Source organism: Bacteroides sp. 1_1_30 (assembly GCF_020982715.1).
In the GTDB taxonomy this organism is placed as follows: domain Bacteria; phylum Bacteroidota; class Bacteroidia; order Bacteroidales; family Bacteroidaceae; genus Bacteroides; species Bacteroides xylanisolvens.
Genome location: NZ_JAJKHN010000052.1, coordinates 1 through 47,567, shown reverse-complemented (window position 1 = coordinate 47,567; position 47,567 = coordinate 1). Strand labels below are relative to the sequence as shown.

The following is a 47,567-nucleotide window of genomic DNA, read 5'->3' as shown; positions in this document are numbered from 1 at the left end:
AAATATATACTCATCTTTTAAGGGATATATTTTATCAAATTGGAAGGGTAATATTATATTGCCTTGTGTGTTAATTATTCCCCATTTTCCATCTTTGACAGCTCTTGCTAATCCCCAACAGAAAGAAGAATCACACCATGAATATAATCCAAAAGGGATAATTTGAGTATTATCTATGTTAATGTAAGCATACTGTAGACTTGCATTTCTGACCATAGCTAATCCACAACTGAAAGGATTGAAGTTAGTATATTGTGGTGGAATAATAATATTCCCACTTTTATCTTTCAATCCAAAAAGACTATTCTCTTGGTAAATTATAAAGTCTGCATTTTCCATAATAATTTCCTTTTGTAGCATACTACAAAAAGAAGGTGTGAGCCTAACCTTGATTGCTTATCAGAAGGTATCGCCAAACACCTATAACCATGCAAACAAGGAAAGCCCACACCTATATAGGTATGAGCATTCACTAACCTGCTTTTGATGGTTATATCTGATTGAAATTGGCGATTTCTCTGATAACATCAAGCAAGAAGCAAACACTTCTTTTCTAATATGTCTTGTTAAACTTCTATTTCATTAGTTGTCATTTAATTAATACTGTTGCAAAGATAGAACTTTCCAGTAATACTTCATCATTTGACTGCCATAATTTAATAGGTTTCAAGTCATATTAGTACCATAGGTGCAGGCTATATCCTTATTGCACAAAGGTAAGCTTAATTATTCATTTTCTATATGCTAAACTGATAAATAGAGCACCAGTAACTATCAATATAAGCCACTGTAATATCATATCTAATGCTGTCATATATACACAAGTTAAAGCCCCAGTCCATGATGAACTAGGGCTATCAACAACAATAAAACACATAGTAAGAAGCATATAACCTCTTAATCCTTAAGTATCATACTGGTGAGAACAAAGCCTACCAGAATCAAGATAATCTCACACATAATTCAATCAACATTTAATTTAGTCTAACTTACTAACTATTGCTATAATTCATGTTTACATACTTCACCGAACCTCAAGTGGTTAAGTTATTATAGCAGCACTTCTCTCTATCCTGTAATCAAATACCGTTAACCTATATTAGAAGAGGCAGTCAACTTCTATTAAACTGTCCTCTGATTTGCCATTCTACATCACTTACTTTGTATATATAATATGCAAGAAAGTGAGGCTGGGGAAATTTCCCATCATAATGGTATAATAACAGCAGAGGGAATTGATTTAATAGAAGGTAGGATATTGTAGACCTTAGAAGGTTAAGTATTTATAGTTTTCCTTCATCATAATAGGAGTAGTATTCCTTCTCTGGGCTTAAGATTACATGGTCTGCTACATGAATCTCCATGAGTTCTGCTGCCTTCCTTACTTTTTCAGTCAAAGCATCATCCAAAGTACTGGGTTTCATGCTTCCAGAAGGGTGATTATGTGCCAATATTACCTGTGTTGCATTAGCCAATAAGGCAGCTTGTAATATCAACCTTACATCTACATAAGTTGCAGATATTCCACCTTCTGAAATAGGTACTATACCCAATACTCTATTAGACTGATTAAGTAGTACTACTTTAAAGCTTTCCTTGTATTCTATTGTGTCATCAGGGAAGCACTTTATCAATAGTTCATAGGCATCCTGTGAGCTATTTATCTTGTATCTAGTTGATGATTTGACATTGCTTTTATAGCTCAATTGAACCTCTGCTACATTCATTATACTGTCCATAAGATACACTAATTAATGAACCAACTATATTCATTCTCACCATATAAAGCCTTATTAAGTCCTTCTGCCAGTTGAGTGGCATTAAGTGACCTGTCCAAGAAGTTATCAATGTAGCTACTTTTATTAGCTCCAGTTAGTAAGTTGTACACATTCCACATGCTGATTTCCCTGCTGTCCAAAAGGGTACTAAAGTTATCATCATTATAATATGCTTTGGCAACTAATCCTATCTGGGTATCAGTCATTAGCATCTGTGGTAACTTCTTCTTTTGGTCTACAGGTAAGAACTGATATAATCTGCATCTACCTAAGAACTGGGCAAATTGGGACTCTCTCATATAAGTATCCTTATAAGCTGACATATAATACATGTGTTGGGCTATATTGTACTCTTGGAACAGCCTCACCACTGCATTGAATAGTTCAGTTGTACTCATAACCTTTAATTCTGACCTGTAACCATCTGTTGAGACACACATGTTACAACATACAAGATTTTTAAAGCCAATGAACACCTTGAACTTCTCTGCACCCTTTTTGCTGTAAAGGTTTTCATGGTTATAAGCTCTAACTCCACCTATGGTTAAATTCAGTCTGTTACCTGCAATATCCTCATATATGGTAGGTATCTCAAAACAGAACATCATTCTCTCAAAGTAGATGGTTTTATCAGATTCCAGTAATTGATTCACTGGCTTATGAATAGCTTCCGGTATCCTACCTTTGATAACATGGCTTACCCTAATGGCAGGTTCTTCTATTCTCTCATTGGAGAACACCTTATTAGCTGCTTCCCATACAGTTTCAATGAAACTGGAGTGTGATATAGTAACCTCATTATCTTTAGAGAACACAGGTGTAATACATTCCTCCTTGAGGTATTGCATGGTTACTTCCTTTGTATTAGCCTCAATAAAAGGTAACTTATTACCTTCTCTGGTGCTTATGGAATCAGCTTCTACAGGATTTGTTGACATAATACCTGTGTTGATGATTTCCATTGGCTCAACTATTTGAACATGAGAGTCTTCTTTGTTGATTCTATTAGGGTATATCAGATTAGCTCTGACTGGCTGCAACTGCATTATTTCCATATCTAATGTAATTAGGGGTATAGTTAATAGTTGGTTGATTCTTTTGTACCTGAAGTGCTGCTTTCTTCTGCATGAATTCTGATGTTAACTGCTGATACCATTCAGGATAAGCATGATAGATGGCAGTCAGTTCTTCAATGGTTTTACTGCTGTTAATCTTGCTCCTTATCATCTCCAGATTGACACCATCATTACACCAATCAAGTATTATCTGACCTGTAGCAGATGTAATGGTAAAATCAGGCTTACCTATGAACAGGTTTGTCCTGTCTTTAGATGCAATAGTCTGGTGCTTCATGTTGATGTCAAATACTATGGTAAATTCATAATCTATACCATCTCTCATGACTGCTTTTAGTCCTACTTTCTCTGGTATCATCTTGCCATTCTTCTCACTTAGAACATAGTCCTGTTTGCATCTCATAGTGCATATAACATGGCTTCCAGACTGCAATACTTTCTGCATAAAAGCATTGATTCTAGGTGTCACTTTCTGCCAGTTGGTGAAGCTGTTACCTTGTAATCCTGCATGGTATTCAAGTAAAGTATCCCAGCATTGAGAAATGCTATCAATTATGATAACTTCCATACCTGCACCTTCACGTATTTCAATAGCTTGTATATAAGTTTCAGGTGTAAAGTTATCACTTAGACTTAATACATTATAAGCACCTAAGTGAGCATAAAGGTCAGCACTTCCATTCTCACTGTCAATAATGGCTATCTTAGTCCAGTCATTACATAAACCATAAGCTAAAAGCAATGCAGAATAGGTCTTACCTGAACCTGCACAGCCTTGTAAAGCAAGCTTAATTTTAGCCTGCTTCTTGGATGAAACTCTTAAATTCAACATATCTGAATAGGATTAATTGTTATACACAGTCTATAAAGAAAAAAGGAAGCAAGTCCTAATAAACTTGCCTCCTTGAGGTCTACATTGAGACCTGTCATAAAGTTGCTAATGTCATAGCTCCACCTTCACCTCTTTGATGCAGCATATAGAACATATCACCTGTATCTGGTGAACATACTTGAGAGATAACAGGATTGGTTACTTCTCCATTAAGAAATTTGTCACTTGCTGCACCTATTTCACAGCCATAAACAAAGAAGCACTTCCCTGTATGAGGATTTTGCTTTACCTCAATCTTACTTACTCCCTTTTGAGCCTTGAACTCATTCACTGTCACTGTCTCTAAGAACTTTAACTTTTCCATAATCTTGTATTTTATTGTTGTGCAGACAGACTATTCTGCTGCTGTTGATTCAGTTACTATGGTGGGGTAATGAGCTAACTGTAATGAGCTTATAATGTAAATCCAATATTCCCCAATATGCATAGGGGGACTATCCCACTCCTAAGGTAAGGGGAGGGAGACTTTGTGACTTAGAGTGCACTTGTAAGTATCAAATTGAAGAAAAAAATAAAAAATTTAGAAGTATAATATATCAGGTGACAGTAAGAAGTGCTATATATTAGTTATGTACATATAAAGCAATCCCCTGCCTTCAGGTGTAAAAACAGGGGATATTGGGGTATGTATCATTCATTCATCATTAATAGTATCAAGGTAATGCTTGATTTCATCATCATCTGGTACATGTGATATAACTTTGTCTATCCAAGTATCGTGACCCAAATGAGGGTACAGAAGGACTTTAGATTCCATGTGCTCAGTCCATGCTAGTGCCATTGGAACATCATAAGAAGACCAGATTACTTTCTTCTCAATCAATAAGTCTCTATACTTTTTATATGTATTCTTTGCCATATCCAAGTGGCTATAAATGGCTTTGTCTGATAGGTCTACCCTGAACTCTTTGTTAACACAAAGGCAGTATAACCCTATCATAACTCCTTTCTCTTCTGGACTTAAAGAGCTGTCACTGAATAACTCTGCCCATATAATTCTGAAATTCTTAGGAGGATTGGGTAGATAATAGATATTCCTTCTAATCTCTCTTTGCTGCTGTATAGTCTCTACTCTATATCCTTTATCTTCTAGCTCCTTTAGTCTGGGGATAAAGGAATCTTTGATATAATCTGTACTTACTCCTGTAAGCTCTGACAACTGACTGATAGTAGTATCTGTTGTCATGTAATTGCTTTCCCTTTGAGGATAGGCATTAATATAGAGACCTGCTAATAGGTAGAGCTGCTTTGGATTGAAGTACCTGCAAGCTTCAATGGGGATGATAGTGAATTGTTTAACTATTGTCATTAATTCTGATTTTATAGGGGTCAAAATCCACCCCATACTAATTACCTACAGTAATAAAGGATTAAAGGTAATTAGTATAGGGTGATATTTGACCCTAAGGTTGCTTCTGTTGATAGCTAATGTCATATTAGAGATATATCACTCCTATAACCATCTGATTATCAAATGTAAATATAGTAAATAAAGTCTATAATACCAATATTCTTATCATTTATCTGATTGTATATTAACCTTCTATAACATAAATAACTTTAACAAGTTATTCTCTTTGGTAGCTATCCTGCCAGTATGTTCTTTAAAACCTCTTGGATTCTCTCCTCTGATGGTGTACTTATTCCCAGATGTCCTGTCAGTGGCATATATGCTTTTCAATAAGGCTACATACTTTCTAGGTTTCAGTACCTTATGTAGATGATACTGGACTATAGGAGCTAATATCTCTTGTATCTCACTTGCTGAATAGCTCTTATTTAAGGTGAAACTTCTTCTTATTGCAACCTTGAAAGGATGCTCTTCATCTAGTGCCCAATACATAACTGCATTATTGAGATTCTTGTAAGCTATACTGTTACTTGTTCTAATCTCCCATAGCTGATGTAGCAAACTATCAAGGTCAACATATTTGTAGAGCTTAATGAATCTCTCTAAGAATATCTTTGTCCTGCTTCTACTTTGCCTAATGTATAAGTGCAAAGTATTGTCATTCAACTGCCCTGTGGTTGATAATACTTTGATGTTATCTATGGCTTCTTGAATGTAACTATCTGTCAACTTATTCTGTGCATCCTTATTGGTTTTCTCTATGCTGTTTTGCTCTGGAGAAACACCATGAGGTAGGGATTTATAACTAATGATGTTAACCTGTTTACCTAGTACTTCTTTCAAGGTTTCAGGCATAAAATATGAGGCATATAAGTCGGTTCTTTCAATGATGTAATCTATATTGAGGTAGGCAGGTACATTCTTTCCATATATATCCTTTCTAGTCAAGTTAATTAACTCATTCCCTGCAATTCTCTCCTGTGCTTTCTCTCTTATGGCTTCTTTGATTATTGCAAATAGATCAGTCAAGGTATAATCCCCCTGTGAGATAGTATCTGCTGATTCAAGTACTTTGAGTACCTTTTGGGCTTTGTTTAATAGAGTGGCAGTGTACTTTTCCATACTTTCCATTACTGATACATATCCTAAGGTGTTATATATAATAGTTTCACTTAATACTCCATTATCCTTTCTGCATCTACCATGTATTTGTGTCATTCTATCTAAGGTCAACATTGAGTGACTTCTTCTTACATCTGATACAGTGATTAGATGGTAACTATCCTCTATATCTATACCAGTGAAGTAGCAACAGGTGGCAAAGTTAATCCTAGCAGGTAAGGTATCATTGTCTCCTAGTTTAGGTGCAAAGTATTCTCCTGCTTCCTTTATGGATGCCTCACTACATAGGATAGCACATTCCTTTCTGGTTTCTTCATCTAAGGTTGATAAGATATTCTGTATTTGTAGTATGGAGTTATAGGCTATGAATATCTTATCTCTAGGGTGAGAGATAATCTCTTCTATAACAGTTTGCGTGGTATTATTAGTGTGCAATAACTTAACATCTCTTCGGGCATTATATATCCAAGTTATGGAGAACTTACATTCTTTCTTTAGTAGTGGATTGATGAACTCCTTCATAGTAGCTGTTACCATACATCTGTTCTTTAATGGGAACATAAGGTAGTAGTCAATCACATTCTCCAATTGGGGTCTGAAGTTGTTGTCAGTCTGGAGAACATCAATCTCATCAATCATAAGAAAGTAGTCTTTATAGTTTTTTCCTATGATACCTAACAGCCTACCTAGACTGTCTGCAACTACTAGAAGTTTCTTGTATCCATCTTTTGCAAGGTATTCCTCAATCTGCTGATTAGTTACCTTTTCCTTTTCACCTTTAATCTCACTACCTACATATAATGTATTAGGATGCTTTGAGTGTTTACTATAAGCCAGAGCCTTAGTAGGAAAGACTATGATTGAGTTTCTCTTTGAGTTTATCTCAAGAGTAGTAGCTCCAATACCTGGTATCTTCTTGTCTACTAACCCATGAGGCATCTTGGTTAAATAGTTAGATAGTAAGTGCTTCTTATTGGCAAAAATCCCTGTTACTTTATTAGGAGCTTCACCAACGGGAAAACCTGATAAGTCTTCAATTACTGTATCAGGAGTTATAGTTATTCCATTCTCCTTTAGTTCCTGTATAGTCTGGTAGTCTTTTTCTGTCAAGTCATCCCAATCTATTACATCTGCAAAGGTATTGTAAGTAATATCACTATACTGTTGAGTAGCCTCTTTCATGTGCTCACTTTGTTTAAGGTTATATATAAGTAGTAAGTGAACAAATATACTAAAGAACCTCCATAGTCCAATCAACTACAGAGGTTCTTTTGTGTTAAACTTACTTCACTTCTGGACTAGGCAGCTCACTATAACTACCAAATACATACTCAACCACCTTCTTGTTAGCTTCATTCTCTATCTTGAAGTCTCTTTCAATATAGATGTCAGTGACTTTCATAGCCTCATCAATATGATTTAAGGCAGCATGAACTGTATACTTATCTATGCCTACCTTGTTAACAGCTAATGTAGCCCATGAGTGCCTTGCAGCATAGTACTCCAAATCATCCACTTTTAGTATTTTGCCAATTTGCTTTAACCCAAGATTGATGGCTCTGTTGAAGTTCTTGAAAGTAGAATAGAGATGATAGAAGCAGAACACCTTCTTCTGTGTGTAATCTTCATATTTCTTCATTAAAGGTAGTAAGACAGGAAGAACATCTACTTTCATCTTAGCTTTATCAAGTCTTCTGTCTGTAGTCTTAGTCCTGTAATAGGTAATTGAACCATCTTCCAGTTCACTACAGTTATACAAGTCAGCAGAGTTCATCCCTATAAGACAGAAAGAAAGGATAAAGCAATCCTTAGCAAGGTTGAAAGGACATAACCTTTCTCTACCATTAGCATTAATGATATAGGGTAATTCCCATATCTTCTTAATTAACTCTGCTGATAATGCTCTCTTCCTAGTTGCTTCCTGCTTTGGTATCACCAAGTTCTCAAAAGGTGAGTTAGGTATCCTAATGAGATTCCTGTCATAATCATTGTACTTCTTCTTAGCTTCATTGAATAGATGTCTGATGCTACTAGTGTACAGTGATACCATTCTGTTAGAGGGTATTCTCTTTCCTTTCTTCTGAAGTTCTGCTACTTGTTTAGCCCTTTTCTTGTGAAGGTATTCCATGAACTCCATCATTAACAACTTGGTAACTTGGTTAGTATTTAATTTGTCCTTTCCTAAGAAGGCAATGAAGGCATTGAGGGCAGTTTGATAATTTCTCTTACCCTTGACCTCTGTAGCTGCCAACCAGTCTTTGCAGAACTGGATAAAGTCAATAGGAGTATTCTTTTCCTTCTCTTTCTGGATATAATCAAGTACATCACTTAAGGTTAAATTGGAAGCCTCCAATGGAAGCCCCATACATAACTCTTCATAGTATCTGACCAATCTGTCAGCTTCCTTGATGTACTTTGGATTCTTTAACTTGAAGTCCTTAGTCAGGTCTTCTGCTCTTACAAAGATATGAGTAGCCAACCTCTTAACCTCTCTGTTGTAGGTTAGCCTAATCTTTACGTTATAAGTTTTATCAACTTTTTGCTTAGATTTTAAGACTTCAGCTTTAATAGTCAACATGTTACATTGGTTTATTGGGAACAACAATAGACCAACAACTATACTTTAAAGGGGTAATTTAGCCTAATTTCTGCACCTGAATGATGCTCTACCAACAAAGAAAAAGTCCTTATAAGTATCTAACTTACAAGGACTTCTCTTTGGGTGGAAGACCGGACTCGAACCGGCGACATTCAGAACCACAATCTGACGCTCTAACCAACTGAACTACATCCACCATGTCTGCGTTTCTCTAACGCGGTGCAAAGATAGATATTATCTTCTAATCTCCAAAAGATTCTGCTATTTTTTTTCGAAAAAAGTATATTCTTTTATTCCCTGATTGTGCTTGTTGAAAAGGGTTCGCGCGTCATTCGTGAAGATTTTCAGAGAGTTACGTGCTTGTAAAGGAATTGAATCAATCGGGAAATTGACGGGGAGTAATTGATGATTTTTTTTCCCGGACTGAATGGGGCGGGCTGTCCAGACTAAACTATACTCGCAATTATTGAGACGGACTGTGCTGTCTTTTACTAATTCCATTCTTACCATCAGTCCACCATCGGTGCGGCGGGCGGACATATTGGAAATATAATTTCCCAGTGAATAGACTACGAGATGTTTGTCGTTCGTCACGCTGTCTGTGCGAACTTCAATGGGTTGAACTACGTGAGGGTGGGAGCCGATGACATGATTTACTCCTTTTTGAATCAGCCAGTCAGCAAGGAATTTCTGCTCTTTGTCCGGGAGTGACTGGTATTCGATTCCCCAATGCATACAAGCTATGATTGCGTCCGGTTTCACTGCTTTGCTCTCTTCAATATCTTTGGCGATAACTGTTGTATCAATATAGTTCACGATATTGGGAGGAGTAACGGGGATACCGTTTGTGCCATACGTATAGTTGAGCAGGGCGATGCGGAACCCGTTCTTTTCCAATAAAAGAGGATATTTCTTGTCGCGTTCTTCGGTGTTGATATACGTGCCTGCATGTGGAATTTTCAACGAGTCGATAAGTTGAATGGTACGCTCCAATCCGGATTTGCCACGGTCGAGACTATGATTGTTGGCAGTCACTAAAACATTGAAACCTGCGTCATGAATTGCGGTCAGAAATTCGTCCGGTGCGCTGAAAGCAGGATAACCTTTGTAGGGTTTGCCTCCTAACGTAACTTCCAGATTGGCGATAGCGAGATCGGCTCTCCCTATTTCTTCTTTAACGTACGTAAAACAGGTGGAATAATCATAGCCGGTTGAGGTTCGTGCAGCGTTGATTTGTCCTTGATGCTGCATGAGGTCACCTACGAAAAGGAGTCGTAGGGTATCAGTGGGGGAAATACTGTCGGTTGCGGAAAGGCTGTCCGACAGGGTATCGATGATAGAATCTCTCTTTGCCTGCGACCGGGAGGTGCAGGACAAAGAGAGAAGTAAAATCATCAGAAACAAGCTATGTCTCATTGATAAATGGCTTTCTTGCCAGCTAAGAGTGTATTTTTCATTAACGATACAATCGTCATCGGTCCAACACCGCCCGGTACGGGAGTGATAAAGGAACATTTTGGGGCAACTTCGTCAAACTTCACGTCACCAGTCAGTTTGAAGCCTGATTTCTTGGTTGCATCCGGCACACGCGTAGTACCTACATCGATAACTACCGCACCTTCTTTCACCATTTCGGCTTTTACAAAGTTGGGTTGTCCCAGGGCAGCGATGATAATATCAGCTTCCTGACATTCTTTTATCAGGTCCTTGCTGCGGCTGTGGCATACCGTCACCGTGGCATCGCCCGGATAGGCTTTCTGCATCATCAGGGCAGCCATCGGTTTGCCGACGATATTGCTACGTCCGAGTACAACACATTTTTTGCCGGAAGTCTCTATTTCGTAACGTTTCAACAATTCGAGGATACCGTTGGGAGTAGCGGATACATAGCACGGAAGTCCGATGGACATACGGCCTACGTTGATCGGGTGGAAGCCGTCTACATCTTTACGGTAATCAATCGTTTCGATTACTTTCTGTTCGGAGATATGTTTAGGTAAGGGAAGTTGTACGATAAAGCCGTCTACATCGTCGTCTTCATTCAGTTCGCGTACTTTGGCAAGCAGTTCTTCTTCGGTCACGTCACTTTCATAACGGATGAGGGAGGACTTGAATCCACATACTTCACAGGCTTTTACTTTGGCAGCTACATACGTTTCGCTACCACCATCGTGTCCAACAAGGATAGCCGCCAGATGCGGGCGTTTTCCGCCACGAGCCACAATTTCGGCTACTTCGGCTGCAATCTCTTGTTTCACTTGTTCGGAAATGGCTTTTCCGTCTATCAGAGTCATATTTTCAGAGTATTTATTGGTGATGGGCAAAAGTAAAATAAATAACTGAACTCTCCAAAAGGATTGGAATTTTTGTCAGGAGATGAGCAGTATATTATCAGTTTGTTAGTGGAGAAACTACTTTCTACCGTAGGCTTCCGGATACAAAAAAGAGGAAGTCGAAACTTCCTCTTTTTTTGTTATAATCAGTTTGGAACTATTGAATGATTATCTTTTCATTTTAGGCATCATCTTACCCATCTTGCTGCTAGTTACCATCTTCATCATTTTGCGAGTCTGGTCGAACTGTTTCAGCAGGCGGTTTACTTCCTGAATAGTCGTTCCGCTACCTTTGGCGATACGTGTACGACGTGATCCGTTCAGTATTTCCGGGTTGGAACGTTCTGCCGGAGTCATGGAATAGATGATAGCTTCGATGCTTTTGAAAGCATTGTCGTCAATATCAATATCTTTGATTGCCTTTCCTACTCCCGGAATCATGGAGGCAAGGTCTTTCAGATTACCCATTTTCTTGATTTGTGCAATCTGGCTAAGGAAGTCATTGAAGTCGAATTGGTTCTTGGCAATTTTCTTCTGTAAACGTTTAGCCTCTTCTTCATCATATTGTTCCTGTGCACGTTCTACCAATGAAACGATGTCACCCATACCGAGAATACGGTCGGCCATACGGGCAGGGTGGAATTGGTCGATTGCTTCCAGCTTTTCACCTGTACCAACAAATTTGATCGGTTTGTTCACTACCGAACGGATAGAAAGAGCCGCACCACCGCGGGTATCACCATCGAGTTTGGTCAGTACCACACCGTTGAAGTCCAGACGTTCGTTGAATTCTTTAGCCGTGTTTACAGCATCCTGACCGGTCATGGAGTCTACCACGAACAGAATTTCGTTCGGGTTGATTGCTTCTTTGATAGCGGCGATCTCGTTCATCATCTGTTCGTCTACTGCCAGACGTCCGGCTGTATCGACGATAACGAGGTCATATCCTTTGGCTTTAGCTTCCTGAATAGCGTGTTGTGCGATTTCTACCGGATTCTTGCTGTCCAGTTCGCAGTACATCGGTACTTCGATTTGTTCTGCCAATACGCGCAACTGTTCGATAGCTGCCGGACGGTAAACGTCACAAGCAACCAGTAATGGCTTACGGTTTTTCTTGGTTTTCAGCATCCGTGCCAACTTACCGGAGAAGGTGGTCTTACCCGAACCTTGCAAACCTGACATCAGGATGACTGCCGGACGGGCGTCGATATTGATCTCGGCTGTCTCTCCACCCATCAACTGTGTAAGTTCATCATGTACGATTTTCACCATCAACTGGCTTGGCTTCACAGCCGTAAGCACGTTCTGGCCAAGAGCTTTTTCTTTCACTGTATCCGTGAAATTCTTTGCCACCTTGTAGTTTACGTCGGCGTCGAGAAGTGCTTTACGTACGTCTTTCAGCGTCTCCGCCACGTTGATTTCGGTGATTTTGCCTTCACCTTTCAGAATCTTGAATGACCGTTCTAGTCTTTCACTTAAATTATCGAACATAGTTATTTAATTACGAATTACTAATTACAATTTACTTGGGCGAAAGAGGGACTTTTCCGTCTACTCTTTATTTGAGCTTGCAAATGTACAAAAATCTCTTGTATTTATATCTTTTTATTCTGCCATTTTGCTTTTTTGAGATAAATATAACTTGTTATCAACAGCAAGCTATAATACACAATCTCAATCGTAAAGCAAATTTCGATCGGTGCTTTCAGCCACATTCCGATGAAAATGATGTATGATCCGTAGATGATAATTGTAATCGTTTCGAGCAACAGGGCTGCCTGTGTATTTCCTGTTCCGGAGATACCGTTGAACACTACATTGGCTACGGATGCGATAAGCATGGCGCAACAAATTACATATACCGAAGGTACGGATTCCGTAATGAGTGCGGCTTCACTGGTGTAGATAGAGAGCAGGAACTGCGGAAACAGTGCCGATACCGCTACTAACCCCAGCATGATGAAAAAGGAGAAACGCGCAATTTTATTAATGAGCGGCATCACGTGCTGGATGCCTCCTGCACCAATAGCATTGCTGACAAGACTGTTGGTAGTCGTAGCCAGTGCGTTGACCGGAATCAACAATACGACATAAATACTTCGGACGATATTGGCAATCGCCAGTTCCCGTTGCCCCAACCGTTCTACGGCTACGAAGAAAACAAACCAGGTAGCCATCGACAGGAAATATTGCAGCATGGTGAAGCAGGAGATACTAAGGATCCGCATCAGCAATGCTGGGTCGAATGTGCGCAGGCGGTTCATACCGTATTTCTTTAAATCGACCGTGGCATACGTATAGATGACGAAAAAGAGAATGGAGGAGGCTTCTGCCAGTACGGAAGCAATAGCAGCCCCTTTGATACCCATTTCCGGCAAACCGAACTTTCCGAAGATTAATGCATAGTCCAGTACGACATTGGTTAATGCCATGACAATGGCATTGATGGTTAGCACTTTAGTGCGTGTAATGCCGATGTACAATGCCCGGAACATGACATTGATAAAAGAGAAAAAGAATCCGTAAATACGCCAGTCCAGAAACTCCATTGTTCCTTCGTAGATGGATTCTGAAGAAACTAGCAAACGCATGATGTTTCCACCGAATGCCTTGGTGAATCCAAATAGCAGCAGTGCCATCACGAACAGGAACATGACTCCCTGAATCATGACAGGGCCGACATCTGAATAGCGGCCTTCGCCATTGCGTCGCGCTATGACAATCTGCGAACCGGTACTGAATCCGAATGCGATGGTGAATACACATATATAAAATAACCCGCCCATAGCCGATGCTCCAAGAGCTACCTCACTCACGTGTCCGAGGAATGCTGTGTCGGTGACATTGATGACATTTTGTGCCAGCAAGCTTAGTAGTATCGGGTAACTGACACTCCAAATCTGTTTGTTGGTATACATAATTAAGCGTTTAAGTTTACACTTTGCAAAGATAGTGCTTTATTTCGATTCGGAAGCGATGGGGTAGATGAAAACTATTTCCGGACCTTCGGGAGTTTTATCGTTAGTTGATTCGGAATGAAGCATGTCTCCCTTACGGCTTAATATGAACCGGATGATTCGTGTTTGCCGGTGTTCTTGGGCTATACTAGTGCGCTGCTTGCTTGTAAGTTTGCCAGCGAAAGAACTAAAAAGAGTGAAGATTTCTTTGTCGTCTTCACTCTTTTTTATTATTTATTTTCTTTTGAGTATTTCTCGAACTCCAGGACCTTCGTGGTTGGGGTAGCCGGGAGTATGGTTTCTGCATCGTGGATCAGCATCTACTTTCAAGCTTCGGTAGTCATCTTTTGTGCGGGTGATGTAATCATCAAGCATGGCACGGTGTTCTGCCAGAACTTTACTGTATTTCGGATCTTTGGCGAGATTCTTGCGTTCTCCCGGATCTTTTTTCATATCATATAGTTCTTCTCCGTTGCCTTCCAGATAGTGCGTGTATTTGTATCTCGGTCCGCGTACCATACGTCCGGGGGTAACGACATATTCATATTCGCTGTGCCATTCGGAAACTACATAAGGGTGAGTCTTTTTCTGTTTCTCTCCTTTTAATGTGGGTGCGAGACTGATTCCCTGTTTTTCGACCGGAACGGAAATTCCTGCCAAATCACAAAGGGTAGGCAAAAGATCCAGCGTAGGCTGTGTCAATAGTTGATCTACCGGTTTTTTCTGTTGTTTGATGCCGGGACCTGCAAAGATAAACGGAACGTTTGTCATTTCATCATAGAAACTGATATGCTTGGTCACCATACGGTGTGAAGCCATTCCGTCGCCATGATCGGCCATGATAACAACGATGGTGTTTCTTCCGGCAGGAGTGGAGTAAAGAGCTTTTAATACACTGTCTACTTGCTTGGACACCATTTTAGTATAGTGCTGGAAAGCGGCAATGTAATGACGGTAATTCTCTTCATTCCAATGAGATGCCTGGGTCATGCGGCGATGGCTGCAACAGATGTATTGCACCGGTTTGGGGATATTGTTCCAGTCTTCCACGTCGAAGTTGGCTGGTAGTTCAGGAAGAGTTCCGCTGATGGGGCGGTCGGTATGTACTCCTTCATTTGCTCCTACGAATCCGCAAATGTTGTGAGGGTTCTGAAAATCGGCAATACAGATGAATGGTTCTTTGGGAGGGTTGCTTAAATAAGCAACAGCGTCTTCGCAGGTTCCTACGTCCAGAAAACTGTCGTTATTGACTGGGAACTCCGGATCAGTGAATGGTTTGGCTACCGGTTCTTTGTGTTTGAATCCTCTTAGGGAGCCCATGTCGTGTGTTTTTCCGAAGTGTACGGCTTCGTAACCGTTTTCGGAAAAAAGGCTTCCTAGTGTCGGTACATTTTCGGGAATACGTGGGTTGATAGGTTCGCTGGAGTTCGAACGTACATTCGTTTGATGAGGCATCATGCCGCTCCATAAAGCTGCGCGTGAAGGTTGGCTGAGAGGGCAGCCTACATAAGCATTGGAGAAGATTACTCCTCGTGAAGCGACTTCGTCAATAGGGAGGGTGCAGCCTTGTGTTTGCCCGTAAGCTCCGACGACGCGTTGTGTCAAATGGTCGCACTGGATAATCAGGAAATTGGGCTTTTCTTGAGCTTGGGCTGCTACGCCGCATAGGGCTAATCCCATGAATGGATAAATAGTTTTCATTACTGGTTAGAATTAAGTAATAGTTGATTTTGAAACAAAAGTAGGAAAAAAGGAAACGCGAAAAAGGGTGAAGTAGTGGTTTTGGACGCAAGTGAAAGTATTTTGTACAAAAATGTAATGTGTGATGGATTATTAGGGGGAACTATTGCTGATGAACGTTGGATTGTGAAGGATGAACGGCAAGTGGTTATTGATTAACGGGGTGGCTAAAAAAGAGAACGGTGAACAAACTGCAATTATCAGGACGCAGTTTGTTCACCGTTCATCATTTATCGTTTACCGCTAATTAGCTGTTCATGCTCATCAGGAATTCATCGTTATCTCTGGTCTTTTCCAAACGGTCTTTAACGAAGTCCATTGCTTCGATCGGATTCATGTCTGCAAGATATTTACGTAATATCCACATGCGGTCAAGAGTTGTTTTATCAAGCAACAAGTCGTCGCGACGAGTGCTGGATGCAGTAATGTTGACTGCCGGGAAGATACGTTTGTTGGACAGGTTGCGGTCGAGCTGCAACTCCATGTTGCCGGTACCCTTAAATTCTTCGAAGATAACTTCGTCCATTTTAGAACCGGTATCGATCAATGCGGTAGCGATGATGGTCAACGAGCCGCCGTTTTCAATATTACGGGCAGCACCGAAGAAACGTTTAGGTTTGTGAAGTGCATTTGCATCCACACCACCGGAAAGAACTTTACCGGATGCAGGAGATACTGTATTGTATGCACGAGCCAGACGGGTGATAGAATCAAGGAAGATCACTACGTCGTGACCACATTCTACCAAACGTTTTGCCTTTTCCAATACGATACCTGCAATTTTTACGTGACGTTCTGCCGGTTCGTCGAAAGTAGAAGCGATAACTTCTGCATTAACGCTGCGTGCCATATCGGTTACTTCTTCCGGACGTTCGTCAATCAGCAGCATAATCATGTAAACTTCCGGGTGATTGGCTGCAATAGCGTTAGCGATATCTTTCATTAAGATAGTCTTACCTGTCTTTGGCTGGGCAACGATCAAGGCACGTTGTCCTTTACCGATAGGAGCGAAAAGGTCAACAACGCGTGCAGACATGGAGTCTGAATAACCGCCTTTGCAAAGTTTGAACTTTTCATCCGGGAAGAGAGGTGTCAGATGTTCGAAAGGAACACGGTCGCGAACGAAGGCTGCGTCACGTCCGTTAATTTTCGACACTTTTACCAACGGGAAATATTTTTCTCCTTCTTTGGGTGGACGGATAACACCTTCCACTACATCACCGGTTTTCAAACCAAAGAGTTTGATTTGAGATTGTGATACATAAATGTCGTCAGGAGAAGAAAGGTAGTTGTAATCGGAAGAACGGAGGAATCCGTATCCATCCTGCATGATTTCCAGAACGCCTACTCCGTTGAGAATATCATCGAATTCGTAAGGCTTTTCGCGTTCAATAACCTTGCGTTCCTGCTGTTGTTGCTGTTGTGCCGGAAGATTCTCGTTCGCATGGTTTTGCTGAGTGGCACGTGGCATCGGTAAGCGTTGTTGGTTCTGGTTCTGATTTGGATTCTGATTATTGTTATTACGCTGGAAATTATTATTGTTGTTATTAGCGTTATTGTTCACATTGCTACTACCGTTGTTATTGTCGCGTGGACGGACAATGCGCGGGCGTTGCTGTTGTGCTTGCTGCTGTTGAGATTGTTGTTGCTGTTGAGGATGAGATGGCTGTTCAGGTGCTGTTTGCACAGGTTCTGTTTTAGTTGCCTCGAATTTGCCAAAGAGTTCGGTAGGAAGCTCTATTTTTTCAGAAGGCAGATCTTCGATTGGAATAAAATCATCATCGTCAACGCTGGATAAGATATTGCTTTCCTCGTCGATAACGGGTGCGGCTTTCTTTTGTGGTTTATCTATAACTTTTTTCTCTGCAGCAGGCTTGTTTGGCTCTGCGGCTGGTTTATTTGTTTCTGCAGCCGGTTTGCTTTTTGCTTTCTTTTCAGCAGTCGGCTGTTGTGCTGGAGCAGCTTTTTCTTTTGTTTCAGTAGTTTTCTCTGCAACAACAGGCTTAGTTTCCACCACTTTGGGAGCAGCCGGTGTTACATTTTCTACTTCTTTTTTCTCTTCTGCGTCAGCGCTCTTGCGTGGACGTCCCACTTTACGCTTGGGAGCAGTAGTAGCGTTTTCTGCTTTAGCTTCTACAACAGGAGCTTCTTTTTCTTTGTTTGTACTTTCTTCTTTCTTGGAAGGTTGTGGTGCTTTTACAGGAGTGGCTTCTTTTGTTTTATTAACCTCTCCACTCTTTGGTGTGGAAACTACCTTGTCTTCTTTTTTGGTAGGAGCTACCCGTGAACGCTTTTTCTTTTGTTCTTCATTTTTGCGTTCTTCTTTGAGCTTATCTGCGGCAACTTTCTTAGTAGCTCCTACAATAGCCTGTTCATCGAGTATCTTATAAACAAGGTCTTCTTTTTTGTATGAGTCTGCTTTTTTTATGCCTAACTCTTTGGCAATAACTTGAAGTTCCGACAGATTTTTGTCGTTTAATTGGATAATGTTATACATATAGTATGGTAAGTTATTAATATTTCTTTTTTTGCTGAATTACGGACAGCATTACTACAGCTTATGGCTACAGATATGCAAGCATACGTTTTGTTTTTTATTCTGAATTAGGGATGTATATGTTGAATCGTAGAATGTTTCAACGGGGCAAAGATAATAATTTTTTTTGGTTTCATGAACAATCAAACATTTTTTTCCACGTAAAAGTGTATCTTTGCTACATAAAAGAAAATAGTATGACAGTAAATGAAGCTCATTTAATTTATTTTTCGCCTACACACACATCTAAACAAGTTGCGGAAGCGATTGTTCACGGTACGGGCATAAAAAATATCCTTCCTATTAATGTAACGCAGCAAATTGCAGATGAAATCGTGATTCCTGCATCTGCTTTGGCCATTATTGTAGTGCCTGTGTATGGAGGTCATGTCGCTCCTCTGGCAATGGAGCGTTTGCAGTACATCCGGGGAGTGGATACTCCGACCGTTTTGGTGGTGGTGTATGGAAACCGTGCTTATGAAAAAGCTTTAATGGAACTGGATGCTTTTGCTATTCCTCATGGATTGAAAGTGATTGCTGGGGCAACTTTTATTGGAGAACATTCATATAGTACTGATAAACATCCGATTGCGGTGGGACGTCCCGATGAGTCGGATTTAGCCTTTGCTACGGAATCTGGGAAGAAAATCATGGAAAAAATACAGGCTGCTGATAGCATGGATACCCTTTATCCGGTAGACGTACGTGCTATTAAACGTCCGAGCCAGCCATTTTTTCCTTTGTTTCGCTTTTTGAGGAAAGTTATCAAGTTACGTAAAAGTGGAACACCGCTTCCCCGCACTCCTTGGGTGGAGGATGAAAATTTGTGCACCCATTGTGGATTGTGTGTGGTCCGTTGCCCGGCAGGGGCTATAACGAAAGGGGATGAACTGCATACAGATGAAGCTAAATGTATCAAGTGTTGTGCCTGTGTAAAAGCTTGCGTTAAGAAAGCACGGGTGTATGATACTCCTTTTGCGGCTTTGTTGTCAGATTGCTTCAAGAAACAGAAATTGCCTCAAACTATTTTGTAGATTACGACACGCTTAGTTGTTTCATCAATACGAAAGCGGTTGTCTGTTCGTTCGCCTATCAGCCACGCAATGTGTTCACCACAGCAGAGTACCCACTGGCGTTCTTTTTGACTGATAGAAAATTTGCGGTCGGTCAGATAATCGCTTATTTTTTTCTTTCCTTTCATTCCGAAAGGAATAAAAGTGTCTCCTGTCTGCCATTTCCGGTAATGAATATCTCCATTCAGTTTGTCGGCATCAAAACAGGCTATTCCTTTGTCGCGTGGAATTAGGAAATCAGGGGTGTATTCTTTTTCTTCTTTGATGATTTGAAAAGGAGGAAGAATTTCATTTCCCGATTCAATAGCTTCTATTAATAAGAATTCTCTGTCTTTTATCACTCTCCATTTTTTACTGCAAAATTGTTTGCCCGGTTGGCTGTGAAGCGAAAAGGCAATATCTTTGATTTGTGCAGAATTGAAGCCTAGAGGATGCAAGATTTCGAATAGAATAGCTTCGGGTGCCGGTTCCTTTACTAACTCACTGATTCGGATACCTTCTGTCGTTACAATATTATTTTTGCTTTCCTCTATGCATTTATTATATATGGTAGCTACATCATTCAGATAATTGCTCGTGTCTATCAGATTCTTTTTGACTGACGGATTGATTTCCTGTATAAGAGGAAGGAGATTGAGCCGGATTTTGTTACGGGTATATTCGTCTTCCAGATTGGTACTGTCTGTTACATAATCTTGTCCGATGCTCTCCAGATAATGAATGATGTCTTCCCGGTTGACGCAAAGCAGAGGCCGCACGATTGCTCCGTTGCGGGGGCGGATCCCTAATAAACCGGTAATTCCTGTACCTCGAATCAGATTGAGTAGTATGGTTTCTACGCTATCATCCTGATGATGTGCTACGGCGATCACATCTGCCTGGCATTCTTTTCTCGTTTTCTCGAACCAGTCATAGCGTAATTCCCGTGCAGCCATTTCAATCGAAATCTGTTTTTCCTTTGCGTATTGTGTCGTGTTAAAATCAATTGTATGCAAATGGATTCCGGTTCTTTTGCAAAGTTGGCGGACAAACAGTTCATCCCGGTCTGATTCTTCGCCTCGCAGGTGGAAATTACAGTGTGCGGCTTCGCAATGATAACCTGCTGTGTGCAGAATACATAGCAGTGCCACCGAGTCGGCACCGCCACTCAATGCAATCAGGACTTTGGCATCCAGTGAGAACAAATGTTCTTTTTCTATATATTTTGTAACGCGTTGTTGTATCATATCTGCAAAGATACGAGTTTATCAATAAGTTTTTTTATTTTTCCTAAATCTTTTGGAGGAAGAAAATGGCTGCTATTTAAAAACATTCTAAATAATTTGCGTGCTCCGAAGTTATGAATTATCTTTGCCGAAAATTTTGAGAGTTATGCGTTTGTCCGAATTAAAAACAGGAGAAAAAGGTGTTATTGTAAAGGTATTGGGGCACGGTGGTTTTCGTAAACGTATTGTGGAGATGGGCTTCATTAAAGGTAAAACGGTTGAAGTGCTGTTGAACGCTCCCCTAAAAGATCCCATAAAATATAAAGTCTTAGGTTATGAAATATCTCTTCGTCGTCAGGAAGCTGAAATGATCGAAGTAATCAGCGAGGAGGAGGCAAAAGAACTGGCTGAAAAGACTGTTTATCATGAAGGATTACCCGAAGACCTTTCAGTAAAAGAAGAAGATATGAAACGATTGGCGTTAGGTAAACGTCGCACCATCAATGTTGCCTTGGTCGGAAATCCGAACAGTGGCAAGACTTCTTTGTTTAATCTTGCGTCCGGTGCTCATGAGCATGTAGGCAATTACAGCGGTGTGACCGTGGATGCCAAAGAAGGTTATTTTGACTTCGAAGGTTATCATTTCCGTATTGTCGATCTGCCGGGAACTTATTCTTTATCTGCTTATACGCCGGAAGAAATCTATGTTCGCCATCATATTATCGATGAAACTCCTGACGTGATTATTAATGTCGTCGATTCTTCTAATCTGGAGCGAAACTTATATCTGACTACTCAATTGATAGACATGAATGTCCGCATGGTAGTGGCTCTGAATATCTATGATGAATTGGAAGCCAGTGGAAATACATTGGATTACCATTTGTTGAGCAAGTTGTTCGGGGTGCCGATGCTGCCTACTGCCAGTAAGAAAAATCGTGGATTGGATACGTTGTTTCATGTAGTTATCAATCTGTATGAAGGAGTAGACTTCTTCGATAAACAGGGAAACATGAATCCGGAAGTTCTCAAAGACTTGACTGAATGGCATGACTCTTTGGAAGACCGTAAGAACCATGAGGAAGAGCATCTGGAAGATTATGTGCGTGAACATAAAAAGACGGGGCGTGTCTTCCGGCATATTCATATAAATCACGGTCCTGATATAGAAAAAGCGATTGAGGCTGTAAAAAGTGAAGTGTCCAAGAACGAGTTTATCCGGCATAAATATTCTACCCGTTTCCTCTCCATTAAATTGTTGGAGAATGATCCTGACATTGAGCGTATTGTACGCACATTGCCGAATGCGGATGAAATTTTCCATGTCCGCGACAAGATGTCGAAGCGTGTTCAGGAGACAATGAATGAGGATTGTGAATCGGCTATTACTGATGCTAAATATGGATTTATCAGTGGTGCGTTGAAAGAAACGTTCACGGATAATCATCTGGAACAGGCGCAGACAACAAAGGTACTGGATTCGATTGTAACTCATCGTGTCTGGGGATTTCCTATTTTCTTTCTTTTTATGTATCTGATGTTTGAAGGTACATTTGTCATTGGCGAATATCCGATGATGGGAATTGAATGGATGGTAGAGCAGCTTGGTGAATTGCTGCGCAATAATATGTCGGAAGGTCCATTTAAAGATCTGCTGATTGATGGAATTATCGGTGGGGTAGGAGCTGTCATTGTTTTCTTACCGAATATCCTGATTCTGTATTTCTGTATTTCTATCATGGAGGATTCTGGTTATATGGCTCGTGCGGCTTTTATCATGGATAAGATCATGCATAAAATGGGGTTGCACGGAAAGTCGTTTATTCCTCTGATTATGGGATTCGGATGTAATGTGCCTGCGATTATAGCGTCCCGTACTATTGAGAACCGGAAGAGTCGTCTCATTACCATGTTGGTGAATCCATTGATGTCTTGTAGTGCGCGTCTGCCGATTTATTTATTGTTGGTGGGTGCTTTCTTCCCGAACAATGCAAGTTTGGTGCTGTTAAGTATCTATGTGATTGGTATTGTGCTGGCTGTGGTAATGGCTCGCTTGTTTAGCAAGTTTCTGATAAAGGGTGATGATACGCCGTTTGTGATGGAGCTTCCTCCTTACCGAATGCCGACAGCGAAGTCTATCTTCCGTCATACATGGGAAAAGGGAGCGCAGTATCTGAAAAAGATGGGCGGAATTATTATGATTGCTTCTATTATTATCTGGTTTCTGGGATATTATCCGAATCATGATGCTTATGAAACGGTTGCCGAACAGCAGGAAAATTCTTATATCGGTCAGTTGGGGCGCGGAATAGAGCCGGTAATAAAGCCATTGGGATTTGATTGGAAATTAGGTATTGGCTTGCTTTCCGGTGTAGGGGCGAAAGAATTGGTGGTAAGTACGTTAGGCGTTTTGTATGCAGATGATCCGGATGCTGACTCGGTGAGTTTGGCAGAACGTATTCCGATTACTCCATTGGTCGCTTTTTGTTATATGCTGTTTGTATTGATTTACTTCCCGTGTATTGCGGCGTTGGCGGCTATCAAACAGGAATCGGGTAGTTGGAAATGGGCGCTTTTTGCTGCCTGCTATACAACGGCATTAGCTTGGCTTGTATCATTTGCTGTTTATCAGATTGGAGGATTGTTTGTATGAATAATTGGCAAGAGTGGGTAGTCGGAGTACTCGTTGTGCTCTGCATTGCCCGTGTCGTATATGGAATATTTCTTTTTTTTCGTCGTACGCGGGAAAATCAGAATCCTTGTGACAGCTGCGTAAGTGGCTGTGAACTAAAGGATATGATGGAGAAGAAACGCAGAGAGTGTGATGTAAAGAAAAAAAGTACAAAGAAAAATTGCTGCGGATAGTTGGTAGTTTCAAAATTTGTACTACCTTTGCAACCGCAAACGAGAAATAATGGTTCCTTGGATGAGTGGCTTAGTCAGCGGTCTGCAAAACCGTGTACGGCGGTTCGAATCCGCCAGGAACCTCAACTATCACTTTAAAGCCCTTGAGAGTCAAGCACTTTCAAGGGCTTATTTTTTACGGAGACCGTTTCGGGGGACCACTTGAAAATTTGAGAATATTCGGCTCAGTCTGAATACCTGCTTTATTCTTTATTTAGAAGAGAAATCTATTGTTCCTGCTGAGTGCTCTCGTCAATTCCCGCATTATGGTATGGTACAATAGGTACTGTGTTTAATTCTTTATTTTAGGCTTTTCCCTATCGACAATTATAGTATTCACTAGTTTTTTATGATTTTCCTGCGTTACTTTTGTTATAAACCAAAAGAAAAACGCCATGAAAAAGATTTTATTTATCCTATTTGCTACCCAATTTATTTTGGCTCCTTATATAATAAAGAGCTATGGTGCAAATCTTATTGAAGACAATTATGAGTATTCTGGAGTTAATCAAGAGAGAAAGACTGTCGAAAAGGATATCTTTGGAAATATCATCATTCGTGATGATAAAGGCAATAGAAAGACCATTGAAAAAGATATTTTTGGGAATATCACCATTCGTGATGATAAAGGCAATAGAAAGACCATTGAAGAGGATATTTTTGGAAATACCATCATTCGTGATGATAAAGGTAATAGAAAGACGATTAAAAAAGATATCTTTGGGAATACTATTATCGAAGATGGCAAAGGCAATAGAACAACCATTAAAAAAGATATTTTTGGGAACGAAATAATTGAAAGTAGTGATGGTCATAGAAAAATTATCAAAAAGGATATTTTTGGAAATACAGTTATTGAGGATTATTAAAAGGTTATATTTATAAGGAGGAAATGTATCAGACTTATCTTCTTGTACTGATTTAGGGGGTAGATCGATTAACTGATAATGTGAAATTAATGGTGATATTAAAGAAATATTTATGATCTTTGTACCCATGAATATCGGAAATTAGTTGAATAGATTGATGAATCGTATAAAAGGTATACTTTATGCAGCGGTGTCTTCCTCTACTTTTGGACTGGCTCCGTTCTTTTCCCTCACTTTATTGTTGGCAGGTTTTTCAGCTTTCGAAGTGCTTTCCTATCGTTGGGGAGTGGCGACAATTGCGTTGACTCTGTTCGGATGGTGTTCGGGATGTAGTTTTCGATTGGAAAAGAAAGATTTTTTAGTTGTTCTTTTATTAAGTTTGTTGAGGGCAGTTACTTCATTCAGTTTGCTTATAGCATATCAGAATATAGCTACCGGGGTGGCGTCAACCATTCATTTTATGTATCCGTTGGCGGTATCTCTAGTTATGATGTACTTCTTTCAGGAAAAGAAATCCCTTTGGGTGATGTTTGCGGTCTCCATGTCCTTGTTAGGAGCGGCCTTGCTTTCATCGGGGGAACTGGAGGCGAAAAATGGTGATACGATAGTCGGACTGGTAGCAGCTTGTGTTTCTGTGTTTTCCTATGCGGGGTATATTGTTGGCGTACGAATGACACGCGCTGTTCGAATCAATTCCACTGTACTGACTTGTTATGTTATGGGGTTAGGAACCGTTCTTTATTTTATAGGTGCTTTGACTACTTCCGGGCTTCAGCTGGTAGCTGACGGTTATACCTGGTTGATTATTTTGGGACTTGCATTACCGGCTACAGCCATTTCTAATATAACATTGGTACGGGCTATTAAATATGCAGGGCCTACGTTGACATCTATTTTAGGTGCGATGGAACCATTGACAGCTGTGGTGATCGGAGTTTTTGTGTTTAAAGAATTATTTACTCTGAATAGCGCTATTGGGATTATTTTAATTCTGTTGGCTGTGAGTGTGGTAATATTTCGTAAACAAAAAAATGAAAGAGTATAAATAAAAAAAATGCTGTTTTACCTGATCGGATAAACAACATTTTTATAGGAGAGCCTCTTGTCGGATTCGAACCAACGACCCCGAGATTACAAATCACGTGCTCTGGCCAACTGAGCTAAAGAGGCGTTTTTCTTTTGCGGGTGCAAAGGTATGAATTTCTTTTAAAAATGCAAATACATCGCATACTTTTTTTATATTTGCAAAGTTACCAATGATTAGATGAAAATGAAAATTATGAATGTATGTGGTATGGCGATTTTAGCCATAGGTATATGGGCTTGTTCCGGACAGAAAAAGGGGACGGCAAATGTAGAAGTTGCAACAGATAGTGTAGAAGTAGCTGCAGATGCTATATCTGTTCAGGCAGATAGTACAGGATATATTGTTCGGGTAGGAGAGATAGCTCCGGACTTTACGATTACCCTGACAGATGGTAAACAAGTGAGTCTATCTTCCCTTCGTGGTAAGGTTGTCATGTTGCAGTTTACTGCAAGTTGGTGTGGAGTTTGTCGTAAAGAAATGCCATTTATTGAGAAGGATATTTGGTTAAAGCATAAAAATAATGCAGACTTTGCTTTAATTGGCATTGACCGTGACGAACCACTTGATAAAGTATTGGCTTTTGCTAAATCTACCGGAGTGACTTATCCGTTAGGACTGGATCCGGGAGCTGATATTTTTGCGAAATATGCATTGCGTGAATCCGGAATAACAAGAAATGTGTTAGTTGATAAGGAAGGAAGAATTGTAAAACTGACTCGTTTGTATAATGAAGAAGAGTTTGCTTCTCTTGTACAGAAGATTAATGAGATGCTGAAATGAAAGAAAGCCTTCATTAGGCATTTCTGACGGAGCATTTATGAGCATATAAAAATAGTGACGCTATCCTGATGTGATGGCGTCACTATTTGGGTTATATAGTGACGCTATCCGGAACACATACCGTCACTATATAATAATGAGCTTTTCAAGCAATACTAAGTTTGACTAGGTAATCGTAATGTTTTCCTTCTTTCACCAGTTCTGCCTTAAAACCACATTCGGAAGCGTATAAGCTAAGAGTCTGGAAATCTACATATAACCAGTCGAATGTGTCTCCTTTTACATCTTTATATTGCATTTGGAAGTCAATCTCTCCGTAATACTCTCCGGCCAGGTCGATGACTATGCTGCCGTCTTCTTCTTCAAAAAGATAGCGCAGATCGCTGGAATCCATGAGTATGCATCCGCCGGGACGGAGAATACGTTTCATTCGTTGGAAGAATCCGGGCATATTATTCAGTCTGCCGATAATTCCGGAACCATTCATAAGCATCAGGATCGTATCGAATGTTTCGGTAAATGTTTCGTCAAAAAGGTTGATGAGGCGTGGATCGTTCACTCCGCGTTGTTGCATCACTTCGACGGATAACGGAGAAATATCAATGGCACACACTTCTTTTCCCATTTCCTGAAGTGCCAGTGCATGGCATCCGCTTCCGGCACCTACATCCAATATTCGCCCTGTAGCCATTTGTAGGGCGGTACGCTCTAATATAGGCATAGACTGTATACTACGGAACAATTCTTTGACGGGAATTTCATCTTCTTCGAATTGGGAAGAGAATACCCGCAAACGATCAGCTCTGTGATGGTTGAAATAATCAGAAATAGCGGCTCCCATCGGGTCCTTTTCTGCAGAAAGAGTTGTTGTTGCCATTGGTGGTTACGATTGTTAACTCTGCAAAGATAAATAAATCCGCAGAAAAGGGTTATCTTTGCCGTCGGAAATGTTGAATACTAATAAATGATTATATGAGTATAGAAGAAGCAATCATGGGTGGAATCGTTTTTAAAGGTAAGAAAGATAAGCCCAAAGAAGAGGAAAAAGTGAAGACGAAAGCGAAAAAAGCGACGTATATTCGTGGACAGCATGGTTCGGGTGCAGCGAAGATGAAAGCAGATATCCGGAAGAAGAGAGCTAGCCGTCATAAGAAATAAAAGTATGGTTATAAATATAATAATTTGTGTAGTATCTGTTATACTTATGTTGCGGGGTGCTTTTCTAATTCTGAAAATGGGACTCTTGTGGATGCTTCATTGCAGGATAATAAAATCGTATGACAGGAAAACACATGGAAAGGTAGTGGATATAGAGACACAGGTAAAGTCTGATGGTATGAATATTACTGATGTATGTATACCAAAAATAAAATATAAATTGGAGGGAGAAGACGAAAAGTGTTGCCAATTTCTTCCTTCTAATCTAAAGAGTGGAGAGGAAAATAACATTTATCTTTATCCAAAACAGTATCATATAGATGATAAGGTTACCATATTGTATGATAAAGGTAAGGCGAATGATATGTTTGTGTTGCCCAGAATGCAACTAATGAGGCTGCTTGTTAACCAATTTGTTCCTGGTTGTTTTTTTATACTGGCGGCAATTTTAGGATTATGCTTTGTTTTTTAGAAACAGCATAGGCTGTCCGAAAAGCCTTAGAGGAATATTATAGAGTAGTACAATAATAGTAGAGTCAAATCAAGGTTAAAAGGAAAGAGCCCGATGCAAAACCGGACTCTTTATCAATCTTGTTAATTTTTAGAGACATTTGTTGAATATCTCTGCCTAGCAATACAAAAAGGCAACTAATTCGCAGTGAATTAGTTGCCTTATCTTTTTTATTTATTGAATGTCCCTTTTTAATCTGTTTAGTTTTTTAGGACCACTCCAAATTGTAGTAAGGGTGATTTTTTCTTTTTAGGGACTTTTGGGATGAGCTCTTTTACTTCTGGGGAAGAATCTCAATCCAGTAATCGTCCGGGTCATTGATGAAATAAAGCCCCATGGCCGTGTTCTCAAAACATACACAATTCATTTCTTTGTGATAAGCTCTGATTGCATCGTAATCGCCGGCTACACGAAAGCAGAGATGGCTTTCGTTTTCTCCCAGTTCGTATGGAGCAGTATGATCTTTCAACCACGTCAATTCCAGCAAGAAACCTGTTTCGTTATCAGTTAGGTAGACTAACGTGAACGAGCCGTCGGATGCTTCCTTCCGATGATGTTCTTTTAAGCCGAGTGCTTTTTCATAAAAAGCTATACTCCGCTCCAGATTAGTGACGTTGATATTAAAATGGTCAAATTTACTTTTTATTTCCATTGTTGCGATTTTCCTTATTTTTTCATTAAGAGCTTCACGATTTCTCCAACATACGTGCGCGGTTGTCCGGCTTGCGGAGTTGTCTGTGAAGACATTTTCTTACATTCGATAACAGCCGAAGGTGTTGTTTGGTTCGGAGCGTACAATTTTAATGTATAGCTATCTGCCTTTTCTATTGCATCGTAAGCTTGATCGGGTGAAAGCGTGCAATAGGCAACTGCTTTTCCTGATTGATAACCAAGTGCGCCACCAGCATTTGCAGTCATATTGGTCATGTTGAACTCATCTTTTCCGATGCTGATTACTAATTTTCCACTTCCCATCAAAGCATATACTTCACCCGGGATTTGTTTCAAATCAATTTCTATATAACCCGGCATATCAGCGGAAGCCTTGCCTGCAGGAGTAGCAGGAGTGAGAGTTGCAGCAGGAACAGTGGTTTGAGCAGGTTCGCCAGTTGTCACTTTTATATCAGTCTTTTTATCTGCGGCACCAATGACAATCGGACCTGCGGCTGCAACGATTGATGGAGTTTTTTGCTCTTCTTCTTTCTTCTTTTTCTCTGTTTTCGGACGGGTGTCAGGTGCTCCGAAAGCTACTGCTACATCCATAAATATATCATCGGCGAAGTCTACGGTTTTTCTACGCCATTTAGCCAAGCCACGTACTAATTTAGTCTTAGCTTTATTGAGCGCATATTTATCAGTAATCCATTCTTCGGCTTTATATTTTTCTGTTTCACGATAAGTAAAACGGATTTTTTCAAGCTCTACCAGGCAGTTTCCGGGTTTGCAGGTAACGGTAATCTGATAGTTAACTAATGTACGGTCTAATGACAGGGCACTGGAGCTGAAAACAATCCATTCTTCTCCAATACCGGCAATTGTTCCTTTTGCTTCGTCGGAGAAAACAATGCGGCTATCGATGTTTTTATTCTCTTTCAGACGTTCATCCATCCACTTTGTCATTGTGTCGTAGATTTGTGCCTGACTCATTCCGGGAATCTGGAACTCTTTGGAAAATACTACTTTACCTTCTACTTCAGGAACAGCTCCTGCAAGGTATCTGGTGTCATCTTTCTTCTCTTTTGCAGAATCTGCCTTCATTGCCATCGGCAATGCGAGAAACAGGGTAAGAAACAGAATCGTAAATTTATTCATAATTATAATGTGTTTATTTGGTAATCTCAAAACTTTCGCCCCGACGGGTGATGCTGATAAAACGGCATCCTGCATTTTCTGCAAAACTACGAAGCGCATTTCCTCCTTCATAATCTTCACTGAAGTGCATGGGCACAAATATAGTAGTTTTTATTTGTTCGATGAACTGTTTTGCCCCTTTCATGTAATCTTTTCCCATTCTCCGATCCACCGGGAATAGCACTAGATCGATGTTAGGCACTTTTTCTTTTAAATATTTAACTTCTGCAAGGAAATCACCATTGGCTTTTCGTATCTCTTCTTCGGTCGATTCTTCACTCCAGTGCCAGTTGTTCAAGTCGCCGGCATGGAAGATACTCCAATCTTGTAAGTGAAGAAGGAACGAACTGCCGACATCTGTCGATCCGAAGGCGTCGATGCGGATCGTGTCGTCTTCGTATGTTTCTCCTTTTTTAATATAGAAAGCATCTTCGGCTTTGGCACGATGGGACTTCAGAATATCTTTGGAGAAGATGTATTGAATGTCGGGGCGTTGCTCTTTCCAAGTCAATATTTCACGGTTAAAGTGATCGGGATGGAAATGGGTGGCCAATACGTACAGTTTACCCGGCCTTTGCAGGAGATAATCATGCACGATTCCCCGGTTGTGTTCCGTTTCGGAAGAATCTTTGTAGTAATCGATGATAATGGTTACACCTTCCATTTCGATGGCGAAACCGCTGTGATAAATATAATCCAGTGTCATAGCTGACTATTTTATAGTTGCAATATTACGTATTCTCGTTGGAGTTGCCAAGAAAAATCGACGAAATCAAGGAGCAAGACGACTGATTTTCCATTCACCGTCCGGTTGTAGGGTGTATAGAAAGCGGTCGTGCAGTCGGTTGGGGCGTCCTTGCCAGAATTCAATCCTTGTAGGTGTGACGGCATATCCGCCCCAATTATCAGGTCTTTCCACTTCTTTTCCAATCCATCGGGCGGCTTCTCTGACGAAGGATCGTATCAATTGCATTCTGCTTGCTATCGGTTGACTTTGCGGAGAAATTCGTGCGCCAATCCGGCTTTTATAAGGACGCTTCCGGAAGTATTCATCCGATTCTTCCGGTGAAACTTTCGTCGCTATTCCTTCTATATGTATTTGTCTTTCGAGAGCGTGCCAGACAAAAGAGAGGGAGATAGATGGGTTTTGTGCCAATTGTTTGCCTTTGCGGCTTTCGTAATTGGTATAAAAGATAAATTTTCCATCATGGAGTCCTTTTAACAATACTGTACGTGTGGACGGTCTCCCTTCGGGGGATACAGTTCCTACAATGACCGCAGTCGGTTCGTCCACCTCTGCGTCAATCGCTTTTTGCAGCCAACGACTGAAAAGCGAAAGCGGGTCGCCGGGAAGTTCACTTTCCCGCAACCCGCCTTTCGTATATTCCTGTCGGATATCTGCTATGTTTAATTTCGCCATAAGATTATCTGGCAGCTTTAGTTTATTATTTTTAATGATGATATCACATAGGTACTTCTATTAATAGAATATGTGAGTCTTTCAATGTCTCCAGTTCAACGCTGTTCGTATCGTAAACACCCATGCCGTCACGACGTTTCAGAACTTCACCGTCTACTACTATTTCTCCTTCAATGAGAAAGATATAGACGCCTGCATGACTTTGATGCATGTGATAACCTAATTTCTTTCCGGCTTCTACTTTGCCGATGGAGAACCAGGTATCTTGCAAAAGGGAAGCAGGTGTGCTACCGTCGGGAGATACGATGACTGCCAGTTCGTTCGGACGCTCCAGTTCTGCAATGCTGAAATCCTGATAAACGGGACGTGTGTTCCGCTCTCTCGGCATAATCCAAATCTGCAGGAATTCCACCGGTTCTACCGGACTTGCATTAACTTCACTATGGAAGATTCCTGTTCCCGCACTCATTGTCTGAATTTCTCCGACAGTAATAATGCGGCTGTTCTTCTTGCTGTCTCCATGTTGCAGATGTCCTTTCAGAGGAATGGAAATAATTTCCATATTCTTATGCGGGTGAGTTTGAAAACCTTGTCCGGGCGCAACCTTATCATCATTCAATACGCGAAGAGCACCAAAATTGATACGGTCGGAGTCGAAGTACTCGTCAAAACTGAAAGTGTGATAACTATCCAGCCAATCGTACTGGGAATGTCCTCTTGTATCTGCTTTATGTATTACTTTTTTCATAAAAACTGTCCTTTCTCTTATTTGTTTATATGTTTGGTAAACAAAGAAAGCGGCTTAAAAGTTTTATTTCTTCACTTCATTTAATAAAGGCTTGTGATTGATAAAATCTTTTATGTTTTGCAGGGTGGTTGCGGCAATATTCTCCATTGCTTCATGTGTGAAAAAAGCTTGATGAGAAGTGACGATTACATTGTTGAACGAGAGCAAACGGGCGAGTACATCATCGTCGATGATGCGGTCGGATTGATCTTCATAAAAGTATTCGCTTTCTTCCTCGTATACGTCTAGTCCTGCGGAACCTATTTTCTTGTTTTTTAACCCTTCAATCAGTGCATTGGTATGAATCAATTGCCCGCGACCGGTATTGATAATCATTACTCCGTCTTTCATTTTACTGATAGAGTAGTCGTTTATCAGGTATTTGGTCTCTTCAGTGAGCGGACAGTGTAAGGAGATAATATCCGAATTGTGGTATAGTTCGTCCAGTGAAGTATAAACTATTTGTTCTTGACGGGCGAAGTTGTAGTCCGGATAGAGGTCATAAGCCAGTACGTTCATTCCGAATCCTTTTAAGATGTGAATCAGTATTTTCGCTATTTTCCCTGTGCCGATGATACCTGCTGTTTTCCCGTGCATATCGAATCCCATCAGACCGTGCAGGGAGAAATTACCGTCTTTGGTACGCCAGGAGGCGCGAGGTATTTTGCGGTTTAGCGATAGCATAAGAGCTACCGTGTATTCGGCAGTCGCATAGGGTGAGTAAGCAGGTACGCGTACAACGGTAATTCCCGCAGCTGCAGCTGCATCCAAATCTACATTGTTGAATCCGGCACATCGCAGTGCTAGCAGTTTTACTCCATTAGCTGCCATAATACGGATAACTTCTGCATCGGCAACGTCATTAACAAAGATACATATAGCATCTACACCTTGTGTCAGTAGTACATTGTTCTTATTCAGATTTCCTTTGTAATAACGTATTTCAAATCCGAATTCTTTGTTTTTCTTATTGAAAGAAGACTCGTCATAAGGCTTTGTGCCGAAAAATGCAATTGTATAGGCCATAATAGTATTCTATAAATTATTATTCTATTAAAACGTAAAAACAGGTGGATTTGTTTGCTCTCTGTATAGTGATAAATATAGATTGTTTCATTAGAAACAGTTTATTTTTTCAATTAAAATGGGCAGGTAAATGAAAATAAATGCACAAACGTGTATTCAGTGTGCAATAATGTTGTATCTTTGCGCCCGAAATAATTAAAAAAAGATTTAGATGAGAAAAATTTCGTTGATTGGTCTTGCAATGTTGATCGTTTCAATTCCAACTTTTGCCGGAGATTATCTAACCAATACGAATCAGAATGCTGCTTTCTTGCGCATGATAGCCCGCGGCGCTTCCATTGATGTTGATGGAGTTTATAGTAATCCTGCCGGACTGGCATTTCTTCCCAAAGATGGTCTTCAAGTAGCGCTTACTATTCAAAGTGCATATCAAACTCGTGATATTGCTGCTACAAGTCCTTTATGGACTATGGACGGACAGACCACTGTGCGTAATTATGAAGGAAAAGCTTCTGCTCCCGTTATTCCTTCCATACATGCTGTATATAAAAAAGGTGACTGGGCATTTTCCGGTAGCTTTGCTATTGTTGGTGGTGGCGGAAAAGCTTCTTTTGATAATGGTTTGCCTATGTTCGATGCTGCTGCTATTAGTTTGGTCAATACAATAGGTCAGGGGATGCTAGCTCCTAATCAATACAGTATTAGTTCCGCTATGGAGGGACGTCAGTATATCTATGGTTTGCAGTTAGGAGCAAGTTATAAAATAAATGAGCACTTCTCAGTTTTTGCTGGTGCACGTATGAATTATTTTACAGGTGGCTATAAAGGTTTTCTGGATATCAATTTGAAAGAAGGTGTGGCAGAAGAATTGGGACGTGAGATTATAAAACAGCTTATGGCTGGTGGTATGACTTTAGAGCAGGCGCAACAAGCAGCATTGCAAAAATCGCAGCAGTTGAATGATGCGAAACTGAAACTAGATTGTGATCAGACAGGTTGGGGATTAACGCCAATTATCGGTGTAGATGCAAAATTCGGTAAGTTGAATTTAGCTGCAAAGTATGAGTTTAAAGCCAATATGAATATTGAGAATGATACTCATGAGATTGTTGCTCCGGATGCCGCAGCAGCATTTGTGGCACCTTACCAAAATGGTGTGAACACACCAAGTGACCTTCCTTCTATGCTTTCTGTTGCAGCGAGTTATGAGTTTTTGCCTTCACTTCGGGCTTCAGTAGAATATCACTTCTTTGATGATAAGAATGCTGGTATGGCAGATGGCAAACAGAAAACATTGAAACATGGTACACACGAGTATTTGGCTGGTGTTGAGTGGGATATTAACAAATTATTCACTGTTAGTGGAGGTTATCAGAAAACAGACTACGGTTTGAGCGACGCTTTCCAATCAGATACAAGTTTTTCTTGTGACTCTTATTCTGTAGGTTTTGGAGGTCGTATCAATTTTACTCAGGCATTGAGCCTTGATGTAGCTTATTTCTGGACTACATATAGTGATTACACTAAAGAAAAACCACGTGGTTTAGAGGCAACATCGATGGCATCATTAGTGGATAAAGACGTTTACAGCCGTACTAATAAAGTGTTTGGTGTGAGCGTGAACTATAAGTTCTAAATTTCTAATCCTTTATATATAGAAAAGCCGTCTCGAACATGGTGTTGAGACGGCTTTTTTGTTTTATTATTATGTCAGTTTAGAAAGAATACTGCACCAGCATATTCAACCGGTTGGCATGACGGGTTGCGGAACTGAAATCAGTGCGCCATCCTCTCAAATATTCAACGCCGACTTGCAGATTGCTGCTTACATTCCAGAAAGCATTGGCTACCAGATATTGTCCTTTACGATAGGATTCGGGATTCTCACTAGGATATCCATTTTCAGAATAAAGTCTGGACAGACTGTATGTTCCGGATATAAAGATGCTCGGGCAAAGATTGTATTGCAATCCTGCATACCATCCCAGCATCGGAAGAACTTGCATTTTTCCTTCCTTGTCAGGATCGGGGACGATATCTACGTTCAGGTTGCTTAAATCATTCAGGTAGGAACCGATACCTTTTCCATAATTAAACTGTCCGTATGCCTGCAATTTCTTGGTAATATTGAAGGTTGTAGAGGCTTGCAGACCGAAGCCGGTAGCAGAATAGGCTTTTTCATGTACATTGCTCGAATAAGTCATGCTGCGGATAATGGCTCCTAATTTAATATGGCTGTTGCTGTTCCAGTTGTACTGTACGGAAGTGGCAAAGTCAGGCATCCGTTGGGTGTTGATAGACAAATCATTATTGGTTGTTCCGTCTACTGAAGGCATTTCCATAGAAACACCAAACTTCCAGTTTTTCAACTTATCACACATATAGCTTAATTGCGTAGTGCGGTAAAAGGCTGAACCGTTAGGCCCTGCAAAGTCGATAGTTGGAGGCAGTGCGGAGAGGTCCATGAACGAACCATAGCTGTACCCGATAGTGAAACCGAGGAATTGTGCGTAAGCGTTTTGTAATTCGAAGGTCTTTCCATCGCCACGGAAGTTTCCGGCAGTGTAAACTACGAAGTCTCCCAAATGTTTGGTACGTCCTACCAATTTGAGGAACAGGGTCGAAGTGGTGATGTCCATCTGGAATTGGTTCTTTGCAAAATTGCCGCTTCCGCGTTGTGGTATCAATGCCGGATAGAAATCTACATCATTAACGATACCGTTAAAATCATACTCTGCCGTTGCACGAACGTATCCTCCGATACCGAGGGCGAATTTCCCTTTCTGGTCAGTGAGCAGGAAGCGGGGAGCATTGGGGTCGTGAAAACGCATCTGTGAACGGTCGTTCATGATTCGGATGATTTCATCTCCTGCTTTGTTCTTCGAGACAAACATGATTGAGTTGGGTTCTTCATCTTCGATGATTACCTTTTTTTGTGCATGGGCACAGAGGGGGAAAATTCCTATCCCCAGTAGCATAGCTACCATTTTAAAGCTTGTTTTCATTATGAGTTAAGTTTTAGGTGAATGCCCAATCAACAACTAAAAAAAGAAATGGTTGAGAGGGGCAAAGGAAAAATTGCCAAACTAATCGGAAGAATTGCTATTTATAATGATTCTAAAAAAGCGGATCTTTGTATCGTACTAATTAGAGAAAAGAAATACGATGATGGAAAAAGTAGATTTTACGAACGGAATATTAGCGATACAACCGGATTTGCATCGCTTCGCATATAAATTGACGGCAGATCGCGAATCTGCCAATGATTTGGTTCAGGATTGTTTGTTGCAGGCATTGGATAATCAGGAGAAGTTTACGTATAGCAAAAATCTGAAAGGATGGATGTATACGCTTATGCGTAATATTTTCGTGAATAACTATCGTCGTACAGTTCGAGAAATGAACTTGATTGATGATAGTTACTCCATCAATCAACAACATCTGATAGAAGATGAGGATGCTGACAGATTCGAATTTACATACGATATGAAACAGTTGTATAGGGTGATACATTCTATACCGGAAGAGATGAAAGTGCCTTTTCAGATGTTTGTAGCTGGATTTAAGTATAGAGAAATTGCCGAGAAATTAGGATTGCCGATGGGAACGGTGAAGAGCCGTCTGTTTTTCATCCGTAAACGGTTGAAAGAGGAATTGAAAGATTTCTCCTCCTGATGCGCTTTTTTAATTGAGTGATGTGTTTTAAGGTCAAAGTGATAAGCCTTCCTGTCAGAATACGACGCTGATGGGGAGGCTCTTTTTTATTGTCAATCCAGTATTTTCTGTACTCTGTGTTTAGCCTTTTGGACAGTTGCTTGTGCGGTATGGGCTGCTTCTATAGCTTTTTCTTTCACTGTAGTCGTCTGAAAAGGATTGTTCATAGAGAGTTTTCATTTTTTTTAGTCATCCTTTCTTTTTAGTTTTATGATTCAGTGTTTTGATACTGTTGAGGTAGGCTTGTTCTACAGGTGAAAGCGTGCGCACTTCCCACTTGCGATATTCTGTTTCAGCTTTATCCATAGCTTGTTCATGACTTATCATACCGGCATCCATCAATAGAACTTCTCCCGTAGAAGACAGTATGGCATCCAGATGTTTGATGTAATCGTTCATGTACATTGGACGGTGCTTGATAGCTTGTACTTCGGCAAAATCAAAATATCCGGAGACAAGGTTGTTCAGCACTTTGAGTTCTTCTGCGCTCAAGTAGTTCTTGGCTATCTTTGCATCGCGCAATGTCGGATGGTCGCCTTTAAAGGAAGTTAGTCCCATCATGTGTTGGTCGGCATCGGCTCGTTCATAAATAACTTCTGCAGCTGTATGTCCGTGGGCTGCAAAGTGTAGCTTATTCTGAACAATCTTGAAGAATTCAATAGATTGTTTGGCGTGGGGATCGTAATCTACGGCAGTAGCATAGATATCAAGCACTTGTCTATACATCACCTTTTCAGACGATCGGATGTCACGGATGCGGTCGAGTAACTCTTTCCAATAATAGCCTCCTCCCAGCTGCTTCAATCGTTCATCGTCTATGGTGAAGCCTTTGATGATATATTCTTTAAGGCGTGCCGTTGCCCATTGACGGAAGTGTGTGGCTTGAATTGAATTTATTCGGTAGCCTAAAGATATTATCATATCAAGATTGTAGTGAGGAATTTCTCTTTCAACCATGCGCGCTCCTTCTTGTCGAACCTGTCGGATTTTCCGACAGGTTGATTCTTCAACAAGTTCACCATCTTCATAAATGTGCTTAATATGTTCTACCACATTTGTTCGAGACGTCTGGTAAAGGTCGGCCATTTGCTGTTGGGATAGCCATACGGTATCTTCGTCCATCTGCACTTCTATGTGTGTCTGCCCGTCTTCACTTTGGTAGATGATGATATTGCTTTTATTTTCTTTTGCCATGATTTAGATATCGTTTCTTTAAATATAGTTTATAAGTTTAATCTTTGATACAAACATTAAGCTCTGTATTTGGCAAAGTTATGTCTTTTCAATGAAATGTATGTCAATCATCGGATTTCTTTTGCTTTTTCATAGTTTTTCCTATACCTTTGCAGCGCAAAAGAATAAAAAGACATTTGATGCCGTGAATAGCGGTCGTGTATTCTAGAACACCACGTAAAAAACAGGAATTATGAAAGAAAAAGTATCTGTACCCTTTATGCTGCTGGGTATCCTTTTTAACGTTTGCCTTATTGCAGCCAATCTTCTTGAAACGAAAGTAATCCAGATCGGTAGTTTGACCGTAACAGCCGGATTATTGGTTTTTCCTATTTCTTATATTATAAATGACTGTATCGCCGAGGTTTGGGGATTCAAGAAAGCGCGCCTTATCATTTGGAGTGGTTTTGCTATGAACTTCTTTGTGGTCGCTCTTGGGTTGATAGCTGTTGCCATTCCTGCTGCTCCTTTTTGGGAAGGTGAAGAGCACTTTGATTTTGTGTTCGGTATGGCTCCTCGTATTGTGGCTGCCAGTCTGATGGCCTTTTTGGTAGGCTCGTTTCTTAATGCATATGTGATGAGTAAAATGAAAGTAGCCAGTCAGGGACGTAACTTTTCAGCCCGTGCCATTTGGTCGACTGTGGTGGGTGAGACTGCCGATTCATTGATTTTCTTCCCGGTAGCTTTTGGAGGTGTCATTGCTTGGAAAGAACTGCTTATCATGATGGGGATTCAGATTGTATTGAAATCCTTGTATGAGGTGATGATCCTCCCGGTGACGATCCGTGTGGTGAAAGCAATCAAGAAAATAGACGGTAGTGATGTTTACGACACGGACATCTCTTATAATGTATTGAAAGTCAAAGATATTTAATATAGAATATGAATAGAAAAGCAGCATTGGTTGTGTTTAGTGGTGGGCAGGATTCTACCACTTGCCTGTTTTGGGCAAAACGCAATTTTAAGAAAGTATATGCCTTGAGTTTTCTGTATGGTCAGAAGCATCAGAAAGAAGTGGAACTTGCGCGGGAGATAGCCCGGAAAGCGGAAGTGGAATTTGATGTGATGGATGTTTCTTTCATCGGACAGTTAGGCCATAATTCATTGACCGATACCACCATGGTGATGGATCAGGAAAAGCCGGCAGATAGTGTTCCCAATACATTTGTTCCGGGACGTAACCTGTTCTTTTTGAGTATTGCGGCTGTGTATGCCCGTGAACGTGGTATTAATCATTTGGTAACGGGAGTTTCCCAAACGGATTTCAGCGGTTATCCCGATTGTAGGGATGCGTTTATCAAGTCTCTCAATGTGACTCTCAATTTGGCTATGGATGAACAGTTTGTAATTCATACTCCTTTGATGTGGATTGATAAAGCAGAGACATGGGCGTTGGCCGACAAACTGGGAGTACTGGAACTGATTCGCACCGAGACTTTGACATGCTATAATGGTGTTCAAGGAGATGGCTGCGGACATTGCCCGGCTTGTACGTTACGACGGGAAGGATTGGAGAAGTATTTAAAAAGTAAGAATCAATAATATCTCTACATAGAGATTAAAATGCATTTTCTTGCTGTCATCTGTCACATTGTTGTTGTTAAACAGTTGATTATAAAATAAATAGTTTGTGACAGCAAGTGGTGACAGCAACAAAACTTGATATTTTGCCGTCACATCTATTGTCACCGGTAAGTTTCAATTAATAGAAGATAGTAGCTTCTGCCTGGAATGTATTGGCTTAGTTTAGTTTCAGCAGCTTGAAACTAAAGTTCCAACGGTAGGAAACTAGAGTTTCAACGGTGGGAAACTAAAGTTTCTGTTACTTGAAACTATTAGTTCCAAGGCGTGAAACACTTGGTTCCTCGGTGTGAAACACTTTGTTTCTCTACGGGAAACTCTTTGTTTCAGGTAATGAAACAAACTGTAACAAGTAAGCTGCGGATAAAGCAACCGTGGGTTAAGAGTTGATGGTGATAGGTGATAGATGCGGTGATAGGTTGTAAAACGAATCTTTCACCACTGAAACATCGATGAATAGAGTGTTTAAGATTGGTCGGTGATAGGTGAAAGAGGAAATGTGTTTTTTTATCTAGAATAGGGGTTGTAGTTAACGAGTACAATGACAGAATTAAAAGACCAACTTTCTTTATTAGGAAGAAAGACCGAGTATAAGCAAGATTATGCTCCTGAAGTATTGGAAGCTTTTGATAATAAGCATCCTGAAAATGATTATTGGGTACGTTTTAACTGCCCGGAATTTACAAGTCTGTGTCCTATCACGGGGCAACCGGATTTTGCTGAAATACGTATCAGCTATATTCCTGATATAAAAATGGTAGAAAGCAAAAGTTTGAAACTATACCTTTTCAGTTTCCGCAGTCATGGTGCTTTTCATGAGGACTGCGTAAATATCATTATGAAGGATCTTATAAAACTAATGAATCCCAAATATATTGAAGTAACAGGTATCTTTACTCCTCGTGGCGGTATTTCTATCTATCCATACGCCAATTATGGTCGTCCGGGAACAAAGTTCGAACAGATGGCAGAACATCGTTTGATGAATCGGGAATAATATAAATTAAAGAATTTACTAGCTAAAAAGATCGAATATGACTCATCATGTGCCTGCTGAATTGCAAAACTATGTTCGGCAAAGTATTATTCCTCAATACGCTAACTTTGATAAAGCGCATCAAATCGATCATGTAGAAAAGGTAATTGAGGAAAGTCTGAAATTAGCGACGTATTATGAAGTCGATTATTCGATGGTTTATGTCATTGCTGCTTATCATGACCTGGGGTTGTATGAAGGACGTGAATTTCATCATATAACCTCCGGCAAAGTATTGTTAGCCGACGAAACTTTGCGGCGTTGGTTTACGGATGAACAGCTGTTGCAGATGAAAGAGGCGATAGAAGATCATCGGGCTTCTAATAAACAGGCTCCCAGAACAATCTATGGAATGATTGTTGCCGAGGCTGACCGAATTATTGATCCCGAAGTTACTTTACGCCGTACCGTACAATATGGGCTGTCTCATTATCCGGAGATGGATAAAGAAGAGCAATATGCCCGTTTTCGGAAACATCTAACTGAAAAATATGCAGAAGGAGGGTATCTGACGTTATGGATACCCCAATCGGATAATGCCGGACGGTTGGCAGAACTTCGTCAACTAATTGCGGATGAAAAAAAACTTTGTAGAGTTTTTAATAAAATCTATGAAGAAGAGAATAATACAGTTTTGTGAAATATAGCTATTAGCTTGCGTTCGATTCATTTTTTATTTTTATCTTTGTCATATTAAGGATTGCAATACGATAGACAATGGAAGAATATATTACTCGATTTTCAACATATCTTTTTTGGGATGTCAATAAAGATGATTTGGATATGGAGAAGCATTCACAATATATAATAAAGAGAGTGCTTGAATATGGTATGTTGCAAGATTGGAATATTGTAAAACAATATTATGGACTTGGGAGGATCGTCGAAATAGCTAAAGGGTTTCGTGAATTGGAGCCTCGGGCTTTAGCTTATCTTTCTGCCATTTCACAAACTCCTAAAGAACAATTTAGATGTTACACTTATCAACGGTCGAATCTACAACACTGGAACTTTTAAAAAAGTTGCAACAGTTGCCTGTACTTTGTAATACTCGTCTAGTCGGTGGTACTGCATTAGCTTTGCAATTAGGACATCGAAAGTCGGTCGATTTGGATTTTTTTGGTCAGATTAATGTAGATTCTCAAGATTTGAAGGAAGCTTTGCGAACACTTGGGACACTGACTATCTTAAATGATTCTAAGAATATACACATTTACGTATTGAATGAGGTTAAAATAGATATCGTGAACTATACTTATCCTTGGCTTGATGATGTCGTATATAAAGATGGGATACGTTTGGCAAGTCCTAGAGATATTGCGGCAATGAAAATTACTGCTATTGAAGGGAGAGGTACTAAAAAAGATTTTGTAGATATTTACTTTTTGTTGAAAAAGTATTCATTGAAAAATCTATTGGATTTCTATTCTCAAAAATATCCTGACTCATCTTCTTTTATGGCTATGAAAAGTTTAGCTTATTTTGAAGATGCGGAGGAGGAACCAATGCCTTATATGTTTGTGGATGTATCTTGGGACGAAATTAAAAAGTCTATTTTGTCTCGTTTATAATAGTATATGAGATAAGTTACTATTCATGATGATACGGCCCTCCATTCAATATCGTCATTGCCCGATAAATCTGCTCCACGAATATCAACCGAATCATTTGATGAGAAAAAGTCATCTTCGACATTGAAATCTTTTCGTGTGCTGCCTGATACACTTTTTCTGAAAAGCCATAAGGGCCTCCGATAATAAAAACGAGTCGTTTATTCACCGTATTCATTTTCCGTTTCATATATTCGGCAAACTCAAGAGAGCGCATTTCTTTTCCGTGTTCATCGAGCAGCACCACGACGTCACCCGGTTGAAGAGCTTTCAGTATCAGTTCTCCTTCCTTTTCTTTCTGTACTTCCATTGAAAGACTCTTGGTGTTTTTCAGTTCGGGAATCACTTCCATATCAAAAGTGATATAGCGTTTGGTGCGCTGGATATAGTCGTTGATGGCAGTGATATAGTGTTGTTCTACGGTTCGTCCTACGACGAGCAGGGTTGTTTTCATACGTCTACAATTCTGATTATTGCACAAAAATAGGCATTTTTTATGTTATTCTGCAATTAATGCTTACCTTTGCCTATCATTAGTTGAAAGTTTAAGCCTTTAAACTTCAACTTAAAAGCTTGTAATTATGAAAAAACGAGTGCTCGTAGGAATGACCGCATTGCTTCTTTCCCTCTCGTTGCTAATGGCGCAAGAGATACCGGCAGGAGTGATTACGGCATTTAAAAGAGGAAGCTCGCAAGAGCTAAGTAAGTATATGGGGGACAAGGTAAACCTGGTGCTCCAAGGTCGCTCGACAAACGTTGACAAACAGAAAGCAACAGCTGCGATGCAGGAATTCTTTACGGAGAATAAAGTCAGCGGATTTAATGTGAACCATCAGGGAAAACGGGACGAATCAAGTTTCGTTATCGGCACGTTGGCTACTACTAATGGAAACTTTCGTGTGAACTGTTTCCTGAAGAAAGTGCAGAATCAATATTTAATACATCAAATAAGAATTGACAAGATCAATGAATAAGGAAAAAGAACTGATCGACAAGTTGATCGATCTTGCTTTTGCAGAAGATATAGGTGATGGTGATCATACCACCCTTTCATGTATTCCCGCTACGGCAATGGGAAAATCAAAATTGCTTATCAAAGAAGCCGGTGTACTGGCAGGTATCGAAGTTGCCAAAGAAATTTTCAATCGCTTCGACCCCACTATGAAAGTGGAAGTGTTCATCAACGATGGAACAGAAGTGAAACCGGGCGACGTAGCAATGGTAGTGGAAGGAAAAGTGCAATCTTTGCTTCAGACCGAACGCCTAATGTTGAACGTGATGCAGCGTATGAGCGGCATCGCAACCATGACCCGCAAATATGCAAAGGTATTGGAAGGAACAAATACCCGTGTGCTCGACACCCGTAAGACAACTCCCGGTATGCGCATCCTCGAAAAAATGGCAGTGAAAATCGGTGGTGGAGTAAACCATCGTATTGGTTTGTTCGACATGATTCTTCTGAAAGACAACCACGTAGACTTTGCCGGAGGTATTGACAAAGCCATCACTCGCGCCAAAGAATATTGCAAGGAAAAAGGCAAAGACCTGAAAATAGAAATAGAAGTCCGCAGCTTCGACGAACTGCAACAAGTTCTTGACCTCGGCGGAGTGGATCGTATCATGTTTGATAACTTCACTCCCGAGATGACTAAGAAAGCAGTGGAGATGGTAGCAGGCAAATACGAAACCGAATCTTCGGGCGGCATTACTTTTGATACCCTCCGTGACTATGCCGAATGTGGCGTAGACTTCATCTCGGTAGGGGCTTTGACTCATTCAGTGAAAGGACTGGATATGAGTTTCAAAGCGTGCTGATTTTTTTTCACCACAGAGGACGCAGAGTACACAGAGGTTTTAAACTTACTTTATAGGAAGAATTTCCTATCATTGTTCCTCTGTGTACTCTGCGTCCTCTGTGGTGAACACTCTTCTATTCTTTAACTTCTTTTAGCAATATTCCTTGCAGCATTCCTCAAACTCTTGCGTCTAATGAGTAAAACGACGCAGACATACGTTCGATTTTAAAAAAAAGTAATTGACTTTGGAAAACGAGATAGAACTGATAAAGGGCTGTCGGGCAGGAAAGGATTCAGCCCGAAAGGAACTTTACACCCTCTATTCCAAACGGATGCTGGCGGTATGTTTCCGCTATACGGGCGATATGGATGCGGCGCACGATGTACTGCATGACGGTTTCATCAAGATTTTTACCAACTTCTCGTTCCGGGGCGAGTCTTCGCTCTGTACATGGATCACCCGGGTGATGGTTACTCAATCACTCGATTTCCTGCGGCGGGAGAAACGAGTCAGCCAGTTGGTAGTGCATGAAGAGCAGCTTCCCGATATACCGGATATATCGGACTCGGGAGGAGGGGCTGGAATCTCCGAAGAGCAATTGATGGCTTTTATTGCCGAATTGCCGGATGGTTGCCGAACCGTTTTCAACCTTTATGTGTTTGAAGAGAAATCGCACAAGGAGATAGCCAAGATGCTTCACATTAAAGAACATTCGTCTACTTCGCAGTTGCACCGGGCCAAGTATTTGTTAGCAAAAAGAATTAAAGAGTATAGGAATCATGAAGAAAGAAAATGATGAAATAACCGATCTGTTTCGCACGCGTCTCGCTGATGCAGGGATGAATGTACGGGATGGCTTTTGGGAAGAGCTCTCGCAGGAAATACCTGTGGCTTGCCAGCATCGTCGTCGGATTCTGCTCTTCCGTGTGGCGGCTGCGGCATCTGTATTGCTCGTTTTGGCGGCCTCGTCGGCTACTTTCTTGTATTTCTCTCCCAAAGAAGAAATGGAAGAAGCATTTACAAAGATAGCCGTGACAAATGGAGGACAGATGGATGGAGATGGAATACGCGTCAATCAGTTACCGTTGCCGGTAGAACCGGTGTTGCCGAAACCGGCTCCAAAGTCTTACGGTATGCTGTCACAATACACGGAGGAAGAAGATTCGCTTTCTATCACTTTCTCCATGTCGTTTTCTTTTTCCGCCACTACTTCTACGGGAAATGGCAACCGATATGGTAATCAAGGGAATAACGGCTTTTGGCAGGCAACAAACGGTGATACGGAATCATCTGTTGCTCCGGAAGAACAATCGAATGTGAATGTGGCTCAACCCGAAGCGGTGAAAAAGCATCGCTGGGCGATGAAAGTTCAGGTAGGCACGGCGCTTCCGGCTGATAATGGCACTTATAAAATGCCGGTTTCCGCAGGGGTAACGGTAGAGCGTAAACTAAACGAATCTCTCGGAATAGAAACCGGATTACTTTATTCAAACCTTCGTTCGGCGGGACAGCATTTGCACTATCTGGGTATTCCCGTTAAAGTAAATGTAACCCTGGTGGATACGAAGAAAATAGACCTTTACGCCACCGTAGGAGGAATAGCCGATAAATGTATCGCCGGCGCGCCGGACAACAGTTTTAAAGAAGAACCTATCCAACTGGCAGTGACTGCCGGCATTGGAATCAATTATAAGATTAATGACCGACTTGCTGTTTTTGCCGAACCCGGAGTTTCGCATCATTTCAAAACAGATTCGAAACTGGCTACGGTACGAACGAAACGGCCGACTAATTTTAATTTACTTTGCGGACTTCGCATGACGTATTAATCCTTATGAAAATGAAAAAAACACTACTAATGCTGTGGATGGCTGTTTGCCTGATCGTATCTTTTACAGGATGCACCAGCGAAGAAATGGATTATAACAATCCGGATGTTGCCCTTTTTGTGAAACAATTGAAGTCGGGTACGTACAAGATGAAAAATGATAAAGGGGTGGTGGAGGTCCCTCATTTTACGGAAGAGGACATCCCCGAACTTTTAAAATATGCAGAAGATCTGACCATTATTCCTTCTTTTCCGTCGGTTTATAATATGAACAACGGTAAGATTCGGTTGGGCGAGTGTATGCTTTGGGTGATTGAGTCTATCCGCCAGGGCACACCTCCGTCATTAGGTTGCAAAATGGTATTGGCGAATGCCGAAAATTATGAAGCAATCTATTTTCTGACTGATGAGGAGGTGCTCGATGCAGCCGCTTGTTATCGTAGTTGGTGGGAAGAGCGCCAATATCCGAAAACAAGATGGACGATCGATCCGTGCTACGATGAGCCGCTTTGTGGATCGGGTTATCGTTGGTGGTAACAAAGGAGGAGCTTTCGGAAAGTAAAAAATAGGAAACATTCATGTGGGAACGTTTGTTTGTATCAGTAGTCTTATGCTGCTGACAGGGGATTATTACGCTCAAAAGACCGCTTCTCGTAGGAGAATATAGGTGGTAACGTAAGGGAGAAACGTATGTGCATTAGTGTATATGAAGTGCTCCAAAATAACAGGTAATGAAAGAGGATAGAGGATGGATAGATTGAAACGGTTTATTGCAACGATGGTACTGTGCCTGACGGCTTTATTTGCATATTCGCAAGTATGGACGGCGCAAGACTCTTTGCATTTGAAGAAATTGCTGGAGAGTGACCAGGAGTTGCATTTGAATATGGATGCTGTAAAGTCGATTGATTTCGGAACTGCGGTTGGTACTCCCCGAATGTCGGAGGAGAAAAGCTGGATGATGCCTGATGAATCGCTTCCTGAAGCATTGCCTAAACCGAAAGTGGTGTTGAGTTTGATGCCATATAAAGCGAATACCCGTTATAACTGGGACCCTATCTATCAGAAGAAGATAAAGATTGATAAAAACACTTGGCGGGGAGATCCTTTCTATGAGATACGCCATCAAAGATCCTACTCGAACTGGGCACGTAATCCGATGGCGAAAGGGGTGCGTAAATCTTTGGATGAGATACAGGCGAGTGGAGTACGTTTCCGGCAGTTGAGTGAACGTGCCAATGGAATGATGGTGAACACGGTAGTGATGGACGCACCTATTCCCTTGTTTGGTGGAAGCGGAGTGTATATCAATGGAGGAACGGTCGGTGGACTTGACCTGATGGCTGTCTTTACCAAAGAGTTCTGGAATAAGAAAGGCAGAGATAACCGCGCTCGTACATTGGAGGTTTTGAGAACTTATGGAGATTCTACAACTGTGTTGATAAATAAACCGATTGAACAGATTGCACGCTGAAGACGTTATAATGATGTGTTGATGTAACAATGTGTAATGTACTGACTTGAGAGCGTTTGTAATTGAATAATTAGTATATTTGTGTATTGTTATGTTGGCGCATTGTTATATAACTCTGTCGTTATCATTGGTATTTTGGCATATTAAAACATAGATAAATTAGGTTCTTCGTCAAATTTGGTGGTAAGTTTTTCTCCGCTCATTTAGCTAATTCAGTCAGTGCCTATATTTTCTTATGA

At 40.7% G+C, this 47,567-nt stretch carries 47 protein-coding genes and 3 tRNA genes; 23 read left to right on the top strand and 27 right to left on the bottom strand.

From position 1 onward, the window contains the following. The 15 genes from LPH68_RS15965 to rho all read right to left on the bottom strand — a co-directional run. Positions 1-339: WG repeat-containing protein (locus LPH68_RS15965; protein WP_230296982.1), on the bottom strand; the 339-nt coding region annotated here is incomplete at its 3' end. Between the two features lie 944 nt (positions 340-1,283). Further along, on the bottom strand, positions 1,284-1,739 hold the full coding sequence (locus LPH68_RS15960) for a JAB domain-containing protein (RefSeq protein WP_008644565.1): 456 nt from the start codon (positions 1,737-1,739) through the stop codon (positions 1,284-1,286). Positions 1,740-1,747: 8 nt separating this feature from the next. Next, positions 1,748-2,833 carry a DUF3871 family protein gene (locus LPH68_RS15955; protein ID WP_008644567.1) on the bottom strand — a complete coding sequence of 362 codons (1,086 nt, stop codon included), beginning with the start codon at positions 2,831-2,833 and terminating at the stop codon, positions 1,748-1,750. Next, positions 2,799-3,686: an AAA family ATPase gene (locus LPH68_RS15950; protein ID WP_230296981.1), complete on the bottom strand. Its 888-nt coding sequence runs from the start codon at positions 3,684-3,686 to the stop codon at positions 2,799-2,801. The genes LPH68_RS15955 and LPH68_RS15950 overlap by 35 nt, the downstream gene beginning before the upstream one ends. A gap of 94 nt (positions 3,687-3,780) precedes the next feature. Further along, positions 3,781-4,050, bottom strand: a complete 270-nt coding sequence (locus tag LPH68_RS15945) for a hypothetical protein (RefSeq protein WP_008644571.1) — start codon at positions 4,048-4,050, stop codon at positions 3,781-3,783. 330 nt (positions 4,051-4,380) lie between these two features. Beyond that, complete coding sequence (locus LPH68_RS15940; protein WP_008644575.1) at positions 4,381-5,055, bottom strand: hypothetical protein; 675 nt, start codon at positions 5,053-5,055, stop codon at positions 4,381-4,383. A 234-nt stretch (positions 5,056-5,289) separates the two neighbouring features. Then, complete coding sequence (locus tag LPH68_RS15935; protein WP_151923694.1) at positions 5,290-7,401, bottom strand: DEAD/DEAH box helicase family protein; 2,112 nt, start codon at positions 7,399-7,401, stop codon at positions 5,290-5,292. Between the two features lie 100 nt (positions 7,402-7,501). Then, on the bottom strand, positions 7,502-8,797 hold the full coding sequence (locus LPH68_RS15930) for a phage integrase SAM-like domain-containing protein (RefSeq protein WP_008644577.1): 1,296 nt from the start codon (positions 8,795-8,797) through the stop codon (positions 7,502-7,504). 142 nt (positions 8,798-8,939) lie between these two features. Next, positions 8,940-9,015: transfer RNA gene (locus tag LPH68_RS15925), tRNA-His, on the bottom strand. A 64-nt stretch (positions 9,016-9,079) separates the two neighbouring features. Then, the gene (locus LPH68_RS15920; protein ID WP_151923695.1) at positions 9,080-10,234 is read right to left on the bottom strand and encodes a CapA family protein; all 1,155 of its coding nucleotides are present in this window, start codon (positions 10,232-10,234) and stop codon (positions 9,080-9,082) included. Then, a complete protein-coding gene (gene folD, locus LPH68_RS15915) occupies positions 10,231-11,112 on the bottom strand; it encodes a bifunctional methylenetetrahydrofolate dehydrogenase/methenyltetrahydrofolate cyclohydrolase FolD (protein ID WP_004312924.1) in 882 nt (293 codons plus the stop codon). Before folD ends, LPH68_RS15920 begins: the two co-directional genes overlap by 4 nt. A gap of 207 nt (positions 11,113-11,319) precedes the next feature. Then, positions 11,320-12,642 (bottom strand): signal recognition particle protein, encoded by a 1,323-nt coding sequence (gene ffh, locus LPH68_RS15910; protein ID WP_004312925.1) that lies wholly within the window; start codon positions 12,640-12,642, stop codon positions 11,320-11,322. A gap of 104 nt (positions 12,643-12,746) precedes the next feature. Further along, entirely contained in the window at positions 12,747-14,069 is a 1,323-nt protein-coding gene (locus LPH68_RS15905; RefSeq protein WP_008025832.1) for an MATE family efflux transporter, read from the bottom strand. A gap of 273 nt (positions 14,070-14,342) precedes the next feature. Continuing rightward, the gene (locus tag LPH68_RS15900) at positions 14,343-15,809 is read right to left on the bottom strand and encodes a sulfatase (protein ID WP_008025830.1); all 1,467 of its coding nucleotides are present in this window, start codon (positions 15,807-15,809) and stop codon (positions 14,343-14,345) included. A gap of 286 nt (positions 15,810-16,095) precedes the next feature. Then, positions 16,096-18,345, bottom strand: a complete 2,250-nt coding sequence (rho, locus tag LPH68_RS15895) for a transcription termination factor Rho (RefSeq protein ID WP_087323668.1) — start codon at positions 18,343-18,345, stop codon at positions 16,096-16,098. Between the two features lie 236 nt (positions 18,346-18,581). On the opposite strand from rho, the gene LPH68_RS15890 reads away from it, so the two are divergent. Further along, positions 18,582-19,418, top strand: a complete 837-nt coding sequence (locus tag LPH68_RS15890; RefSeq protein WP_230296980.1) for a 4Fe-4S binding protein — start codon at positions 18,582-18,584, stop codon at positions 19,416-19,418. Here the strand turns inward: LPH68_RS15890 and tilS are convergent. Beyond that, on the bottom strand, positions 19,403-20,683 hold the full coding sequence (gene tilS / locus LPH68_RS15885) for a tRNA lysidine(34) synthetase TilS (RefSeq protein ID WP_087323667.1): 1,281 nt from the start codon (positions 20,681-20,683) through the stop codon (positions 19,403-19,405). The genes LPH68_RS15890 and tilS overlap by 16 nt on opposite strands. Positions 20,684-20,828: 145 nt before the next feature. On the opposite strand from tilS, the gene feoB reads away from it, so the two are divergent. The 5 genes from feoB to LPH68_RS15860 all read left to right on the top strand — a co-directional run bounded on the left by feoB (position 20,829) and on the right by LPH68_RS15860 (position 25,480). Further along, positions 20,829-23,315, top strand: a complete 2,487-nt coding sequence (feoB, locus tag LPH68_RS15880; protein WP_087323664.1) for a ferrous iron transport protein B — start codon at positions 20,829-20,831, stop codon at positions 23,313-23,315. Then, complete coding sequence (locus tag LPH68_RS15875) at positions 23,312-23,527, top strand: hypothetical protein (protein WP_004312937.1); 216 nt, start codon at positions 23,312-23,314, stop codon at positions 23,525-23,527. Before feoB ends, LPH68_RS15875 begins: the two co-directional genes overlap by 4 nt. Before the next feature lie 51 nt (positions 23,528-23,578). Continuing rightward, positions 23,579-23,650, top strand: a tRNA-Cys gene (locus LPH68_RS15870). 311 nt (positions 23,651-23,961) lie between these two features. Further along, the gene (locus LPH68_RS15865; RefSeq protein WP_087318932.1) at positions 23,962-24,435 is read left to right on the top strand and encodes a hypothetical protein; all 474 of its coding nucleotides are present in this window, start codon (positions 23,962-23,964) and stop codon (positions 24,433-24,435) included. Between the two features lie 157 nt (positions 24,436-24,592). Next, a complete protein-coding gene (locus LPH68_RS15860) occupies positions 24,593-25,480 on the top strand; it encodes a DMT family transporter (RefSeq protein ID WP_087323662.1) in 888 nt (295 codons plus the stop codon). A 51-nt stretch (positions 25,481-25,531) separates the two neighbouring features. On the opposite strand, the gene LPH68_RS15855 is transcribed toward LPH68_RS15860, so the two are convergent. Next, positions 25,532-25,605 (bottom strand) — tRNA-Thr (locus LPH68_RS15855). Positions 25,606-25,699: 94 nt separating this feature from the next. On the opposite strand from LPH68_RS15855, the gene LPH68_RS15850 reads away from it, so the two are divergent. Beyond that, a complete protein-coding gene (locus LPH68_RS15850; protein WP_141409441.1) occupies positions 25,700-26,302 on the top strand; it encodes a TlpA disulfide reductase family protein in 603 nt (200 codons plus the stop codon). A 145-nt stretch (positions 26,303-26,447) separates the two neighbouring features. Here the strand turns inward: LPH68_RS15850 and LPH68_RS15845 are convergent, their stop codons facing one another. Next, the gene (locus tag LPH68_RS15845) at positions 26,448-27,179 is read right to left on the bottom strand and encodes a bifunctional 2-polyprenyl-6-hydroxyphenol methylase/3-demethylubiquinol 3-O-methyltransferase UbiG (RefSeq protein WP_120144339.1); all 732 of its coding nucleotides are present in this window, start codon (positions 27,177-27,179) and stop codon (positions 26,448-26,450) included. 95 nt (positions 27,180-27,274) lie between these two features. Between LPH68_RS15845 and LPH68_RS15840 the strand changes: the two genes are divergently transcribed. After that, on the top strand, positions 27,275-27,460 hold the full coding sequence (locus LPH68_RS15840) for a hypothetical protein (protein WP_004300779.1): 186 nt from the start codon (positions 27,275-27,277) through the stop codon (positions 27,458-27,460). A gap of 178 nt (positions 27,461-27,638) precedes the next feature. Then, positions 27,639-27,932 (top strand): hypothetical protein, encoded by a 294-nt coding sequence (locus LPH68_RS15835; RefSeq protein WP_225450386.1) that lies wholly within the window; start codon positions 27,639-27,641, stop codon positions 27,930-27,932. Positions 27,933-28,245: 313 nt separating this feature from the next. On the opposite strand, the gene LPH68_RS15830 is transcribed toward LPH68_RS15835, so the two are convergent. From LPH68_RS15830 to LPH68_RS15805, 6 genes are all read right to left on the bottom strand, one after another. Continuing rightward, complete coding sequence (locus LPH68_RS15830) at positions 28,246-28,623, bottom strand: VOC family protein (protein ID WP_004304308.1); 378 nt, start codon at positions 28,621-28,623, stop codon at positions 28,246-28,248. Between the two features lie 14 nt (positions 28,624-28,637). Further along, the gene (locus LPH68_RS15825; RefSeq protein WP_217728585.1) at positions 28,638-29,783 is read right to left on the bottom strand and encodes a DUF4468 domain-containing protein; all 1,146 of its coding nucleotides are present in this window, start codon (positions 29,781-29,783) and stop codon (positions 28,638-28,640) included. A 13-nt stretch (positions 29,784-29,796) separates the two neighbouring features. Further along, the gene (locus LPH68_RS15820; RefSeq protein WP_004311361.1) at positions 29,797-30,528 is read right to left on the bottom strand and encodes an MBL fold metallo-hydrolase; all 732 of its coding nucleotides are present in this window, start codon (positions 30,526-30,528) and stop codon (positions 29,797-29,799) included. Between the two features lie 66 nt (positions 30,529-30,594). Beyond that, a complete protein-coding gene (gene pdxH, locus LPH68_RS15815) occupies positions 30,595-31,242 on the bottom strand; it encodes a pyridoxamine 5'-phosphate oxidase (RefSeq protein ID WP_217728586.1) in 648 nt (215 codons plus the stop codon). A 43-nt stretch (positions 31,243-31,285) separates the two neighbouring features. Continuing rightward, entirely contained in the window at positions 31,286-31,990 is a 705-nt protein-coding gene (locus tag LPH68_RS15810) for a pirin family protein (RefSeq protein WP_004314524.1), read from the bottom strand. 63 nt (positions 31,991-32,053) lie between these two features. Next, a complete protein-coding gene (locus LPH68_RS15805; protein ID WP_121960563.1) occupies positions 32,054-33,055 on the bottom strand; it encodes a 2-hydroxyacid dehydrogenase in 1,002 nt (333 codons plus the stop codon). A gap of 211 nt (positions 33,056-33,266) precedes the next feature. Here LPH68_RS15805 and LPH68_RS15800 point away from each other — a divergent pair, with 211 nt between their 5' ends. Next, the gene (locus LPH68_RS15800; protein WP_004314522.1) at positions 33,267-34,691 is read left to right on the top strand and encodes an OmpP1/FadL family transporter; all 1,425 of its coding nucleotides are present in this window, start codon (positions 33,267-33,269) and stop codon (positions 34,689-34,691) included. Between the two features lie 79 nt (positions 34,692-34,770). Here the strand turns inward: LPH68_RS15800 and LPH68_RS15795 are convergent, their stop codons facing one another. Then, complete coding sequence (locus LPH68_RS15795; RefSeq protein WP_008644596.1) at positions 34,771-36,060, bottom strand: DcaP family trimeric outer membrane transporter; 1,290 nt, start codon at positions 36,058-36,060, stop codon at positions 34,771-34,773. Positions 36,061-36,223: 163 nt separating this feature from the next. On the opposite strand from LPH68_RS15795, the gene LPH68_RS15790 reads away from it, so the two are divergent. Next, on the top strand, positions 36,224-36,730 hold the full coding sequence (locus LPH68_RS15790; RefSeq protein ID WP_151922324.1) for an RNA polymerase sigma factor: 507 nt from the start codon (positions 36,224-36,226) through the stop codon (positions 36,728-36,730). A 228-nt stretch (positions 36,731-36,958) separates the two neighbouring features. Here LPH68_RS15790 and LPH68_RS15785 read toward each other — a convergent pair whose 3' ends face one another. Continuing rightward, positions 36,959-37,963 (bottom strand): virulence RhuM family protein, encoded by a 1,005-nt coding sequence (locus LPH68_RS15785; RefSeq protein ID WP_008644602.1) that lies wholly within the window; start codon positions 37,961-37,963, stop codon positions 36,959-36,961. Positions 37,964-38,195: 232 nt separating this feature from the next. On the opposite strand from LPH68_RS15785, the gene LPH68_RS15780 reads away from it, so the two are divergent. From LPH68_RS15780 to LPH68_RS15755, 6 genes are all read left to right on the top strand, one after another. Further along, positions 38,196-38,876, top strand: a complete 681-nt coding sequence (locus LPH68_RS15780; RefSeq protein ID WP_004311352.1) for a queuosine precursor transporter — start codon at positions 38,196-38,198, stop codon at positions 38,874-38,876. 8 nt (positions 38,877-38,884) lie between these two features. After that, positions 38,885-39,544: a 7-cyano-7-deazaguanine synthase QueC gene (gene queC, locus LPH68_RS15775; RefSeq protein WP_117683707.1), complete on the top strand. Its 660-nt coding sequence runs from the start codon at positions 38,885-38,887 to the stop codon at positions 39,542-39,544. Positions 39,545-40,124: 580 nt separating this feature from the next. Then, complete coding sequence (queF, locus tag LPH68_RS15770; protein WP_008644607.1) at positions 40,125-40,580, top strand: preQ(1) synthase; 456 nt, start codon at positions 40,125-40,127, stop codon at positions 40,578-40,580. Positions 40,581-40,617: 37 nt separating this feature from the next. Then, entirely contained in the window at positions 40,618-41,259 is a 642-nt protein-coding gene (locus tag LPH68_RS15765) for an HD domain-containing protein (protein ID WP_087323654.1), read from the top strand. Positions 41,260-41,336: 77 nt separating this feature from the next. Then, positions 41,337-41,636 (top strand): hypothetical protein, encoded by a 300-nt coding sequence (locus LPH68_RS15760; RefSeq protein ID WP_230296979.1) that lies wholly within the window; start codon positions 41,337-41,339, stop codon positions 41,634-41,636. Further along, complete coding sequence (locus LPH68_RS15755; protein ID WP_022200187.1) at positions 41,591-42,190, top strand: nucleotidyl transferase AbiEii/AbiGii toxin family protein; 600 nt, start codon at positions 41,591-41,593, stop codon at positions 42,188-42,190. The genes LPH68_RS15760 and LPH68_RS15755 overlap by 46 nt, the downstream gene beginning before the upstream one ends. 19 nt (positions 42,191-42,209) lie before the next feature. Here LPH68_RS15755 and rlmH read toward each other — a convergent pair whose 3' ends face one another. Beyond that, entirely contained in the window at positions 42,210-42,683 is a 474-nt protein-coding gene (gene rlmH, locus LPH68_RS15750; protein WP_004314516.1) for a 23S rRNA (pseudouridine(1915)-N(3))-methyltransferase RlmH, read from the bottom strand. Positions 42,684-42,810: 127 nt separating this feature from the next. Here rlmH and LPH68_RS15745 point away from each other — a divergent pair, with 127 nt between their 5' ends. From LPH68_RS15745 to LPH68_RS15720, 6 genes are all read left to right on the top strand, one after another. Next, entirely contained in the window at positions 42,811-43,203 is a 393-nt protein-coding gene (locus LPH68_RS15745; protein ID WP_004311346.1) for a DUF4783 domain-containing protein, read from the top strand. Beyond that, positions 43,196-44,044, top strand: coding sequence for a carboxylating nicotinate-nucleotide diphosphorylase (nadC, locus tag LPH68_RS15740; RefSeq protein WP_004314515.1), 849 nt, complete (start codon positions 43,196-43,198; stop codon positions 44,042-44,044). Before LPH68_RS15745 ends, nadC begins: the two co-directional genes overlap by 8 nt. 226 nt (positions 44,045-44,270) lie before the next feature. Next, positions 44,271-44,822, top strand: coding sequence for an RNA polymerase sigma factor (locus LPH68_RS15735; RefSeq protein ID WP_230296978.1), 552 nt, complete (start codon positions 44,271-44,273; stop codon positions 44,820-44,822). Then, positions 44,806-45,855, top strand: a complete 1,050-nt coding sequence (locus tag LPH68_RS15730; RefSeq protein WP_230296977.1) for an outer membrane beta-barrel protein — start codon at positions 44,806-44,808, stop codon at positions 45,853-45,855. Before LPH68_RS15735 ends, LPH68_RS15730 begins: the two co-directional genes overlap by 17 nt. Positions 45,856-45,866: 11 nt before the next feature. Continuing rightward, entirely contained in the window at positions 45,867-46,391 is a 525-nt protein-coding gene (locus LPH68_RS15725) for a DUF4943 family protein (protein WP_008644616.1), read from the top strand. 211 nt (positions 46,392-46,602) lie between these two features. Then, positions 46,603-47,328: a DUF4858 domain-containing protein gene (locus LPH68_RS15720; RefSeq protein ID WP_004314511.1), complete on the top strand. Its 726-nt coding sequence runs from the start codon at positions 46,603-46,605 to the stop codon at positions 47,326-47,328. Positions 47,329-47,567: the final 239 nt, after the last annotated feature.

Coding starts and splice junctions, on each gene's coding strand:
- LPH68_RS15960 (WP_008644565.1), bottom strand. CDS start 1,739: ATGGACAGTATAATGAATGTAGCAGAGGTTCAATTGAGCTATAAAAGC.
- LPH68_RS15955 (WP_008644567.1), bottom strand. CDS start 2,833: ATGGAAATAATGCAGTTGCAGCCAGTCAGAGCTAATCTGATATACCCT.
- LPH68_RS15950 (WP_230296981.1), bottom strand. CDS start 3,686: ATGTTGAATTTAAGAGTTTCATCCAAGAAGCAGGCTAAAATTAAGCTT.
- LPH68_RS15945 (WP_008644571.1), bottom strand. CDS start 4,050: ATGGAAAAGTTAAAGTTCTTAGAGACAGTGACAGTGAATGAGTTCAAG.
- LPH68_RS15940 (WP_008644575.1), bottom strand. CDS start 5,055: ATGACAATAGTTAAACAATTCACTATCATCCCCATTGAAGCTTGCAGG.
- LPH68_RS15935 (WP_151923694.1), bottom strand. CDS start 7,401: ATGAAAGAGGCTACTCAACAGTATAGTGATATTACTTACAATACCTTT.
- LPH68_RS15930 (WP_008644577.1), bottom strand. CDS start 8,797: ATGTTGACTATTAAAGCTGAAGTCTTAAAATCTAAGCAAAAAGTTGAT.
- LPH68_RS15920 (WP_151923695.1), bottom strand. CDS start 10,234: ATGAGACATAGCTTGTTTCTGATGATTTTACTTCTCTCTTTGTCCTGC.
- folD (WP_004312924.1), bottom strand. CDS start 11,112: ATGACTCTGATAGACGGAAAAGCCATTTCCGAACAAGTGAAACAAGAG.
- ffh (WP_004312925.1), bottom strand. CDS start 12,642: ATGTTCGATAATTTAAGTGAAAGACTAGAACGGTCATTCAAGATTCTG.
- LPH68_RS15905 (WP_008025832.1), bottom strand. CDS start 14,069: ATGTATACCAACAAACAGATTTGGAGTGTCAGTTACCCGATACTACTA.
- LPH68_RS15900 (WP_008025830.1), bottom strand. CDS start 15,809: ATGAAAACTATTTATCCATTCATGGGATTAGCCCTATGCGGCGTAGCA.
- rho (WP_087323668.1), bottom strand. CDS start 18,345: ATGTATAACATTATCCAATTAAACGACAAAAATCTGTCGGAACTTCAA.
- LPH68_RS15890 (WP_230296980.1), top strand. CDS start 18,582: ATGACAGTAAATGAAGCTCATTTAATTTATTTTTCGCCTACACACACA.
- tilS (WP_087323667.1), bottom strand. CDS start 20,683: ATGATACAACAACGCGTTACAAAATATATAGAAAAAGAACATTTGTTC.
- feoB (WP_087323664.1), top strand. CDS start 20,829: ATGCGTTTGTCCGAATTAAAAACAGGAGAAAAAGGTGTTATTGTAAAG.
- LPH68_RS15875 (WP_004312937.1), top strand. CDS start 23,312: ATGAATAATTGGCAAGAGTGGGTAGTCGGAGTACTCGTTGTGCTCTGC.
- LPH68_RS15865 (WP_087318932.1), top strand. CDS start 23,962: ATGAAAAAGATTTTATTTATCCTATTTGCTACCCAATTTATTTTGGCT.
- LPH68_RS15860 (WP_087323662.1), top strand. CDS start 24,593: ATGAATCGTATAAAAGGTATACTTTATGCAGCGGTGTCTTCCTCTACT.
- LPH68_RS15850 (WP_141409441.1), top strand. CDS start 25,700: ATGAAAATGAAAATTATGAATGTATGTGGTATGGCGATTTTAGCCATA.
- LPH68_RS15845 (WP_120144339.1), bottom strand. CDS start 27,179: ATGGCAACAACAACTCTTTCTGCAGAAAAGGACCCGATGGGAGCCGCT.
- LPH68_RS15840 (WP_004300779.1), top strand. CDS start 27,275: ATGAGTATAGAAGAAGCAATCATGGGTGGAATCGTTTTTAAAGGTAAG.
- LPH68_RS15835 (WP_225450386.1), top strand. CDS start 27,639: ATGAATATTACTGATGTATGTATACCAAAAATAAAATATAAATTGGAG.
- LPH68_RS15830 (WP_004304308.1), bottom strand. CDS start 28,623: ATGGAAATAAAAAGTAAATTTGACCATTTTAATATCAACGTCACTAAT.
- LPH68_RS15825 (WP_217728585.1), bottom strand. CDS start 29,783: ATGAATAAATTTACGATTCTGTTTCTTACCCTGTTTCTCGCATTGCCG.
- LPH68_RS15820 (WP_004311361.1), bottom strand. CDS start 30,528: ATGACACTGGATTATATTTATCACAGCGGTTTCGCCATCGAAATGGAA.
- pdxH (WP_217728586.1), bottom strand. CDS start 31,242: ATGGCGAAATTAAACATAGCAGATATCCGACAGGAATATACGAAAGGC.
- LPH68_RS15810 (WP_004314524.1), bottom strand. CDS start 31,990: ATGAAAAAAGTAATACATAAAGCAGATACAAGAGGACATTCCCAGTAC.
- LPH68_RS15805 (WP_121960563.1), bottom strand. CDS start 33,055: ATGGCCTATACAATTGCATTTTTCGGCACAAAGCCTTATGACGAGTCT.
- LPH68_RS15800 (WP_004314522.1), top strand. CDS start 33,267: ATGAGAAAAATTTCGTTGATTGGTCTTGCAATGTTGATCGTTTCAATT.
- LPH68_RS15795 (WP_008644596.1), bottom strand. CDS start 36,060: ATGAAAACAAGCTTTAAAATGGTAGCTATGCTACTGGGGATAGGAATT.
- LPH68_RS15790 (WP_151922324.1), top strand. CDS start 36,224: ATGGAAAAAGTAGATTTTACGAACGGAATATTAGCGATACAACCGGAT.
- LPH68_RS15785 (WP_008644602.1), bottom strand. CDS start 37,963: ATGGCAAAAGAAAATAAAAGCAATATCATCATCTACCAAAGTGAAGAC.
- LPH68_RS15780 (WP_004311352.1), top strand. CDS start 38,196: ATGAAAGAAAAAGTATCTGTACCCTTTATGCTGCTGGGTATCCTTTTT.
- queC (WP_117683707.1), top strand. CDS start 38,885: ATGAATAGAAAAGCAGCATTGGTTGTGTTTAGTGGTGGGCAGGATTCT.
- queF (WP_008644607.1), top strand. CDS start 40,125: ATGACAGAATTAAAAGACCAACTTTCTTTATTAGGAAGAAAGACCGAG.
- LPH68_RS15765 (WP_087323654.1), top strand. CDS start 40,618: ATGACTCATCATGTGCCTGCTGAATTGCAAAACTATGTTCGGCAAAGT.
- LPH68_RS15760 (WP_230296979.1), top strand. CDS start 41,337: ATGGAAGAATATATTACTCGATTTTCAACATATCTTTTTTGGGATGTC.
- LPH68_RS15755 (WP_022200187.1), top strand. CDS start 41,591: ATGTTACACTTATCAACGGTCGAATCTACAACACTGGAACTTTTAAAA.
- rlmH (WP_004314516.1), bottom strand. CDS start 42,683: ATGAAAACAACCCTGCTCGTCGTAGGACGAACCGTAGAACAACACTAT.
- LPH68_RS15745 (WP_004311346.1), top strand. CDS start 42,811: ATGAAAAAACGAGTGCTCGTAGGAATGACCGCATTGCTTCTTTCCCTC.
- nadC (WP_004314515.1), top strand. CDS start 43,196: ATGAATAAGGAAAAAGAACTGATCGACAAGTTGATCGATCTTGCTTTT.
- LPH68_RS15730 (WP_230296977.1), top strand. CDS start 44,806: ATGAAGAAAGAAAATGATGAAATAACCGATCTGTTTCGCACGCGTCTC.
- LPH68_RS15725 (WP_008644616.1), top strand. CDS start 45,867: ATGAAAAAAACACTACTAATGCTGTGGATGGCTGTTTGCCTGATCGTA.
- LPH68_RS15720 (WP_004314511.1), top strand. CDS start 46,603: ATGGATAGATTGAAACGGTTTATTGCAACGATGGTACTGTGCCTGACG.